We start from the raw sequence: 57671 nt of genomic DNA on the forward strand, positions 1-57671 counted from the left end.
TGCCTTTTAGAACAATTTGCTTAGTCTGTTGTCCGCTGGCTAATGGAAAAAACAGATAGATCATTAGGATAAAGAGTATTAATGTTGCCATGTCCCATCCCAATAAAATTGGAAACATGCCCTCTATAAAAAAAGTAGACAACCATGAAAAAATAATTCCGCAAATCACTGAGATGCTGAAAATGTTACCATGGTTCTGTAACAAGAGTTGCAATTTTTTTCTTTTCATAATCCTATCCTTTCCCAGCGACACAATACAACGAAATGCGGTAGTGAAAAACTGTTCTCCTATTACGCCAATTATATATAAAAAAATGACTGAACTCACGAATAAATTCAGTCACTTGGTGCATTATTATATTCTAAAAACCAGCTTGTGAAGCATCTTGATGCGTACCTGCAACACCTTCTAGTTGATCTAGCGCTACAATTTCTGCATCAGTTAACTCAAAGTCGAAGACATCAGCATTTTGGCTAATACGTTCAGCATGCGTGGACTTAGGTAAAGGAAGGAACCCATGTTGTAGCGACCAACGAATTAGAACTTGTGCAGCTGACTTACCATACTTTTCAGCAATGTCATTGATTTCAGGAACTGCAAGTAGCGATCCTGTTCCAAGAGGTGAATAGGCCTCGGTAAGAATATCATGAGCTTCGTTGAAAGCCACAATATCTTGTTCCAAATCAGATGGATTGATAAATAATTGATTAACCATTGGTCTGATGGTTGCCGTCTTGAGTAATGCTTCAACGTGTTCAATTTGGAAGTTAGAAATACCAATGGCACGAATTTTTCCTTCAGTATAGGCATCTTCCATGTAACGCCAAGCTTCTGCATTGGCTTTATCCCAATTACGTCGATTAATTAATGGATTTGGCCAATGAATAAGATATAGGTCCAAATAATCTAGACCTAGCAATTTTAATGATTTATCCAATGCTATTTTAGCAGCTTCATAACTGTGGCTATCATTCCATAGCTTTGATGTGATAAACAATTCTTCACGTGGAATACCTGAGTCTTTGATGGCACGTCCTACTGATGCTTCATTACCATAAGCAGCAGCCGTATCTATATGACGATAACCAGCTTTCAAGGCATCCAAAACACTTTGGTATGCAACATCCCCATCGGGTGTTTGCCAAGTTCCAAACCCGACAACTGGAATTTCAACCCCATTTGCCAAGGTAAATGTATCTGTTAATGATGAAATAGTCATATACTTACACCCCGTATTCAATAAAATTCAGTCATTTTTGCTGACTATCTACCGTCAAGTATAACAAAGAATATTAATAAACTAAATTAGATAGTTTGTATCCATTGAAGAGTTGGGTATAATGATAAGGACAATAAATTGAGAGAGGAAGCAAGATGTCAAAAGTTACAAAAAAAGCAATTTTTGAGGCAACGCAAGCGGTCTTAACAGAAAAAGGTTATGAAAAAGCACGGCTTGCTGATGTGGCACGTAAATTATCAATTACGCCAGCTGCTTTATATAAACATTTTGCCAACCGTGATGCGCTATTTGAAGAAATGGATAAAGATTGGCTCAAAGAAGTAGACGCACCTATTATAGAAGCTAGTGAACGTGTACCAGCGGAAAATCGTGTACAAGCACTTCATGATTGGCTATGGTTACTCTCAACCCGACGTCAAACAAGTTTTGCAGCGGCACCTGAAATGTTAGCATTTTATAAGTTTGAGTTAGGTCGACATGATAGTTTGATCGAACCACGGTTGAAAGAATTTGCGACAGCGGTAGAAAAGATTATGGCTTGGGATACATTCCGTCAACAACGGGGCCAAACAGTGATGCAAACATTTACATATTTCTATCATCCATTTTTTGCAGGTCGTTGGGATGATAATTTGTTTAAGACTATTTTCGAAACAACTTGGCAAGAGTTATTACCAGTTATCCAACAAGGATTAACTGATACACATGATAATTAAAAAATGTTTTAAGAACTTTCGAAACACATTTAAGATCATCAATCCACAAACTTCAAATTGGCGGATTGATGACCTTTTTAGTCTGTCAATAATTACCTATATCCCCGTTACTTTTTATGCATAAATTTGCATTTTTATTTTATAAAAGAAAAAATGTGTTTTAAAGAACAAAAAGCGTTACAATGGACACGTGGAAGCGCTTTCGTTATTATGTTTCTGTTGGTTTTATACTTGGGAGGTATGATTATGTCGAAGAAAGTTGCCGTAGTTACTGGATCAGCTGGGGGATTAGGTAAAGGTATCGCTGAGCGTCTACTTAAAGATGGCTTTAGTGTCATGATTCATGACATTAGCCAAGACGCCTTGACTAAGACTGAGACAGAGTTAAAAGACTTAGGTGACGTAGCCAGCTTTGTTGGGGATGTTTCTAAGAAAGCAGACCAAGAAGCATTAGTGGCTGCAGCAGTTGAAAAGTTTGGGCAGTTAAATGTTTTTGTTAACAACGCCGGTGTTGAAGCCGTGACACCATTCTTAAAGATCGATGAAAGTGAGCTGGAACGCACATTTAAAATCAATGTTTTTGGAACTGTTTACGGTACACAAGCTGCTGCTGAACAATTTATTAAGCAAGGTACACCTGGTAAGATTATTAACGCTTGTTCAATTGCTGGTCATGAAGCTTATGAAGTCTTGGGTACTTATTCCGCTTCAAAGCATGCTGTTAAGGCCTTTACACATGTTGCAGCTAAGGAACTTGCTTCAAAGCACATCACAGTAAATGCTTACTGCCCAGGTGTTGCTAAGACCAAGATGTGGGATCGTATTGATGCTGAAATGGTCAAGGCAGATCCTTCATTAAAGCCAGGAGAACCATTTGCTAAGTTCTCTGGCGAAATCGCTTTGGGACGTTACGAGACACCAACTGATGTGGCTAACTTGGTACACTTCTTAGCCTCTGAAGATTCTGACTATATTACCGGTCAAACAATCTTGGTTGATGGTGGCTTGGTTTACAACTAAATCTTGATGGCATGCGAGACAAAAGTCGTTTTAAAGCCGGTGTGACACGTAAATTGTGTTTTATTGAGGCTTCAGACTTTTGGAACACGTTTATGCTATAAAAATTACAATCAAAAATAGAGCAGGTCAGAAAATTTTTCCTGATCTGCTCTTTAATTTAGTCAGCTTTATTTCAATATTTTTTACTTTTAAAGGTCTTTTATACCATAGTTCTGGATAACTTAGCATAATGACAACAAGAGAGTCATTAATATAACTAAAGAGTTCGCGTAAACACGAAGCATGATAGTTTCTGGTCAGTTGACTGCCCTGGCTCATGAATATCTACTGATGAAGCTTGTTCAAAACCACGATGCTGATAAAACTGATACGTGCAGTTGCTATCCGTAAATAAATAGATTTGCTTTCCTGATTTGCGTGTTTGGAATGCACTTAGTAATGCTGTACCTACTCCTTGTCCTTTTTGTTTTGGATCAACCGCAAATAAGGATAGTTCCCCATCAAATGTTTTTGATTGTGTAACATCTTGGAGCATTTTTCGATTGTTCGTATCGTATTCGTCAGTACGGCTACCGAAAAACAAACTAAGGACTAATTCAAAAAGCCAAACATAACAACGCCAAAAGAAATTGCGATAAACCGGTTGTTCCCCATTAAATCGAGCTAACAAGGCACCAGTAAGCTGTCCTTCTTCGGTATACGCTCCAAGTGATAGGGTAGCATTGAGTATACCTTCCCTAACAAAATACCGACTATATAATTTTTGAGCAAATCGTAACTTTGTATAGCGCGAAAAATTCATGCCCTCCAAGGCAAAAGATGCTAGTTCATCAGCATCTTTATGGTAATCTAATTCTCTGATGTACAATACCATGACGTACTCTCCCATTAAACCCATAGTTAAATTTATCCCCAGTTAAAAATAGTTCCGGTAAAATAATACCAGCGCCCTTTGATTTTGAAATAGACTTTATCTATACTTCAGTTCTAATTATAGGCATGCTAATAATTTAAAGTTTAAGCCATAGTGATAGCGCTTAATTTCCCCAATCACACAAAGTTTTGAAGTCCTATATCAAATCGAGGATACTATCAGGCGGCTACCAAAGGGACATCTATAATGGCTAGTATAGTAGTCATTACTAAAATTTAACTTATGTGATAACAGTGTAATATACCCATATATCAAGGGCTCAATTAACAAAAATAAATATGCAATCGAACACGCATTTTGGGTACACCTCATTTACTGCTTGCTAATGATTATTCTTATTTTTTATTTTATTGTTAATTGCTGCCACATTACGTTTGGATTGTATCATATCGTTAATTAAAAATAATGCGTAGATGATAACGAAAATAATTATTTCCGTCAAAACACCTTCAATATTTAACAAATACCAACCCAAAGCATAAGCGATTATCATAAAAATTGAAACCGTCACAAAAAAATGAATGATAATTTTTTTTACTAAGCTCCAACGTTCTACAGTGAATATTAAAGCTGTTACAAAAAACAAGGATCCAAGTAATGCCCATAAAATAACAGTAATTACCAAGACATCAAGTGGATTAGAAATATAATCATCAAAACGATTAGTTGCCATTTGATAAAATGTCTGATTATTCAAATAGGCATATACTATGGAAATGACCAACCCATATGTAACACCAAATGGCATTCCTAGGAAGAATCGGTACATAATCCGTTTACTCATATCCCCAACCTCCTCTTTATTTTAGAAACATACCGTCTAGAAACGTAAGTCTCATCCCCACTATTTAAAATTAAAACGATATTCCCATTACCACTTAATTTCAGATGGTCAATAAAATCAAAATTCACAATCTCACCACTCGAAATTTGAATAAAATTATCTGGTAACAGTTCTGCTAACTGGTAGATTCGCTGTTTTACTTTGTATATACCAGATATATCTTGTATATGAACTTCAGTAGCTTCTGTTTTAATTCTGATTATCTCATCCAATTTAAGGGGTGTGACGACTTTTTCCTGGTATCCCCAAAGCAATACATCCTGTTTCTGCAATTCATCTACCATTGATTGCATGGCAGGCGTTAACTTTTTTACATGAAAATCAATATACTCAGGCTGATTCTCATCAATAAAAAAATTTACCTTCATACAGCTACCCCCCTTTTTCCAAATAACATTGTGACACCCATATGATATCTGTCATTATACATATCTAATGATGCTTGTTTTCTAATCACTGATACATGGTTTATTATTTAAATTAATCGGTCTAATTCTTAAAATAAAATGTACAAATCAGTATGATTCGTATCTTTATTATTAAAGAAAGATCCTCCCGAATTACCATTGCTGTAAATCAGGAGGATCTATGCTTCTATTTATTTAGCCAATGTTTTCCGTTTTTGTCAGTTCAGAAATAACCTCTTCGTAACGCTCACGAATGAAGCCAGCTGAAGTGTCTAACTTCGTTTGCTCATCAGATGACAAATCTAATGACACATGATCAATAACCCCTTCACGACCAACAATGACAGGATAAGAAACATAAACACCATATTCAGGTCGGAAATTAGATACTGGCAGTTCTTCATGGCTATCCGTCAAAATGGCCTTTGTTAACCGGCTAGCCGCACTGGCGATACCATAACTAGTAAACTTCTTACCATGATAAACTGTATACCCACCAATTCTAACCTCATCATTTAGGTCTGATAGTGGTAGGTCATATGATGTAATTGGTTTGTCTTTTACTGTAACCGTTGACCATGCTGTAAATTGTGAATCACCATGTTCACCAACATTATAACCACTAACTGATTTTGGATGAACACCAAGCGCCTTACCTACAGCACGATGCATACGAGCCGTATCCAATAGTGTACCTGTACCAATCACACGTTCCTTTGGGAAACCAGTATAGTGTTGATACATTGTAGTAATGACGTCAACTGGATTCGTAATCACAACCAAAATTCCTTTAAATTCAGATGCAACTAATTTTTTAGAAATATCTGCAATTTGAAGTTTGTTATACTGTAACTCAACAAAACGATCATCTGTTGTAATCGTCTCCTGCAATGCAATTTTACCAACTGAAGAAATAACGACATCAGCATCTGCTAATGCTGACCAATCATTAACAACATAATTTGCATTAAATTCCAAATTAGCCATGGCATCTTCAAAATCTAATGCTTCAGCATTCACTTTGTTATCATCAATATCAATAAAAACAAATTCGTCAACTGCACCTTGTGCGGTTAAACTATGAGCAATTGCTGCACCAACATGTCCCAATCCAATAATCCCAACTTTACGAGTCATTGCGTTCCCCCATTATTTCACTTGCTTAATAATTTTCCAAAAAATTGCTAATACGCTTCACAGCCTCATGAAGACTGTCCAAGGATGCAGCGTAACTAATACGAATGTAGCCTTCACCACCGACGTTGAAAACTGATCCTGGAATCACAGCAACCTTGCCACGCTTTGCTAAATCAACACTAAAAGCATAGTCATCTTGTTCATATGCTGCCGGTATCTTGGCAAAAACATAGAATGCCCCATTTGGTTGAGGAATTTCAAACCCTAATTTGCGTAAAGCTGGTACTAAGTAATCACGACGTTCGCGATAAGCTTCACGCATGGATTTAGAATCCAATTTTCCTTGTGCTGATCCTAACGCTTCGGCGGCTCCTGCCATCGCTGGATTCGAAGCAGCAGTAACTGTAAATTGATGTAACACTGCTGCAGGTTGTACTAGTTGCTTAGGTCCAACAATAAACCCGATACGATAACCAGTCATAGCGTGCGACTTTGACACACCATTCAAAATAACTGTTTGTTCTGGTAAGAACTTTGCAATTGAAGTATGTGGTGCATTGTAAGTTAGTTCAGAATAAATTTCATCAGCAATTACGGTAATATTAGTTCCTTGCAACACATCAGCTAAGGCAGATAATTGTTCTGCAGTATAAGTAACTCCCGTTGGATTTGCTGGATAATTCAACAAAACAGTTGTCAACTTTTCACCATACTCGTCAATGGCTGCTTGGAGTTGTTCAGGTGTTAATAAGAAGCCAGTATCAGATGTATCAACAAAGACGATCTCACCACCAGCTAGCTCGATAGTTGGGTCATACATTGAAAAATTGGGTGCTGGCAATAACACTTTATCACCCTCATTAATAAAGGCTGTGAAAGTATCATAGATTCCCTCAGTCGCCCCCAATGTCACAATAATTTCAGAATCAATATCATATGATAATCCATAACGATCTAACATAAAATGGTGAATCGCTTTTCTCAAAGCAACTGAACCAGCAGCAGGTGCATAATGTGATTCATCCGCCTCGATACTAGCAATTGCTGCTTTTTTCACATGCTCTGGTACTGTAAAATCAGGCTCTCCAAGAGTCAACTTTAGAACACCTTCAATACCACTTGTCTCATCATCAAATGCTCGAATAGCATTCGGCTTAATTGCGGCAACACGCTTATTTACTCCCATGTTTGTTCTCCTAATTTTCTAAATCTTACGGCCAGGATTCAAAATCCCTAGTGGATCAAATGCCTGTTTCACTTGCTTTTGCAACACTCTGACATTTGCATCTAATTGCTTTGGTACCCATTCATTCTTTAAGCTACCAATACCATGTTCTGCACTAACCGTACCATTAACCTGAATGACGAAATTCAGTAACTCATCAATAAATTTTTTCGTACCTTCAGGTAATTCGCCGTCTTTATTTTCCAAGATAATGTCGGGATGTAGATTGCCATCCCCAGCATGTCCTAACAGCAATAATCGTTGTTGATATTTATCTGCTAGCTCTTCTGCCTTATCAGCCACTTTTGCTAACTGTCCTAACGGTACGGCAATATCCTCGACAATTAATCGTCCATATTGTGCACCAGCCGCAAAAATATCTTGGCGAATTTTAATAATTTCTGCTGTGCGAGCTGCGTCTTCAGTAACATCAATCTTTGTTGCACCATACTCATGTAATAGTTTATCAACCTTTTCCAATACACCAGATACTGCAACGTCAATTTGGAAAATCAATAACGCCTGTTCACCATGGCTACCTAAATGACTATGTTCATATTCATCTAATGCCTCAATGGAAACGCGATTTAAAATTTCTAACATTGAGGGGTTAACACCACTAGCCTGCACGGCTTGAACAGCACGCATCAACTCATGGATCGTTGGGAAGGTCGCCAGTCCTGTAATCGCACTACCTAATGGCACAGGTACCAAGCGAACCGTGGCCTCAACGATAATGCCAAGGGTTCCTTCTGAGCCAACTAACAAATCGGTTAAATCATAGCCAGCATTATTCTTAAAGGTTTTACCACCTAGTGTTACCAATTCACCACTAGCTAAAACAACTTTCAACCCCAATACAGACTGCTTCGTTGTACCATATTTTAACGATGACATACCACCAGCGTTGGTTGCAATATTACCCCCAACTGAACTGATTCGCTTTGATCCTGGGTCTGGCGAGAAAAAATACCCAACTTGACGAACTTCGGCATCTAAGTCACCATTTAATACCCCAGGTTCAACAACGGCAACTTGATTTTCTGGCTCAATTGATAAAATATGATTCATTCTTGATAAATTCAAGATTATACTACCAGTTAAACCAGCAGCACTATTCACAATCGATGTTTTGGCACCTTGTGGTACAATTGCAATTTGATTAGCAGCTGCAAAACGAACTGTTGCTTGCACATCTGCAATGGTTTCTGCAAATACCACGGCATCTGGCAATATTTCAGTTGTTATTTCTTGTGTATAATGATTTGTCCCATACTTTTTTAGCGTTTGCTCATCTAATGCAATTTCACCATTTGGCAATTGCAAGGACGAAAAAATTGTCATTGTCATATTGCTCCTTTAATATAAAAAATCCCGTCGTTCCAGAATAGAACGACGGGACGATAAAAATCGTGTTACCACCCGTGTTTCAGACTGTATCACCACAGTCTGCTTATTAAGTATGCCAAACATACTCACATGCGATATCGGTCATCACCGGAAATTACTAATAGTCGAAACTACTCATAACTTCAACCACTCCTAGGCCAAATTCATTTGCTGAATCGGTTGCCTTACACCAACTACAACTCGCTTTGCGTATCCATCACAAACTACTCACCTAATCATCATGTTCACTCATATAATGGTAATTCGGTAATAATGAAAAGTCAATAATAAAATTAAAAAAATCTCATTTAACTCACATTTGAAGAAATTATGAAAATGGATACCAGAAGCGACTACCTGTCAGTTTCATCAACAAAATTTCTAGAACGACTAGCACTGCAACACCAATCAAAAAATACCAATCTTGACGTTTAAATTTTTGTTCATAATACCAGCTACGCTGTCTTTCCTTACCAAAACGGCGTAAATCCATGGAACGACTTATTTCGTCAATCTTTGATAGTGAAGAAAAGACAAGTGGCATCATGATACCGAAGGCTCCTTTGATTCGCTGTGTAAATGGCGCATGTTTAGACATATCAAAACCACGTGCCTGTTGCGCATGACTAATCGTCACAAACTCTTGTTGAATCGTTGGGATATAACGTAATGTCAAGGCAACAGCATACGAAATCCGGTATGAGACACCAATTTTATTCAATCCTGATGCAAATTCACTAGGATTAGTCGTAAGTAAAAAAATTAATGCCAACGGCAAGCTAAAGAAATATTTCGCTAACACAATAAATTCGTAGAATAATTGCTCTAATGTTAACGCATAGAATCCATGACCCAGTAACAATGTTTTACTATGAAATAAAGTTGTCCCATATTGCGGGGCAAAAATATAAATTAATAGCAAATTCATGAGTGCAAAAACGGCAACGAATTTAACAATTGTAGACACATTTTTCCAATGAATACCAGCTACTTTTAAACCAATAATGGCGATTAACATTAGCAAAACAAGGTAACGTACATCAAAACTTAACATACCACTAATCGTCAACAACAAAAAAATCAATAATTTGGTACCACCACTTAATTGATGAACAATGGACCGTCCTGGCTGATAGCCAAATATATTATTCATCGCCATCTATCCTTTCCCAATCAATGCAGTTAACCCTGCTGGATTAGCTAAATCATATTGTTGTGCTAACTCATGAATCGTCGTAATATGCAGGTCTGCTTGATCCACTAAGTTTTGATCATTTAGTAATTCAGCTGGCGTTGTATCGGCAAGCACCCGACCATCAACTAATACTAGTGAACGATCTGCAATCTCTAACATCAATGACATGTCGTGCGTAATCACGACCACCGTTGTGTTAAACGTCGCATTTAAGTCTTGCACAAATTGCATAATTGCCTGCGCATTAGCATAATCCTGTCCTGACGTTGGTTCATCTAAAATCAATACTTCAGGCTCGAGTGCTAGCACACTAATAATCGTCAATCTTTTCTTTTGCCCATAGCTCAGTACCGTAACTGGCCACTCACGCATGCCATATAATCCCGCTAGCTTCAACAATTGGTTCACGCGCTCCTGAATATCACTTTCTGATTTTCCGCGAAGACGTAGACCACTTGCAACTTCATCATAAATAATAGACTGCGTCACCATATCATTTGGATTCTGAGAAACATAACCAATATAGTCAGCACGCTCTTTGATTGAAAGTTGCGCGAGATCTCCAATACCATTTAGCAGCATTGAACCACTAGATGGTTGCATAAAGCCAGCAATTAACTTACTTAGCGTTGATTTTCCAGAACCATTCTTACCAACTAAAGCAACCAACTCACCCTTAAATAACTGCAATGAAACATCTTTAAACAATTGTTGGTCACTATATTGGAATCCCAAATGATTGACGGTTAAAATAGGTTCTCGTTCATTCTCTTGATGTGCTACTTGCGGCTTAGGTACCAATGCTTGCAGCTTACTTTTAACATCCGGTCCCGTCACATTTTCTGGCTGGGCTATTTGTGTTAATGCGGTTAAATCAACACCCGCCAATTCTAACAATTGCAAATATCCTGGCATAGCCAAACCATATTGATGCAACGTATTTGAACGTAAAATAGCATCAGGTGTGCCATCAAAAGTCACTTCACCCTTATCTAGCACAACAACTCGATCAAGACGGTGTTGTAAAACATCTTCTAAACGATGTTCAATCATGATAACCGTTAAATGATATTTCTCTTGTAGCTCATCCAACAAGGCTAACATCCGATGACCACTAGCTGGATCCAAACTAGCAAGTGGTTCATCAAATAGTAAAATAAGACTATCATCTATCAAGACGCCCGCCATGGCAACCCGTTGTTTTTGTCCACCAGATAGCTCTTGTGGTGCCGCCTTCAGTAATTCATCTAGTTGTAACGTTTGCGCCCACTGCTTCACTTTGGTTAGTAATTCATCATGTCCCACATGATCATTTTCTAATGCAAATGCGATATCTTCAGCAACTGTCAGGCCAACAAATTGTGTATCTGTATCTTGTAATACTGTACCAATATCAAAAGAACGCTCAAAAATTGAAGCGTCCTTAATATCATGACCATTAATTTTAATGTTTCCAGTTACCTCACCTTGATAGGCATGTGGGATGAGGCCATTAAGTAATTGACCTAAAGTCGTTTTCCCCGAACCAGATGGCCCAGATAATAACACCCGTTCACCAGGTGCAATCGTTAAATTAATATGATGCAAAGTCGGCTCAGATTGTGAATCATACTTAAATGACACATCCTGCAATTCCATCGCTGCTACCATGTGTAACTCCTTCAATTTTTTATATGTATGAGGAGGTTGCAATAAAAATGCCGTACCCTCCTCTTTTTTCGTGCGCGGTTATAAATTAATCTTTTTCTTTCAATGATCCTTGTTTAACTTGTGTTTTATTATAAGCAACCAATAGCAAACTACCTAATATTGCCACAGATAAGAAGTTAACACCTGTTGAAACAAACCCCTGCAAAAACACCTTAGTTGCAGGTTCACTATAAATTAAAATATCACCTAGTGGCGCAATAATACTCCAAGCGACAATATTCGCAAGCAATTGCCAAATATTGAATGCAACTAATTTTTTAGTTGTCAAATCACCATTCGTCAGTTTCAACTTCTGTACAGCGAGCCCCAAAATAACACCGAATAGTGCATCGGCAATTACCCAGGTCCACCAGACCGAACCATACGAAATAGCATCATTCAAGGCATGGCCAATAAAAGCAACTAGTCCACCAACAATTGGACCAAAAATAGCAGTAATTAATGACAACCATGCTTCAGCAACATTGATTTGTGTATTAGGAATACCGGTAGGAATAGCAACAAATTTAAATAAAATTAAAAATACAGCAGCCCCAATACCTGTTGCAACAACTGAACGAGTTGACAGTCCTTTGTGTTGTTTCATCATTCTCTCCTCCTGATGTGTTATAAAAAAGGCAACACTAATCATTGTTAGCATTGCCTTCAAGCGCACTCTGTTCATTATCAATAAAATAATCAACTTTATTTGCTGACAACCAACATACTAACATAATAGCATTATCGTCAACATTTGCTGAATCATTTTATTTCTTCGTAAATTTTACGATACCTTCCCAACGTGCCGTTTGCGGGAACATATCAATAGATTGAATATAATCAACGCGATAAACCTTTGCCAAATCAACTAAATCACGGGCAAGGGTTGATGCATTACAAGAAACATAAACAAACTTTTCTGGCTTTGTTTCTAGAATAGTTTGTCGTAAGGCAATATCTAATCCTGTACGTGGCGGATCAACAACGACTGCATCTGCAATCCAGCCTTCTTGCGTCCACTGTGGTATCAACTCTTCAGCTGCACCAACATAATAAGTAGCATTCGTCACGTGATTATCAATGGCATTTTCATTCGCATCATCAATAGACTCTGCCACCGTATCCATTCCGCGAACCTCACCAGCATGATCAGCTAACGAAATACCAATTGTACCAACACCAGAATAAGCATCAATTAGTTTATCTGCCTTAGTCAAGTCTAAAGCTTTAATTGCTTCTTGATACAGACGTTGTGTTTGGCGCGGATTTAATTGCAAAAATGCCCGAGGTGATAACTTGAATGTTTTACCATTAATTTCTTCAGTAATATAATCTTCACCCCAGATTTGACGTGTATCATCACCCCAAATTAATGAAGATTGTCCACGATTAATATTTTGATGAATAGATACAACTTCAGGCAATGCCTGATGAATTCTGTTAATTAACTCATCCGCATCTGGTAGTGATCGACCATTGGTTACAATCGTCAGCTGCACATCCCCAGTAGATTCTGAAACACGTGCAATTAACGTTTTTACAATACCTTTATTTTTCCGCTCATTATAAATTGGCAACTGCATATCTGCCAAAATATCACGCACGCCACGAACAACTTTTAGCGTAGCCGGATGTTGCGTCGTAACAACTGGTAAATCAACCAATTTATGTGAATGACGCTTATACATCCCCACAGCTAACTCACCATCAACCTCACGAACAGGGAACTGCGCTTTATTACGATATTCCTTTGGATCATCCATACCTATCGTTGGCAATAATTTATAATGTGCATAGCCAGCTGGCTTGTACTTTTCTAATGCCTGCCGGATAACATCTTGTTTGAAAGTCAGTTGACCGTCATACGCCAAATGTTCCAACTCAAAACCACCAACCTCTTGATTATCAACTGGGGTTACACGTTGCTTTGACTTTTGTTTAAATTTATGAATGTTTGCTTCGATAAATTTTTCAGTGACGTTCGTTACTTCAACCTCAACAACTTCGCCTGGCAAAGCACCCGGAATGAAAGTTATCTTACGCTTATAATAACCAATTCCTTCGCCATTAATACCTAAACGTTTAATCGTAATTAATAACTGATCACCAATCTCAACCTGTACTGGTGCATTATTGCGTTTTTTTGTTCCACGTGAAACATGGTCACCCTTCTTAAACTGTTGGTGATTATTATATTTTTTATGTTGTTTATTTTCCATAATTCGTTCTACAATAGCTCTTTTCTTTATAATTGATGATGTATATCTTGGAAATTTTGTTCAATTTCAAATAGTGCGTTAGCATTTTCTACTAGATTAGATGCAAATTCTTCCGCACGGTCAACATCTGTCTTATAACGCAATTCATGCTCAAGACTTGCCCACATATCCATACCGATTGTTCGAATTTGAATTTCGACTGGTACTGTTTCAACATCATGAGCTTTAAATACTGGTACCTTTACAACTAGGTGTAAACTGCGATAGCCACTCTCTTTAGGGTTTTTAATATAATCCTTACGCTTGATTACCTCAACATCATCTTGTTGTGAGAGTAATTTTTCAACAGTGTAGATATCATCTATATAGTTTGTGATAACTCGCAATCCTGCAATATCAAAAATGTTCTTTTTAATAGAATTAACTGATCGATCAAGACCCTTTTTTTGAATTTTTCCCATTAAACTTTGTGGGTCTTTCATACGACCATCAATATGATGAATCGGATTATGATTATAGTTCACTTCGAATTCTGCATCTAAATTTTCTAGCTTTGTAGATATTTCATGTTGTGCAGATTCGTAAAGCTGATACATCTGTGCGACTGATGTTAATTGATCTGCTACCCAATCAAGGCCAGCTTCTTCACCAAGCATTTGCCGTATTTTTTTAACACTCATTGTGTTTCGTTTCGTATTCATATTAACAAGTTCCTTCTTTAGTCTGTCACCTTTATCGGACTATCGTAGTCTATTATACTTAATCCTGTCATATTTTTCGCAACACTTGCTTATAAAAGATAGCATGTATTGAAAATATACAGTGGCACAAAAAAAGATTTAAAACTACTTCTAACACATTTTTAATACATCTTAGATACATCTGTCGTGACTATTTTGTTGGTATTGTTGGAACTTTAATATCACCGTTAATGATTTTGCTTTTAGCAGAATCAACGGACTTTTTCTCATCATCGTTTAAATTCTTAGTAACAACGCCAACACCACCTTCTTTCAAACCATAATAAACGGTTTTACCACCAGGGAATTTATGATGCTGTGCATCCTTCGTAATTAGTTGTACACCACGTCCGATTCCCGTTAGTGAAGACGTCAATGTCAAATTGTCTTGTTTTCCGTCTTTGGTTTTGTAGTTACCCATGTTTGTTTGATCAAGATCAACACCAATGACCCAAACTTTTTCTTTTGAACCAGAAACCAAAGTTGCACTTTGATCTTTTGCAGCTTGGAACACACCATTACCAACACCACCAGCAGCTTGGAAAATAACATGTTCTCCTTGTGCAATTTTAGCCTTGGCAATCGTTTGGCCCTTCGCAGGATCAGAGAACGTCCCTGCATATGTTGCATCGACCTTAATACTTGGATCAACCGATTTTACACCCGCTTGATAACCTGCTAAAAATGATTCAATTACTGAATTTCGCATACCACCAATAAATCCAACTGTTTTATCCCCAACTTCTTGAGCTTTCTTTGCAGCTGCTACACCTACTAAATACGAAGATTGTTCCGAATGAAATTTAACTGAAACAACATTTTTATACTTTTTGTCAGCTTGCTCGTCAACCAAAACAAACTTTGTCTTTGGTTGCTTATCAGCAACTGTTTCGACAGAATCCTTGAATGTATTACCAATGGCCGCTACCAAATCATATTTTGCTGTTGCAGCTTGCGTTAATTGCGTATCATAATCCGCAACTGTCTTAGGTTGGAAATAATCATAGCCATCTTAACCCTTGGCTAAGTGATTTTGCTCACCCCATTTTTGCAATCCTTCCCAAGCACTTTGATTAAACCCCTTGTCATTCACACCATTTGTGTCAGAAACCATCGCTGCAGTAAAGTGATTTTTACTTTTTGATTGATCATCATTCATTGATGCAATACCGATACCAGCGATAGCAACCACCACGACACCACCAACAATCATCATTCGACGTGAAACCATTTTTATAATACCTCCAAGTATTAAGCCCTCAACCCAACCACTCACTTAAGAGTTCTTTAAGAATATATAATTTTATCTACTATAGCGGTCTAAAAGATGGAATGCAAGCCAATTTTTACATAAATATAAAATATAAATAAACGTTTTACTTAATGAATAAACCATTAATTTACATTAATTTTAACTATATTAATCATTAGAGTTTTTTAATCAAATTGTCACTTTAATAACGAACATTAATTTAAAATCACATTGAAATTTATCACAAATTACGTATAATAGAATTATCAATTTAAATGGGGGATATCATGGCCAACACAGATATACACGATAGTATTCTTGTTTTGGACTTTGGTTCTCAATATAATCAACTCATTTCACGTCGTATTCGTGAATTGGGTGTATATTCTGAATTAAAGCCACACACTATTACCGCAGCTGAAATTAAAGAACTTCAACCCAAAGGCCTAATTTTCTCGGGTGGTCCTAATTCCGTTTATGCTGACGGTGCATTTTCTATCGATCCAGAAATTTTTAACCTTAACATTCCAATTTTAGGTGTCTGCTATGGTATGCAACTAATGGCACACATGTTGCCTGGTGGTAAAGTACTACCTGCAAACAACACATCTGAATATGGTGAAACCGTTTTGAAGGTTACTGATGAGCATTCAACACTATTTGCTGACACACCAGAAACACAAACTGTTTTGATGTCACACGGTGATTACGTTGGATCTGTACCAGATGGATTTACTGCTGTCGCAACTTCAGATAGCACACCAATTGCCGCAATGGAAAACCCTGAGCGTCAACTATACGGTGTCCAATTCCATGCTGAAGTTCGCCACACAGTCTACGGTATGAAGATTCTGGAGAACTTTATTGACCATGCTGTTCATGCAAATCGTGATTGGTCAATGGATGATTTCATTGACGAACAAGTTGCTAAGATTCGCGAGACGATCGGTGACAAGCGTGTCCTATTAGGCCTTTCAGGTGGTGTTGATTCATCTGTTGTTGGGGTTCTTTTGCACAAAGCAATTGGAGACCAATTAACATCAATTTTCGTTGATCATGGTTTACTACGTAAAAATGAAGCTGATGAAGTGATGGCTGCACTTGGTGGTAAGTTTGGTTTGAACATCATTAAAGTTGATGGCCAAGAACGTTTCTTAAACAAGCTAGCTGGTGTTACTGATCCTGAACAAAAGCGTAAAATCATTGGTAACGAATTCATTCGTGTCTTTGATGAAGAGGCTGTTAAACTAGACGGTATTGACTTCTTAGCACAAGGTACGTTGTATACTGATGTCATTGAATCTGGTACTGATACGGCACAAACAATCAAGTCTCACCACAATGTTGGTGGACTGCCAGAAGATATCCAATTCCAATTGATCGAACCTTTGAACAAACTATTCAAAGACGAAGTTCGTTCACTTGGTGAAAAGTTAGGTATGCCTCACGAACTTGTCTGGCGCCAACCATTCCCTGGACCCGGTCTTGGTATTCGTGTCCTTGGCGAGGTAACGGAAGATAAACTAGAAATCGTCCGTGAATCCGATGCTATCTTGCGTGATGAAATCGCTAAGCAAGGCTTGGATAGCGAAGTTTGGCAATACTTCACTGTGTTGCCTGGTGTACGCTCAGTTGGTGTCATGGGCGATGGTCGTACCTACGACTACACCATTGCTATTCGTGCCATTACCTCAGTTGATGGGATGACCGCTGATTTTGCTAAGTTGCCATGGGACGTTCTAGAAGAAATTTCTCGTCGCATCGTCAATGAAACTGACCACGTTAACCGCGTAGTCTACGATATTACAGCTAAGCCACCTGCAACTGTTGAGTGGGAATAAAAAATAAATGAAACAATCTAAGATTAGTTCTGAAAAGAATTTGAAACAAATTCTTTCCAGAACTTTTTGTTTACTGTTACAACTGGAGATGAAGCTTAAATCGTCTATAACCTCTTGAACTTCGAGTTCGTACTAAAAAAAGGATTGTGGCCATCTGCGATGTCCAAATATAGTTTGAGATTGTTAGCCTTCGAGGCTGTGTATAGGAAGTGATATCAAACATTGAGATGGTTACTACTTAGCTTCAAAATTTTGAAAGGAAGTATCATCATGAGCGATATTATTGCCTTAGATGTCTCAAAGGGACATAGCTATTGCGTGATCTACCATCATAACGAATGTACTGCAGAATTTGATTGTCTACATAATAAAATGGGTTTTAAAAAACTTAAGCAAGTTATTGATGAAGCTACCTTGCCAACCGTTTATTTTGAAGCAACAGGTGTCTACTCACGTCCACTAATGAAATTTTGTCAGGATTACCACGTTAGCTATTCGCTATTAAATCCCTTAGAAGTATCAAATAATACCCAACAATTGCGTCGGATGAAATCAGATACTTCTGATGCCCATAAGATTGCGCATTCTGCTATGATCAACGACTATCGACAGACAACCAGTTAGACTCATCTATATCAAAAACTACGTGGGCTTAGCCGTTTCTACGGCCAAATTGAAGAAGAGATCATCCTCAATGAAGAAGAAAATTTGTTTTCTGCCAGGTATTCAAAGTTATCTGTAAATGTTGTCCTATTATATCCACACCCTGATTTACTTAAAAAGATGATCAGCGTAGGTGAACAGATACCAGAATTTAAGGTATTCTGCTCAGTTCCTGGTATTGGACCACAATCAGCAGCTCAGCTACTAGGAGAACTTGGGGATATTCGACGCTTTGATAAAGCTAGTCAGCTAAATGCATATGTGGGTACAGATTTAAAACACTATCAATCAGGACAAACCCAGTACCAAGATCATATTAATAAGCGAGGCAACTCGCATGCACGGTCTTTGATGTATATTATTGTCGGTAATATGATTAGGCAACAACGTATCGCACCAAATCATGTTGTTGATTTTTATTACAAATTAAAAAAGCAACCTATCCATCCGAAAAAGGATAAGGTTGCACGAGTGGCCTGCATTAATAAGACACTCAAATGCCTGTACACCATGGTTATGGCTGGCAATGATTCGAGATATTTATACTCGGACTCGAAGTCCCAAAATAAATCTAGGAAGTAACTAAGCTTCCAATTCAATCTTAGAACATTCCGCAATGTTTTAAAAGCAATGACCATTGCGGTCATTTTAGTGTGCCCAGTTATATATTCATCCAAATTTCTTATGAAGAACCAACCAAAATTAAAAATTCAATCTTCAAATAAGAGATAATTACTTTCCTACGTGTTCTTTGACACCATTTAAGCCACGTAAGTCTTTCAATTCATCATAGAGTGGATAAACATTTTTCTGTAATCCTAACAAAATAGCAGTATCAGTAAAATCAATATATGACAACAAAAAGTGTTCCAAAATTAGTTTTGTATATTGACTCTTCATAGCCTGATAGACTAGCTTCTCTTCTGTCTCTTGTTGACGACCTTGATCTTCAACATTCTCAAACTGTAAAGTTTTATTATTAAACAATGTCAAAACACAAATAAACGGGTTAAAGATAATCTACTGTAACGAAGGTCATTTATTATGAGACGTACATAGATTTACCTAATTGTCCTATTTAGGTAAATTGGTTAAGTTTTGAGAGAGACTTTTGAGTTTGTCATAACGATTATTCAATAAGTTGTGGTGTTATTCTGGGAAAATTATGTCTAAGAATAAGACTAAATTGTTTTAAAAAGTGTTAGATAAGTATACTTCTAATAAAAAAAAAGGTAAACTACTTATTAATGATAAAAAATAAAAATTATATATTATTTGGAGAATTTTTATATGAATAATACAGACTTAAATGACTTAAGTAACTTGATAAATAGTGCAAATTCTGTTATTTCCTCAGCTACTGATCTATCTCAAGTGACTTCAGAAATAACTCAACAATTTAGTAATATGGACAAAGTATATACAAATGCTTTCAATCAATTGAGTAACAATATTTCTCAAAATTTTGTTACTTTAGACCATTTTAACTCTGCAATGAGCTCTATTGCTATTTGGCTGCTTTTATTACTGGTTTGGAATAGTATATTAACAATTGTGCTAATTGTTTGGGCGGTTAAACGTCGCCGTGCAATAAAAGGTAAGTAACAGTTGTACGTTAACTAAATATGAATGAAAAAAACCAAGGATACAAGTCCTTGGTTTTTTCTACATAATTGAATTGAACCCAGTAAGTTGGAGTAATTTCCAAAACTTACAGGGTTTTACTATGGTTGATTGAACCGACACAACTTCTGTTAGGGGTGCCATCAAAAAAATTAATAGTCAGTGTCATCATGGTCTTCAGAATGATGATCAATTAAATAATCTGCCACAATGTATTCTTCTAGTGAATCATCTTCTGTGCAGATATATTCGGATGTTGTATCATCATTTGTCGAACTTTTTATCGATAGTACTGACAGTTCATTTTCTTGGATAATTTTTTTGACAATCCCAGTAAAAACCAGCCAAATATAAAAGTGTCCCAGCCGCTTTTGGACTAAAAATGTATTAATTATCAGCATGAAAATTTGATAGTATAAACGCGTTCCAAAAGTCTGAAGCCTCAATGTAACGCAATTTACGCTATTTCCTTTTTCATTCCCTAATTTGGCCTTGACCTAATATGACATATTTCGTTGTTGTTAACTCTTTCAATCCCATTGGACCACGTGCATGTAGCTTTTGCGTTGAAATACCAATCTCCGCACCGAAACCAAATTCAAATCCATCTGTAAACCGTGTTGATGCATTCACATAAACGCAAGCTGCATCAATTTGTTGCGTAAATTGTTGACTATGTTCATAGTTAGTCGTGATGATGGCTTCAGAATGTTTCGTATTATGCTGATTAATATGGCTGATAGCTTCATCTAATGTATGCACCACTTTGATGGCAATAATATAATCATTATATTCAGTATCCCAATCCTCTGGCTGAGCTGGGCGTACCTGATCACCCAAAATTTGACAAGTTTGTTCATCACCACGAATTTCTACATGGCTATTAGCCAGCGCTGCCGCAATTTGTGGTAAGAAATCAGCAGCAATTTCTGCATTAACTAGCAGTTTTTCAGTTGCATTGCAGACAGATGGTCGCTGTGTTTTCGCATTAATTATAATATCTTCAGCCATCTGCAAATCGGCTGTCTCATCAACATAAATATGACAATTTCCAGCACCAGTTTCAATAACCGGCACGGTCGCATTTTGCACAACCGTCTGGATCAATCGTGCTGAACCACGTGGAATCAATACATCAACATACTGATTCAACTGCATAAATTGTTGGGCCAATTCATGTGATGTCTCCGTAATCACCTGGACTGCATCTTGTGGCAAATTAAATGTTGCCAAAACTTCACGCACAACCTCAGCAATCTTGATATTTGTTTGTAATGCTTCCTTACCACCACGCAAAATAACCGCATTACCAGATTTAAAGCAGAGCGCTGCAGAATCAACTGTCACATTTGGGCGTGCTTCATAAATAATCCCAACGACACCCAGGGGCACCCGCTTCTGACTTATCTCTAATCCTGACTCTGTTGTCCAACCGCGATCAATATTACCTAGTGGATCAGGTAAATTAGCCACCTGTCTAACACCATCAGCAATACCCGCAAGTCGATCTACAGTCAACGTTAATCGGTCAATGAACTTATCTTCTAAACCTGTCGTATCTGCCAAATCTTCTTGATTTGCTGCTAAAATGTCGGGTGTTTTTTCTTCCAAAGCGTCAGCCATTGCACGCAACACTTGGTTTTTGGTTGTCGTTGACAATTGCGCCAATGCTTGGGCAGCAGCTATTGCTTGTTGTCCAATGCTATTTAACAACTCTGTCATCATTTGATTCCTCACTATTTTCTTCTGAAATAAAGAGCGTACCAACTTCTTCACCATTCATGATATTAAAAATAATTGATGGGTTAGCCCCATTCGCCAAAACCATCATCTGCTTGTGCTTCAAAATATCGGCAGCGGCTGTTAATTTTGTCGCCATGCCACCCGTACCAAATATGGTGCCAGCACCACCAGCTCTTTTGAGTGAATCGGCTGTTACTTGATGCAATTCCTTAATTAATTTAGCCTGCGGATCCTGATGAGGATTACCCGTATAAAATCCGTCAATATCTGATAACATAATCAGCAAATCTGCATGTGACCGCACCGCGACAATTGCTGACAGTTTATCGTTATCACCAAAAGTTGTTCGATGATCCAACTCATCAACCGCCACGGTATCATTCTCATTAACAACCGGAATAACGCCCCAGTCCAGTAATTGTTCCATCGTATTATGCACGTACTCTCGACTCTGCGGATAGTCCAAAACATCATGGGTCAGTAATACCTGACTAATTCTCTGACCATAAGCTGCAAACCGTTGCTGATAGACGGTCATCAACTCGCTCTGTCCAATCGAAGCTAGAGCTTGTTGTTTTTGAATTTGTTCCGGTCGTTCTGTTAATCCCAATTGGCCCATTCCCGCACCAATTGCACCCGAACTAACTAAAATGACTTGTTTTCCTTCGTTAACCAAACCTGTTAATGTGTAACTCAGTTGATCAATTGCCTGCAAATTTAATTTACCATTACCATGCATTAAGGAACTTGTCCCAATTTTCACAACAATCCGCGAAACATTTTCCATGTGGCGATTTGACTTCATGGCAATTGCCCTCCATTTCCCAATAAGTTTTATCATAATTTTACAATAGTCGGTAAGAATAACCTAGATATAAATAAACATTATGCATGTTATGTTCCCTAACATAATTACGTGTTTTATCATTTCGCCGCGTTATAATAATTTTAAATTTAAAGGTGAAAGGATTGATAGCACATGAACTTAGAAACGTTGGTCACAGAGTATCCCCAAATTAAAGATTTAATCACTGAACAACCAACTTTTTGGCGCAATCCAGACTACGCTTTAAAAGCTGATCTTCCCTTTTCAAAAGCTGATATTTTTGATGCCGTCGCCCGTTTAGACCGTTTTGCGCCCTACTTAGCCAAGGTTTTCCCAGAAACAATGGTGACAAACGGCATAATTGAATCACCATTGATTTCATTGGATAATATGCAGACAGCTTGGGAACAACAGAATCATCATGAGCTTGCTGGTCATTTATATTTAAAGGCTGACAGTGAATTACCCATCTCAGGTTCAATCAAATCTCGTGGTGGTATCTACGAGGTGCTAAAATTTGCTGAGAAAATCGCAACAACTCATGGCAGCTTAGCTTACATGGATGATTATAGTGTTTTAGCTACCGATGAATTTCGTCAGTTATTCGCTGATTACGGCGTTATCGTCGCTTCAACTGGTAATCTCGCCCTCAGTGTTGGTATTGTCGCTGCCACATTTGGATTTGAAACAACCGTCTACATGTCACATGATGCTCGTCAATGGAAAAAAGATAGGTTACGTGAAAATGGTGTCACAGTTAAAGAATTTAACACCAATTTTTCGGCTGTTATCCCAAAAGCACGTGCTGATGCTGCGTTAGATCCTAACATCCATTTCGTAGATGATGAAGGATCGAATGATTTATTCTTAGGTTATGCAGTTGCCGCTGTTCGCCTACAGAAGCAATTAAAGGAGCAGCAGATTAAAGTTGATCAGGATCATCCCGTCATTGTTTACTTACCAGCTGGCGTTGGTGGCAGTCCAAGTGGTGTTACCTTTGGCTTAAAAACAATCTTAGGTCCACACGTTCATGCAATTTTCTGTGAACCGACTCATGTCCCTTCTGTCACACTGGGCATGATGACAAAATTAAACGACCAAATTTCCGTTTATGATATTGGTTTAGATGGTTTAACGGCTGCAGACGGTCTGGCAGTTGGTCGTCCATCACGTTTAGCTGGTAAAGTCATGCGTACGTTGCTATTTGGCAGTGTCACTTTCCCAGACAATGATATTTATCGATACGTCGCTCAGTTACAAGACACCCAGGATATCATCGTTGAACCTTCAGCTGCGGCCGGATTTACCGGTATTGCACCAACCATTAAAAATATGCCAGCATTTAACACTCAGAATGCGACCCATATTGTTTGGGCAACTGGTGGTAGCATGATGCCCCAGAGTGAACGTGAGGCAAACTACGCTAAGGGACAGCAGCTTTTGCATCAACCGAAAAAAGTTCTTATATAAAATTCAAATCAAAAGGGTCGAAACAGGAGAGAATGCTTCGACCCTTTATTTTATATTAGTTTAGGAATTAGTTCAGAAGTCTCTATCACTCCGCGACTTCACCCGCCTGAGCTGGATTTTCTTTCTTCAACATAAATACAGCAACGATTGTTACCAAAGCGACTAATGCAGCTAAGATGAAATATGTCGTATGGAATCCCACGCTATCATAAAGATCACCGGCAACTGTAGAGAAAATAAATAACGATATCTGTTTAGCAAAATTGAACGCCAAAGCATAAATGGTTGCGTATAATCTTAAATCAAATGCTCCGGCAATATACTTCATTGTTGAGACTAAGAAGAGTGGCATTTCAAATGATGCAAGTAGACGAACAAATGTTAAGAACCAGAAATTAGGAGCAATTGCGCTTAACGTAATACGTAGAAAAGTAAGCACACCATAAGCAATCAATCCATTCTTAGCACCAATTTTATTAATTATCCAAGGCATTGGAATCATTAATAGGGCTTCTAACGCAATTTGTGTCGTTAGTAGGCGGCTGTAGGCTACGGTACCAGCTGCAGCACTCGTGAAGAATGTTTGATAAAATACCGGGAACTGTTGATCAAACACATCATAAATTGCTGATGTTCCCATAAAGAAAATACTTAATATCCAGAAATTTTTAATTTTAAAAATAGATAAAATAGTTTTGGCATTTAATGGTGCTGAACTTGCTCCTTCTGCCGCATCTGCATTAGCAAAATTAATCCGATCACCAAAGATTACCAAGCAAGTCAAAATAATACCAGCAAGTGAGCAAATCCAGAAAACCAAAAATGGATTTTTAACAAACACCAATCCTGCCACGAACGATGCCAGTGCACCACCAATTGATCCTCCCATACGGGCATGACCATATTCAAAGCCATTGGCTAAGCTTGCGCGTTCCACATAAGATTCAATAACTGCCACACCACCATTAAGTACATAAGCTAATGCGAAGCCACCAATAATCGCCCCTAATAATGAACTAAAATGAAGTAATGGTATGAATAACCATTGGAAAAATGGGCCAATGAGGATAGCAGCAATTGTTATTGATAATAGCAACGTCTTTTTAAAGACCAATTTATCCGAAATTATACCAAATACTGGTTGATAAAATAATGAGGCAAATGCCAAAAATGAAAAAACAAATCCGGCTTGGCCACCACTCAAATCGGCTTCTTGTTTTAACCAAAGTACCAAGAAACCTTGTACAATTTGCCAAATAAAGAAATAACTGACATCAGTTCCAAAAAAACTCCAAAAGTGCTTTTTTTGTGTATTTTGTGTTTGATCCATGATCTACACCTTTCTTTCGTTAAAGGAAATTACTCAATGTTAAACGGTACTGGCTTACCAAATGTTGGAAATCCCTCATCATCCCAAGTAAATGGTTGCACCATCGTGTGGCGGTTAGGGTCATATAATGGATCCCCTTTTATATCTAAGTAGTTGCGGACGTGATACACTAACAAATCAGTTTCGCCATCTTCCGCAACGGTAAATGAATTATGTCCTGGGCCATACAAGCCGTTCGCCATATCCGATTGGAAAATCGCATGATCAAGCTTGTGCCATTTGTTTGCGTCTAGTACATCGTCATTTTCATCGATCCACAACATTCCCATGGCATAATTTTCATCAGTCGCCGATCCAGAGAAAGTAATAAATATTTTCCCATTACGTTGCAGAACTGCTGGTCCTTCATTTACTGAAAAAATCTTTGTTTCCCAATCAAACTCTGGTTTTGAAAGCATAGCCGGCTTGGTTTTAAGGGTCCACGGATTACTCATTTCAGCAATATAAAGATTAGAATTTCCTGCAATGGCTTTGTCCTTTTGTGCCCAAACATAATACAACTTGTCATTATGAGTAAAAGTTGTTGCATCTAGGCTAAAGCTATCTTTGTCAGTGATAATTTGTCCCTTTTCGTGCCAAACTTCTTCACCAACCATTGGGTCAGCACTATCACATGCAATACAGTACATGCGATGTGTAAACATACCTAATTCATCTAATGCTGTTGTATCTGTCGCAGCAAAGTAGATGTACCATTTATCATTGATGTAATGTATTTCTGGTGCCCAAATCAATTGGCTCATCTCACCATGATCATGTTTACGCCAAACCGTCCTTGGCATTGCATGGGCTAAACCATTAATTGTTTTCGCACGGCGAATTTCAATTAAATTATAAGCAGGAACAGAGGCTGTAAAATAATAATAACCATCCGTATGTTTATAAATATATGGATCAGCTCGCTGAATAATTAACGGGTTGATATAACTGTCAGTCATTTTCATACCACCTTTTTAAATTTGTGATTTATTTCTCAACACGTTTATTTTAAATCATAATGCAAGCGCTTTCAATACATTTTTGTTAATCTTTTCAACGAATTTTATGATATAAATAACTATTATGTTATTTTAAATAGGTTAAATAACGCTGATTGTTTATCTAAAAACAACTATTATGTTACTATTAAATTAATAAGAAACATTTTTGTTATCTAAGGAGATTGTCAATGCAACTAGATATTTCTGATAATTCATTACCTGTTTATAAAGCCCTTGCAAATCCAATGCGCTTAAAAATTATCCAAATTTTATCTCATGAAAAACTCAATGTTAGGGATATTGCTGCTCATCTTGGTATTAGTACAACCATCACACTTAAACATCTGCAAATTTTAGCCGATGCTGGTATTATTGCTTTTGAAAAAGATGGTCATAACAAAATTTCCATGTTGAAAGTAGATAATATATCAGTTAGATTCCCTGAACGAATTTATCCATCTTTCGATATTCACGAAACTAATATTCCCGTGGGTCATTATACTGACTTCTCTGTCGAACCATCTTGTGGTTTAGCAGGACCAGATGATTATATCGGCAAAGTAGATAATCCTGCCTATTTTATGGATCCACAACGAATTGATGCTGGTATGATCTGGTTTTCTAACGGTTTTGTTGAATATCAGTCTCCTAATTTTTTATCCAAAAATGAACATCTTGAAATGTTAGATCTAGCTATCGAGTTAGGATCTGAATTCCCGTTTTCTAATAATGTCTGGCCATCAGATATTACGTTTTACATTAATGATGTTGAGATTGGTACTTGGACAAGTCCCGGTGATTTTTCTGATACACGTGGTAAATACACACCTGATTGGGTACCTGACAACGTTAATCAATATGGTATCCAAAAAATTCTCCGAATCACCGACCATGGGACATACCTAGACGGCCAACCCTTCACCCCTATTTCTTTATCTGACATTGATATTTCTAGGCAAACATTCAAAATTCGTTTCGCAATAAAAGCTGATGCTGAAAACCAAGGTGGTTGCACCCTATTTGGCAAAGGTTTTGGTAATTATGACCAAGATATCAATTTAAAACTTTTCTATAGTTAATAAAGTGAAAACAAAGAGAGCAAAACACAAGTTGTTTTGAAACCGGTATGACACGTGATTTTCATCATTTTTGGCCATAGCAAAGCGGAGAGCCAGAATCACCTAATTGTTGTTACAGCAAGGTTTTAGGATTTTGGAACACGTTTATGCTATCAAACTTTCATGCTGATAATTAATACATTTTTAGCAAAAAAGAAGTTGGAACAAATTCTTTTGTCCCAACTTCTTTGCTTTATATCATATCTATGAGTTTGTTGTTGAGCCACCTTTATAACGTAACAGGCAAGTATATACCAAGGATGCATACTTGTCTTTTTTCCCATTTATTACCAATGGGTGGTTGCTTAGTTGATAGTGGTAAGTCTTGGTTACATCAACTGCTTGATTTTTTTGCGATATATTCTTAATAACAATTCGATAATTACCAGGTTGAATATTTTTATGCAAGCGATAGACATAACCCGCACGATACATTTGATATCGTCGCTGTGTTTGCTTATTCTCTAGAACTACATGAACCCTCGAACCCGCATGAATTTGCACTGAAAAGTAATTTGCATGGCCATTCAAATCAACATCTTCTGTCATTTGCTTACCAGGTATCAACATAAACGGCTTTGCTTGGTATTGCGCTGATAATTGACTTCGCTGTGCCGAAATGACCATATTTTTTGGATGCTCAAGGCTCAATCCGATTGCAAATCCTAAACTAACGAAACACAATGTTATCAATGACGGTACCGCAAGTACCTGCAAATTGGTAAATAATCGTTTCCTATCTGTTTCAGGTACTGGAATTGCTGCCAACGTGAACCAAATTAATGGTAAGATTACCTGGCCATAACGCGTTTCTGTCTCCCAAAGCAACGTATGAAATGCTAGATATCCTAACGATGCAACTACGGCAAGGACAGCAACGACCTGTTGACTATTCTTAAAGTCTGGTCGCCATGATAGCAAGCGCAAAATCAAGGTAAACCAAAGTGCTATCGTCGCAGCAGTATAACTCAGAATAACAATAACCTTAATTGGTTGTGCCATTTGCTGATACCAATTGGGCGCACTACGATAACCACCGTTATACCAGTCCTGAATATCTCGAACATTAAGTAAAATACCTAGCTTTACCACCCATAATTTAACCGTGCCACCAACACCTAATTTTTCAAATCGCTTCGGAATCTCCTTTAGATCATATTGTTGGCGTACTTTTTTATCGGGTTGCTGAACTGCTCGGTGTACATCCTTACCATTATACATCCCCTTATGTTGCGCATTTGCTCCCATCAAAATCCAATGACTGACCGGAAATTCATATTTTGTTTCAGTATGAAAATGGCTGGCTTGATAAATACCATGGGTTGCTGGCACACTTAGTCCAAATCCAAATATAATCAGCACTGTTGGTAGTAACAATTTACTTTGTTTCAGCAACTTCTTATACCACAAAATAAACACAATAATCATTAATGCTGGGACTAATACAATAATATTTGATTTGATCAGCATCCCCAATGTGCTAATAAATACTAATCCAATACCTGTGACCAGATGGTGTTTTTGAGATTTGCCCGGCCATTGCATCATTATGCGCATGATAAGCAATAATATCAGCATGCTTGGTAAATCTGAATAAAATACCTGCAAGTAATAGGTATAAGCAAATGGTGTCAGAACAAAAAAGGCCGTTGCACCAATCAATAAGCTTTTACGATGACTTAACTGCCAAATCGTCCACAATGATAAAACAATAAATACATCCAGCACGAGGATACTCAATGTATGAATAGCTACATTTGCACTTAAATGAAATAACTGCGTTAATTGCAACCAGAGAGACATTAAATATGCTAAGGGGACATTATTTGCATAACGCCAAAAATAAGTAATCCCCCATGTCATATGACCCGCTGCCATTTGATCAGCTTGTGATAAGACACGATAAGGATCATGGTATACTGTGTTCGGCATAACTGATAATATAACGATTTGCCCAATGAACATGGCAATTAAGCCAATACCCACAATCCATTTGACACGTTTGACTGATAGTTGGTTAATACCGCCCGCAAAAATATGTGCCGTCAAGAACAAAATTAAGGTAACAACTAGTACCGCAATCCCTGAATATCTTATCAAATTCCCAAGTGTGCCAATAATTAAACAAATAACCAACACAACTGAGAAAAACATTGGGTAAATTTTATGTTTCATTATTTCCCCTTTTTATTAGTCCTACTCAATAATCGTTTGAATTGTATAACGTGGTCGACCCTTTACTTCATTGATCACTTTACCAATATATTCGCCAATAACCCCTAAGCTAATCATTTGAATCCCACTCACAAACCATAACGAGACCATCAGGGATGACCATCCATGATCCGTCAATCCTAAAATTTTCATCACAATAGCGTATATGACCATCCCAATTGAAAGGAAGCAAGCAAGGACGCCAAGACATAAAATTAAACGGACAGGCGCAATCGTCAAGCTTGTAATACCTTCCCATGCGAATGATAACATTTTTTTCAATGGATATTTAGACTCACCCGCTAATCGTGGGGTACGTTTATAGTCTACTTCACCCGTCTTAAAGCCTAATTTTGGAATAATACCTCTAATAAAAAAATTACGTTCTGGATAAGACAATAAAGTATTCACAGCTCGCTTAGACATTAATCGGAAGTCAGCATGATTCGGTACTAATTCAACTCCTAATACGTGCAATGTCCAGTAATATCCCTGCGCGGTTGTCCGCTTGAACCAAGTATCGGACTCACGGTTATTTCTTACGCCATAGACGATTTCGTCGCCGTCCATCGCCATAGAGACCATGTCTAATATTTTTTCAGGATCATCCTGTAAATCAGCATCGATTGTCACCAGAAAGTCAGCTGTTTTAACGGCTTCTTGCAATCCTGCCAACAAAGCTGCTTGATGGCCAAAATTACGGGAAAATTGTAGTCCACGAACACGTGGGTTTTCCTTATGCAATTTTTCTACCAATGACCAGGTTTGATCCGTTGAGCCATCATCAACGATGACAATATCAGCACGCATCCCCAACATATCGGCATGTTGCTCGGCAACTTGATCTTCAATAGCTAACAATCGATGAACTGAATTCACTAAAATTTCTGATTCATTGAAAGCTGGTATAATGATCGTTAACTTTTGTATTTTCATAATGATTTCATCCTTTCTGGCAGAAAACGCTGAATGAAGGTTTTTATTGGTACTTCATATGCAGCGCACAACAACCAATAGCCTGTCGCTAAAATTACACTGGCCAGCACATCTGATCCAAAATGATCACGCAAGTAAACTCTCGATACAGCCACGAAGCCAATCCAAACAATCCCAATCAATCTAACAACTAATTTATTTTCCTCATCATGAATTTTCGGTAGTAATAAACTTAAAACCGATAAGACCAAAATCGTTGTACAAAATGTATGCCCACTAGGGAAACTAAACCCTGTATCTGGTACTAATTGATTAATTGGTCGTGGACAAGCAACCACTTGCTTAACTATTTCAGTAATGGCAGATCCAGCTAATTGAATGCCACCCAGCCAAAGGCTTGTTATGACTTGCTTTTTAAAAAACAACCAAACACATAACAAAGCCGTTAAAATAATGACTGTTAATGGACTACCTAAAAACGTAACGATGTTAAAAATTGCTGTATTCAAAGGAAGGTAAGCATTTGCCATCAACTGTGTTACTGACGAATCAAATACATTCACCCAATCTGAATTAAATGCCACGCTAACGGCCAGAATAATAAAAATAACTAATAATCCTGAACCGAAAAGTTTTTCCAGTCTATTCGTCATCAGCTACACCCCCTCGATTACGGATTGCCATAATGAGCGCTGGTAACAATGAAATAACGATGATTGCGATCATAATCAATTCAAAATGCGCTTTAACAATGGCAATATTACCAAAGAAATAGCCTGCACCAACTGCAACTGCCACCCATGTCACACCACCTAAAATGTTATACTTCGCAAAATCACGATATTTCATGTGGCTAACACCCGCTGTAAACGGGATGATGGTTCTAATAATTGGTATAAACCGTCCTAAAAAGATGGCTGGCTTACCATGGCGAGCAAAAAAGATTTCTGATTGTCTTAAATATTTTGGCTTAATAAACCGACGTAATCTCTCATTACGCATAATGTATGCGCCAAAATGTTCACCAATTTCAAAATTCAAAGAATCACCAATGACCGCAGCGATACTAAGCGCTAGCAACAGTATCCAAACATTCAAGGAATGATTGCTCATTGCGGCAAGTGAACCACATAAGAACAATAGCGAATCACCTGGTAAAAAGGGCAATATCACAATACCGGTTTCAATAAAAATCAATGCAAATAGACCAATATAAATCAAACTACCATATTGGCTAATTAAACCTGGCAAAAGTTGATTTAAATTTGGTACCAGGCTTGTAATTAAAAAGACAGACATATACCTTCTCCTTTAAGTCTAACTAACTCAGTTATCAATATTTAAAGGATAAACAACTTTGGTGCAGCGTCCTATCTACAGAAAATAAATCAAAAATGAATTTTTTTCAGATTTAGTCAGTTAAACACCACTAACACAACATCTATTTCTGAATAAAATTCATATTTATCGATTGCACAAAAAAAGTTTCTCAAAAAATTGAGAAACTTTTTATCAATTATCATGTGGTATGCGCAGGTATCGTCAATATAAAAACACTGCCTTGTGGATGATTATCTTTAACTTGAATGGTCCCGCCCATCAATTTAATCAGTTGATCTGCAATTGCCAACCCTAATCCGGTCCCCTTTACCGAACCACGAACTTCTGCACTACGATAAAACCGTTCAAAGATATGTGCTTTATCTTCATTACTGATACCTTGGCCTTGATCTTTAATCGTAATGACATAATTCTCCTGTGCATTTGTTTCAAGTTGGATTTCAATCGTACTATCTTCAGGTGAATATTTTGATGCATTCGTCAGCAAACTATTTAAAATTTGATCAATCGCATTTGCATTCCCAACCATATGTACATCTGGTTTAATGGTCATTATAAACTTCTGTGGGAACGTGTTATTAAGACTTTGAACGGTATTTGCAATCATGTTACTTAAATCAATATCGTGCACATCCAATACCAACTGATCTGCCCGTGACAATGCCAGTAATTCATCAATCAATTGTTGCATTTGTCGTGATTCATCTGTGATATAGCGCACAGATTTCTCAATAATTTCCGGATGATCCTTACCGTGACGTTCAATCAATTGCGCATGACTTCTGATTGTCGCAATCGGCGTTCGTAACTCATGTGCTGCATTCATCACAAATAACTTTTGTTGTTCTTGTCGCTTGTTAAGCATCACCAATAACTCATTGAAATTCGTTGCTAAATCGGTAACCTCTGTTGGCTGTTCAGGAACTGGCAACCTCATTGAACCTGGTTCTTCGGCAGACGCAATAATTTTTGTATTCTGTGAAAGATTGACTATAGGATCTGTTAGATGTTTTGTTAAACGGCGAATATATAATGGCATAATGATTAGTGTTACGCCTAAAAGGATTGCTGTTACTAAAATCACGCGTAATAATATTTCAAGCTGCGAATGCATACTTTGCCAAAGCGTGTAGTAAATGCCCTTGGCGTGTGCTACACGATGATATAAAAAGCCAAAATCTGGTCGATAGTAGAGATGTGAAATAAACGGTATTTTGATCGGTTTAATCTGTAAAATATGCTCTGTATTTGGCGAAAAATAGCGTGCATTGTCATCGTCCTTTTGTAAATTATGTATATAAACAAAACTGGCACTAGTATCCAATGTGTTATTACGACGCCATTCCTGCCAATCATCATCACCATCAATATATGTTTTTTCCAGACTAGTGGTAATTTGGTTGGTCGTCTGATGAACTTCTTCCAGTAGTTGGTGGCCAACGGCAATAATAATGCACACACCTAAGGAAACGGTCAATATCGTCACCATTGTAATTAAGTTACGTAGCATAATCGATGAACTCGATTGCTGTCGTTTTCTACGATTTGTCATCGGCTTTACCTATCTTGTACATTTTGTGACAACATGTAACCAACACCACGTACAGTATGAATTAATTTTTGATTACTTGGATCAGCATCAATTTTTGATCGTAAATTTCTAACGTAAACATCTAAAATATTGGGTTGCCCTTCAAAATCAACCCCCCAGACTTCATCCAACAATCCATCACGAGAACAAGCCTCATCTTCGTTCATAACAAGGACGACAAGTAATTCATACTCTCGCTGCGTTAATGGAATAATTTTATTATGACGGGACACCCGCTTTGTGGTTGTATCAACTGTTAAATCACCAACTGTATATATTTTGGCCTGATGATCTGTTTTTTGACTATGTCTTAAACTAACTTCAATTCGGGCCAATAATTCTTCTACTTCAAAAGGTTTGGTCATATAGTCATCTGCACCACCAGTCAAACCGGCTACCTTATCACCAATATAATCACGGGCGGTTAACATAATCACTGGCATTTGACTATGTTTCCTAATTCTTCGTAACACACTGAATCCATCTAGTTTTGGTAACATCCAATCTAAAATAATCAAATTTAATTCCTGTTCGTGCTCATGGAATAAATCCAATGCTTCTTGACCATCCTTTGCCCAAATTACAACCATATCTTCCAATTCGAGTTCCGTCTTTAAAGAATCTGCTAGTCCTTCCTCATCTTCAACCAGTAAAATTTTTGTTTTCACGATTTGCCTCCAATTATATTAGTCAACACAAGCGTTATTTTTGTATTATAGTACGCCCTGTTCTAAAACACATGACATAAATGCTGATACCAAATTATTTACTTTTTAAAAAGATAAACTAAACGAGTTAAGTATGCCACTAGACAAAAATAAATGAAAACTAAATTTTTTTCAGATTTATCGACTATAAGGTAATTCTTAACTTCATATGTTAACATGCGTTATGGTCTGGGAGTGTCAATTCTTAGTTTGACAGAAAGGAGTCAACATTGAAATTTTTAAAAGGTATCATTTTAATCGTTGTCGCTGTTTTTGTCTATAACTGGGCTAAAACGCCAACTGTTAGTCAACAAATTAACAATCAACTAGTCACTTTAACAACTGATTTAAAAACCTGGTCAGAAAAAATTCCTTTCTTAGTTGATAGTAAAACCGAGACGCATTCTGACTCTCAGAGTTCAACATCAACTGACAATTCTGGCCTAGAGTCTATCGTTATCAATAAGAAATTATCAAATACATACACCTACTATTTTGATAATAACGTTCCATCAGAAACTCGCCAAATATTCTTACAGGCAATTGCTGTGTACAATCAGACGGGTATCGTTAAACTAACTGCTGAAAAACAAAACGAATCAAAAAACACTTTACGCCTTGGCATTTACAATAAAACAGCCAGTGATGCCAACAATATGCAAGAACTAGGCATCGGTGGGCCAAAAATTTATTCACAATATGGTCTAATTAGATCTGATTACAACCATGGTAAAGCGACACTTAACACTGCTTACCCAGCAAGGCTCTCTGCCGCTATTCATGAAATTGGCCATGCGCTTGGGCTAGATCACACCCAAAATAAAGACTCCGTGATGTATCCTGTTGATCAAGGTAAAACAACCTTATCTGCACAAGATGTGGCCAATCTGAAAAAAATTTATCAATAATATAACTAACAGTGGGTTATATTATTGTTTCACATGGAACATACATGATAAAAAAGCTGAGGCGTAAATGCCCCAGCTTTTTTTGAATACTACCCATTTATCCACCTGTCACATAAACGGTTTCACCTGTCACATAAGTCGCATCCGCCGAAGCTAAATACACATAGGCGCCTGCAACTTCTACTGGCTGACCTGGTCGACCCATTGCTGTATTTTTACCAAGCTCAGGAATCTTTTCTTGTGGTTGCCCACCTGCAATCTGTAAAGGTGTCCAAATTGGTCCAGGTGCCACACAGTTTACACGAATATGTCTCGGTGCCAGTTGTTTTGCCAAGCTCTCAGTTATATTACGAATAGCTGCTTTGGTACTGGCATAATCAACTAAATATGGCAGAGGCTTCTTAGCTTGTACTGAGCTTGTTGTAATAATGCTACCATTTTCATTCAGATGTGGTAATGCTGCCTTAATTAACCAAATGATGCTAAAAACATTCGTTGTATAGGTATCAACTAATTGATCTGTTGATAAATCTTCAATATTGAATACAGCATGTTGCTTACCTGCTACGAGTACCAAAATATCAAAATCACCAAAAAAGGATACCGCATGTGCAACCAATTCTTGACTAAAAGATTCCTCTCTAAGATCACCAGGCACTAGTAAAATACGACGGCCCAATTTGTTCACACTCTCTTTAACATCTTGCGCATCGGACTCTTCCTCTGGCAAATAATTTAAAACGACATCAGCACCTTCATGAGCATATGCAATCGCCACTGACCGACCAATTCCTGAATCACCACCTGTAATCAATGCCCTTTTATCCTGCAAGCGATTATGACCAATATAGCTCTTACTACCATCATCTGGAATGGGAATCATCTTGCTTTGTAACCCTGATCCAGATTGTTCTTGTTTAGGCAAGTCATTTCGTCCACTATCAGTTTCATTCATACCTTTTGTCATCGGCAAACCTCCTGACAAATATTCTGAAAAATAAGCAACATTATTTTTTTCTTAATCACTAATTATATGCACCTTATCATTTTCAATATCAAACATCAAAATTTCGGATTTTACAAGCTGAAATAGTTAGTTTGCATAATGCTGAATAATGTTATTTAAAGCTTCTGCACTGCCAATGTCATTTCTATCGTAATAACTTTTAAATCTGTCATCTCCAACATACATTTCACCAATTCCCTTGTGGATGTCTGATGAATAATTGGGTAATGTGTAACTCAACCATTGTTTGTGCAGATTAAATATTTCTTGTGCTAATTCATTATTAACATCTACCTGTGTAAGATATATTTTTAGTTTATGAAAAAGTAATTCTTCCGTTGATTTCATATCTTCTAAATCAACTTCTGTTAATTGCAAAAATTTCCTGTTAGCTGCTTTAACTTCATCTTCACCATATTTTTCTCGAATTTCTTCACCATACTGTTGCTCATTTTCTAAAATCTGTTTTTCTTTAAATGCTGTAAATTTCTCTGTATCTGCCAATTTTATTTCTCCCCGATAATATTTCATTGTCTTTTCTATACTCGCTATTAAATTTTCAATCCGTACTTTTTTCATCAGAAGTTTTTGATAATGTTCTGTCAAAGCACGTTCGACACTGAAATTTGGTTGATCTAAAATCAATTTAATATCTTCTAATTTTATGTTTAATTCTCGGTAGAATAAGATTTGTTGTAGTCTATTAATTTCTTTTTCACCGTAAAATCGATAACCAGACTCATTAGTTTGTGCCGGTTTTAATAGCGAAATTTCATCATAATATCGTAAAGTGCGAGTACTAACGCCCGATATTTCAGCTATTTTTTTAATCGTATATAACATATGTTATTCCCTTCCTTTCATCATAAATACATGATAAGGGTTAACGTAACGTGAAGGTCAACTAAAAAAGGTTGGAACATCTTCTTTTGTCCCAACCTCTAGCTTCAAAATATTTTCAATTATTCAATCGAAGTACCACGAGTTTCTTTACCCATAGCCAAAATCACAATAATCGCAATAACCAAAGCAACACTGAAAATACTAAATATATGTGCAAATGTAAAATGTAAACTCAAAAAGAAACCAATTGATAGTGGTCCTAAAATACCACCTAAACGACCAAATCCTTCAGCAGCACCATTAGCTGTTGCTCTAATAGATGTTGGATATAATTCAGGCGAGTAAGCATACATAGCTCCCCAAGCGCCTAGATTGAAAAATGATAGTAGCATCCCCGATATCATAATCATCGTTAAACTAGACGAAAAGCCAAATACTGTTGCAAAAATTGCCGTTCCTGCTAAAAATGAAGCAATCACTGGCTTGCGACCCCACTTTTCAACTAACCAAGCCGAAGTAAAGTATCCTGGCAATTGCGCTAGTGTCATAATCACAACATACCCAAAACTATTGACCATGCTAAATCCCTTACCGACTAACACACTTGGTAGCCATAGGAAAATACCATAATAAGAAAACATAATCATAAACCAGGCAATCCAAAGCATAATCGTTTGTTGACGATGTTCTTTATGGAACAATTGCGCTAATTTTTCACCAATTGATGCCTTAGAACTTTGTGAAAGATTGTTTTTCTGACGATCACTAGGTAAATGACGTCGCAGAACTAACACATAAAATGCTGTCAGCGCTGAAACAACTAATGTTATTCGCCAACCAAATTTTGGCATGACAAAGTAAGCTAACAAACTAGCAATTAACCAGCCAATGGCCCAGAAACTTTCCAATAGTACAATAATCCGACCACGTCGCTCTTTAGGTACGCTTTCTGATACAAGCGTGGATGCAACTGGTAGTTCACCACCTAATCCAACACCAACAAAAAAACGTAAAATAATAAAACTAACAAATCCCACTGTTAAAGCAGATAATCCTGTCGCAATTGAAAAAATCAATAATGTTGCCATTAACATCATCTTACGACCCTTTTGATCTGCTAAAGCCCCAAATGTTAAGGCACCAACTGCAAGGCCAATCGAATTAACTGATCCAATCCAACCAACTTGTACCGAAGATAGTTGCCATTCTTGTTGAATCGCAACCAAAATAAATGATAATAAACCAACATCCATGGCATCAAATAGCCATGCCAACCCCGTAACTGTTAACAGTTTCCGTATCTTACTCATAACGTTCCACAATACTGATTAATGTACAACCAGTCTACTCCCATCTAGGTGTCTTGACACCTTTCAATGGTTAAATCATAGCAACGTGGGGGTGTCTTGTCAACCTAACTAATTTTCATATAAGATGTGTAATTTTCTCAAAGCTGTTTTTGCTTTTTCTAAATCCGCAACTTCTGCATATTCAATTTTGTGCATATGTAGCCCATTTGTTAGTGTAGATAGTGGTTCACCACTCGTTTGTTTCAAATGATGGATAAATTGCTTCACATCAGCATTAGTTTGAATCGCTAATTCACCCTTTAACAATCCATAAACCGGATGATCTACTTGCACATCTGCCACAATGACCCCTGCATCAACTAAGGCAGTAAGTTCTTGTTCAATTTGATCAGCTGTATGTTGTACAACCAAAATCGTATGATGTGGTTGGTTCATTTGATATCGATATCCTTGTGGCGTTGCAATGATTTGCTCGCCTCTTGCTCGCAACAAAGCAATATCACCCACGATCGTCTGGCGTGAAACATTAAATTGTTTGGCAAATTTATTTGCACTAATAACTGTATCAGGATTACTTAGCGCTGCTTTAATTGCTTCCTGTCGTTGAATACCAGTCATGTCTTTACCCCTTTAATTCTTAATCTCTTACGTATAAATATAACCCGAACAATATGATATGCAAATCATTCTGTTATATTTTTTAAATCTTTAAATAACAAGCACTAAAAAATGATAGAATGATTAAAAAAAGTTAATATAAATTTGGAGGATACAATTATGGCGGTTATCAATGGTTATGAATTAAGTGAACGGGAACAATCTTTAAATGTTATTAATTTACCATCATTGGAAAATTTAGCTAAAGAAATTTTACCAAAAGGTGGCTTTGAATTTATCAGAGGTGGTTCAGAAGATGAATGGACTTTGCGCGAAAATACAATCGCTTTCGACCGGGTTCAAATTCTTCCACATGTATTATCAAATATTAGCGAACCAGAAACCAAAACTAGTATCTTCGGTTTGCAGTTGGATACACCACTTGTCATGGCACCAGCGGCAGCACAAGGTATTGCACATATTCGTGGCGAAGCCGCAACGGCAGAAGGTATGGCCGCTACCGGATCACTAATGACACAAAGTACATACTCATCAAAACTAATTGCGGATGCTGCTGCCGCAGGACATGGTGCGCCTCAATTTTTTCAACTATATCTTAGCCAAGATAACGATCTCAATAAATTTTTATTAGATAAAGCCAAAGAAGCCGGCAGCAAAGCCATCGTCATCACGACCGATCTGACTGCTGAGGGTTATCGTGAGGCAGACATAGTCAACGATTTTCACTTTCCACTACCCATGGCCAACTTGGAAGATTATCAAGTCGGATTAGGACAATCAGATGCTGGCGTCGGTCACGGTAAGGATGTGTTCGACAATGAAGCCCATCAAATTGGTGTTTCTGATATAAAACGTATTATTGATTACACTGATTTACCTGTGATTATAAAGGGTATCCAAACCCCGGAGGATGCCCTACTCGCAATCAGCGCTGGTGCCCAAGGTATTTGGGTTTCTAACCACGGTGGGCGTCAATTAAATGGTGGTCCCGCATCATTTGATGTTTTAAAAGGAATTGCCACAGCAGTTAATCATCAAGTGCCAATTATATTTGACGGTGGTGTCCGTCGAGGATCACGTTTTTAAGGCATTAGCAGCTGGTGCTGATTTAGTTGCCTTGGCTCGTCCAATTATTTACGGTCTAGCCTTAGGTGGTGCTCAAGGCGTAACGGATGTTGTTAATCATTTAAACCATGAACTAAAAATTACCATGCAATTAGCTGGTACAAAAACAATCGCCGATATCCAGCACACTCAGTTATTTAAATAATTAAAAAATGAAAGAGCCCTCAATCTACCAACTAGAAATCGGTAGCATTGCTGGCTCTTTTTTAAAATCATATGCTTTAGGAAACTATTTTCACCTTGTCATTCATGAATTCGCTTATTCAGCCAATGCCAAATCAGTGTATTGAATGAGTTCATTCTGGTGTTCATCAACAGAATGTTCATCAATAACATAATTAAATTCTGTTAGCATTTGTTCAACATCGGCTGGATCTTTAACAACAATGGTTATCTTTGGACCAATATCTGATGTTGTAAAATAGCCATCTGCTGATTTTTCAAAAAATATCTTCCCTTTTAGTGGCAAAACGGTCATCATAGTTGCGATTGAAATACGAGGTGTTAGTGTCATGACAATTATCCTTTCAAAGGAAGCCTAGTGTTTCCTTTTTAATTTTACGATTAATTATAATTACTTACTCTAAGTATAGCAGATTTTTACCAACTATTTAAGCGCTTACATTTTAAGCGTAGATCAATAAAATAAGCGACTACCCATCGAATCGTTCGATAAATAGTCGCTGTTATTTAGATATTACCCAATGCAATATTTAATTAATCGTGCCAAATTTTTTCAGCCGTTTGAATAACGAATTTGAGCTTATCCCACTGCTCTTGCTGAGTCAATTTATTACCTTCTTCAGTTGACGCGAAGCCACATTGCGTTGATAAAGCAAGGTTCTCTAATGGCACAAATTGTGCTGCTTCATGAACTCTAGCAATGATGTCATCCTGATTTTCTAATTCTGGTTTTTTTGAAGTAATCAAGCCAAGTACTATTCGCTTATTTTCATCACCGTGCCAAATCTTAGCCAGTGGCCCAAATGATCCTGAACGACTATCATCATATTCCAAAAAGACACCATCGTAGTTTAGTTGTCCTAAATATTCAGCAACGTCATCATATCCACCTGAGAATAGGTATGTTGATTTAAAGTTTCCACGACAAATATGCGTAGTGACTGTTAAATCCTCTGGCAAATCTGCCAACAAGTCATTGATAACCTTGACTGAATCTTGCGCAATTTTCAAATATTTCTGATGTTCTGTAGGATTATCTGCCGTTTCATGTAACTTACTAATCAAAAAGGCCCATGTTGTATCATCTAATTGCACATAACGTGCGCCTAATTCATAAAAGCGTAAGATTGTTTGATGATAAGCACTCGCTAAATCAGTTAGATACTCTTCATAAGTATCGTAGAATTCTGACCAATTATCACTGCGGTTATCACGGAAAAGCATTGAAGGAGAAGGAATCGTTTGTTTAGGTGTAATCCCATCTGGTGTAATCGATGCGAGATATTTAAAACTGTCAAAGAAGGGATGATCAGGATTATAAGCGACCTTGCCAACTAATTTAACATTATCAGTTCGCGTTTTACTACCATGAAATTTATAACTTTCTTGATAGTCATAGGTTGCCACACCATTTAGTCCCCACAAGAAGTCGAGATGCCACCACGAACGATTAAATTCTCCATCCGTAACATCCTTCAAACCAAGTGCAACTTGTTTGTCCACAATCTTTTTAGTTTCTTCATACTGGATCGCTGTTAGCCGTGCCTGTGTAATTTCACCAGCTTCAAATTTTTCCCGTGCTACTTTTAATTCATCTGTTCTCAGAAAACTGCCAACAATGTCATAGCGATTTGGAAACTTAATTTTATTTGCAGTTGCTTCGGTCATAGTATATACCCCTCAAAAATTCTTTAATTTATTAAAACAACAAAAAAATTCGACCCAAAGATAATTGCTTACCTTTGGGCCGAATTTTCGCGTTACCACCCCAGTTCACATTATTCTATAAAAAATAATGCCTCAATGGAATCATAACGGTTCCACCCGTTCAAATTGCGTTAACAAAGTGAAAATTATCAGAGCTCATCTTCATCGCCGTTCCCCATGCCTTATCTCATCCCCAAGGCTTTCTGTTAAAGCGTCGTAGCAATTACTCTTCTCATCGTATTTTTAATGTTGTTTTAATTAACAATGAGTTTACCACTGTAATATATAATTCGCAAGTAAATTAAAATTAACTATTTTTCTCATTTTAAAATTCAATAGCCTGTTTAGCTTTGCTTTGTCAAATATCCATCTGTCATTTCGTAAACATGATCAGCCGCATTAATTAAACGCGTATCATGGGTGACAACGATAACTGATTTGTGATGTTTAACCGCTAAATCCTTTAATAACTTAGCCACAACTGTCACTCTTGCACTATCTAGGGCCGCTGTTGGCTCATCCGCAAGAATAATTGACGGGTCTGGATATAAAGCTCGTGCAATTGCGACACGTTGCTGCTGTCCGCCTGAAAGTTCATTGGGAAATTTATGCATCAGTGACTTAATATCCAAAGTTTCCAGTACATCATCAAGAGCTCGTGCTGATAAATTTCCCTCTGGCTTTACTTTATCAACCAGTTTAAATTGATCTGCTACCGTTAGATATGGCAAGAGATGATACGTTTGTAACACGAAGCCAATCGCATCTAGTCGCATCTGATCACGTTCTTTTTTTGAACGTTTTGCGTAGTCAACGCCATTAACTTCAACATGTCCACTTGTTGGTGTTAACAGACCACCAATAATGGTTAAAAATGTACTTTTACCTGAACCAGATGGCCCCATAATCAAACTCAACGTTCCAGGTTCTGCCTCAAAATTCACATCATGCAGTACATGTACTTTTGCTGTACCTTCACCATAAATTTGATTAACATTTCTTACAGAAAATGAATTCATTGGTTAACCTCCTATCGCAGAAACTGGATCGACATGCAGCACCGACCTAATTGGAATTAAACTACCAATCAGCGCCATCAACAATAATCCAAGACCTACACCGCTCAGGGCCGGCACATCAAATGCCATCGGTACGGTTGCTGGAATTGCTAATGCTGTCACTGTTGTTAAGGCTGTTGCAATGATCAAGCCACTAATTACTAACAATACTGATTGCCAAATTGTAGCCCAAACTAACACCTTGCTTGGTACACCCTGTGCTCGTAGTACTGCATAATTTGGAATTTTTTGCATGGTGAGTATATACAAAAAGACGGCAATAATAATCAAAGAAATAACCATCAAGAACCCAATCATCAACACAAAAGTTGCTGTTTGTGCCTGATAACCTGGCAGTTTATCAATAACTTGCTGTTTCGTGTAGGTTTTAACACCAGGATGATCATTTTCATATTTAGCATCTTGAGAAACGATTGCTGATGCAACTGGATCATCCGTCAGACCACGTAAACTTTTCCATGTTTGCATTTGACCATATACAATTGGCGCAATATTTAATTTCGCACCTTCTGTAAAGCCAACGATCCTATATTTCTGTTTGTCATCGTTCAACTTAATTTGGTCACCCAACTTATAACCTGATGTCTTAAAAGATGTATCTACGACAATATCATGTGACTTTTTAACATGATGTCCACTTTCAAGTTTGATATTTTTATAAATGAACTGTGATGACTTAAGGCCAATAAACACTGCTGATAATTGCTTATGATTTTTTGCTTTAGCTACGACTGATGTTTGCCCAATTAGAGCTTCTCTCTCACTGAGACTACCAACTTCATCAGCCGTTAGAAATGATTGACGCATATCTACATTAGCATTTGCGTTTAAAGTTATTTGGTTAACGTGCCACGAGTTGATACCATCTGTATTTTGTCGTGCTAATCCCAATGCCAAACTCGTCAAAATAAAAATCAGATACCCGATTAAAACAATCATCGCAACAATTAAACTTGATCTTAATTTTTCCTTCTTAATCTCTTTCAGAGCTAAGAACATGCCATACCCCCTCTAATATTTGCCTGTCAAAATTGTACGTAATTGTGTTATTCGCTCAGTCATTGTATCCGGATCTAAAATAATGTCACGAATCGTTTGATGATAAAGAACCGTAATCGCCCATTGCTCTGGGCCACTATCTCCCACCATTAATTTGGTTGGTTCGTTACCTAAAAATCCTTCATTGTACCGATAATGTTGTGTCATTAGACCTCTGTATCCAGTCTTATCTGTTTCTAAAACGAACGCTTCGATGGTTGAAATATAAGTTTCAACGTTATCAACTGTAGGTGTTTCAGGAATCATACGATGAATTTCATATAGTGCGACACCCAATACATAGTTATAGGCATCCGTTAAATCTTTAAAGTATTTATAAAATGCACCTCGTGCAATCCCAGAATCTGCAACTATTCGAGCCACTTGTGCCTCTGCTAAAGAATATGTTGAAAATTCTTTCAATAAAGCATGACGAATACGAAGTTGTTTTTCTTCAGCCAAATTTTCAAACGTTTTTGAAACCATCGTTATTTCTCACTTTCTAAAAAATGACACGGTGTCACTTTTCTACGTCTTCAGTATAACAAAAAGTGACACCATGTCAACTTAGAAAAAACAAACACTGAATACACGAATGATTGCTTAAAATAAAAATTCTAATAAAATCACTTTTAAGTTTGATTTAACAGTCTTCTAGACTATTTTATGTAACCTTTTTGACACAATAAAGATACTTATTAGTAACATTGAATGTCAATCTTTGTTAGAATCAATAATATACAAAGGAGGAACACAAAATGAGAAACAGATTTATTAGTAAAGCTTCATTAGTGTCAGCCTTAGTAGGAGGTGCCGTCCTAGGTGGATTGGCTATTACACCGACAGCACCTGTTTCTGCAGATACTACTGCAAGCACCACGCAACAAACAAATACACAACAAGATAATCGAACAGGTTACGTTTATTCACCAGAAGTTTCAACTGCAAACGGTGGATATAATTGGTTAGAAAACGGTAAACCATATACCGGTGTACGTTACTATGCCGGCTCATATTATTGGTTCGACAATGGAGTTCGTCAAAATAATCAGTGGGCACATGCTTACGGATTAACCTATTATCTTGATAGCAATGGACGCGCTGTTCAAGGTTATCAATTTATTAACGGTCGCGCCTACTTCTTCGGTTCAGATGGTACCTACTACCTTCGTGAAGAAGTACCAAGTGGCTACATTAACTTTGAAGGTGTCGGTTGGCGCTGGATTGAAGACGGACAACTTTATACAGGATTCCGCATGTTAAACAGTAGATACAACTACTTCGAGAATGGTATTCGTCAAACAAGTAGATGGGTGAGCGCTTATGGACATAAGTACTTCATCGAAAGTGATGGACAACCAGTACAGGGTTACCATTACATTGATGGTCATATGTATTACTTCGGTAAGGATAACACTTACTACCTTCGATACATGATGCCTGATCAGTAAAATTAACCCCCTATTTTAAACCGATACCAATGAGAAATCGTTGGTATCGGTTTTTTGTACTTATATCAATTTAAATGGAAATTTAAGCATATAAAAAAAGTTGAGACAACATAGAATGTCCCAACTTTTTGTGATAAAAATGTATCAGTTAATCGTAGATACTGAAGCAACTGATTTTTTAGTTGATAATAATAAATTCAAAATAACAGCTGTAATTGCTGCTACCGTAATTGGTGAGCCTAACAAGTATTGCAACATTTGTGGTGCATCGTTGACCACCTTTTCTGGTAAGAATACTAGTGCTAAAGTCATGACAATTGGAACACCGATAATATAACCTTTATTTCCTGTCATGTTCAAATCACCAATAACATTCAAACCACTTAGCATAATGATAACAACGATGACTGCAAACACACCACCAATAACTGCTGCTGGAATGGCAGCCAACAATGCTGATAACTTTCCGAAAAATCCTAAGATAACAAACCAAGTTCCTGCAGCAACAAATACCCGACGACTAGCAACACCAGTAATTGAAACAACGCCTGCATTTGTTGAGTAACCTGTCATTGGTGTGCTACCTAGTAGTGCAGAAACCAAACAACTTAATCCTTCACCAATCACACCACGATTCCACTGCTTATTTGTGATATTTTCTTTTGTAACAGCACTCATTGCAAACCAAGTACCAGTTGTTTCAGTTGTTAAGACCATAAAGATAATAATAAATGTAATAATAGCTGATAAGTTAAAACTGATACCATAATGTAGCGCTGTGAATTGTGGCAAAGTGAACCAGTCAGCTTTTGCAACCGTTGACCAATCCATCAATCCCATAAAACTTGCAACGATTGTTCCAACTGCCAAGGCAATGACGATTGAACCAATTTTAAAAAATCTTTGTAATTGTGGAAAATGCGTACCAATCGCAATCGAAATTAGCAATGCAATCATCGTAATAGCAGCTAATTCGATATTTTGATAAATATTACCACTCGCTTTGAAAATATTATCATTCAATGCTGATGGCAATAATGACAGTCCCACACAAGTGATAATCGTTCCACCAACGATCGATGGAATCAATGTATTAACTATCTTTTGATAAACACCCGATAATCCTAGCAAAATTAGCAAAATTGCTGCAACAGCACTTGAACCAATAACAGCCGCCATACCGCCATTAGCAGCACCATTAGCCATAAACACACCCACAATCGCACCGATTGGCACATATGAAGGTCCTTGTGACATTGGCATTTTCATAAATATAGACGTCTGTAACAAAGTCCCGATACCACACGCCAGAAAGGCAACTTGCAAAAATCCTGACGTTTGTGCGGTACTCATTGAGAGCAATCCAGCAATAATTAGTGGCGGCACATATACATCCATCGCCAGCACGTGTTGCAGACCTAATAATCCTGCTTCCACTACTGGTACCTTGTCATTTGCACCGATTAATAAACCACTTTTTTCTTCAGCCATGAACTTTCTCTTCTCCTTTTAGTTCACTATGTTCCACATGAAACATTCTATTTAGCAAAAACACCTTGCGTCATCACATGATCAATCTCTGATACTGTGGTTTGATACATAATTTTTTCAAACGTATCCTCAGGTCCTTGATGACCAAATGTTGGATACTTTTCATGAACAATTTGCAAATCTGCTGCATATCCTTGCTTAATTTGTCCGGTTGTTAAATTCAAACTTTTTGCACCACCAATTGTTGCCATATAAAATGCATTTTTGGCAGTAATTGCTGCCTGATGTTTACCACGTAAATCAGGTGATATCTCACTATCCACCCCTTCATCGAGCATTCGTGACGACATAATCGCTTGGCGAATATTTTGATAGACACTCGGATCATAACCCCCCGAAATGTCTGTTCCCAAACCTACTTTAACCTCTTCACTAAGTAGTTTCTTAGCTGGGAAGACCGCATTACCAAAATAAACATTTGAAATCGGACAATGAGCAACACCAACGCCTCGGTCCTTGAATCGTTTGATATCCTCATCGTTTAATAAGGTACCATGTGCCATGACCGACTTATCTGTTAATAAACCAAATTCATCCAACACAGCTGCATCTCGTTTACCATGTGTTTCTAATGCATACCCATTTTCCCAATCACTTTCACTACAATGTGATTGGATTGGTAAATTGTATTTGTTTGCCAATTTTCCTAGTCCAGATAGTACCTCATCCGTACAAGATGGTAAAAACCGTGGCGTAATGACTGGTGTTACTGGTATAGACTGGTCTGTATTTAACTTTTCAACTTCATGAATAAAGTTCTCCGTTTCATTTAAAGCAACGTCCGCTGATTCATCACGATAATAGTCTGGCGTTTGCTCTGGATTGTCCATAACGACCTTACCAACAAAACCGCGCTGATGATGTGACAAGCAAGATTTAACAAGCTCTAAATTACCAGTATTATCAACAGAACCAAAATAAAGTGCTGTGGTTGTCCCATTTGCCAATAAAGTTTCGACAAGATTGTCGTAAACCAAATGTGCGTACTTAGCATCTTTAAACTTAGCCTCTAATGGAAATGTATATTCTTCCAACCACTCATATAATGGTCGATCCAATGCTAATCCAGCATTGGGCCACTGCGGTGCATGAACATGTAGATCAATGAATCCCGGTAATATCACCTGATCATCAGCTAATGACACCAGTGTACCAGTCTGTTCAGCGGTATGAATAATTGTCGTATAGTCGTCCTCATCTGCCAGAACGACTCGGGCAATCGTCCCACCATCGTCAATACAAACTAGACTATCTGGTTGATAATCGACTTGATTTTGATCAATTGCCGTATAATAACGACCTTTTAAAACTGTTTTATAAATCATCATCACCTCAAAAATATTGCTACCCTTTAATCAATAAAATTATAACAAACATTAACTCAATTATCACTGTTATTTTCACAAAAATCACTAACTTAACAAATAAAAGTCATTTAATTGTTCGTATTAATTAGTTAGTAACCTTTATATTGATTTATGGGTTACTAATGTCTATAATGAAATCATTCTCAAATTTATCAGAACGGATATAAAAATTAACATGAAAAATCAACAGACTCGGAAACTAACCCTAGCGGCTATGATGACTGCCATATTAATTATTCTTGGTGTTTTTCCTGGAATTCCCTTGGGATTCATTCCCATCCCAATCATCATTCAAAATATGGGTGTCTTACTAACTACTGAATTATTAGGGGCAAAATACGGCACACTATCCATCTCCCTATTCCTCGCCTTAGCACTTTTTGGACTACCAGTATTATCTGGCGGGCGCGGCGGATTTGCTGTTTTTCTTGGACCAACCGGTGGCTACTTAATTGCCTGGTTACTTGTACCAGCAGTTTTGGGCACCATTCTCTACCTACTTAAACAGAATAACCAGCTCTCTTGGTGGCTTGAATTAATTGTCGTTATTGTCGCTGGTGTACTATTTATCGATGTCATTGGCTCAATTTGGCTTTCAGTTCAATCACATATGCCATTAACTACTGCACTACTTTCTAACATTGCTTTCTTACCTGGTGATATGATTAAAGCAATACTATCAGTTATATTGGCTAGACGATTAAGAAAACTTCCCGCTCTACAAGGGATTTTCTAGAGGGAGATTATTTTGACAACAACCAAACAAAAAGTATTATTCGAGCTACTGGCTCATCAAGGCGAATGGCTTTCAGGCGATGAGTTAGCAACAGATCTGCAAATCAGTCGGGAAAGTATTTGGAAAGCGATTAATGCTTTAAAAAAGAAGCATCATCAAATTGAAAGTCGAAAAAACTTAGGCTATCAATATATTGAAACACCAATGCTCGATAAAGACGTTGTTCATTATTATTTAGATAATCGTCTCGTCGATGATGTATTTGTTGAACAAGAGGTAACTTCAACCCAACATCTGGCAAAGCAATATTTGACATCCCACCATATCCAAAAACCCGTTATTTTCGCTGCTGAATCTCAATCTAATGGCTATGGTCGCCGTGGTCGTGCCTTCTATTCACCAGCAACCAGTGGGCTATACTTCACGATCATCCTGCCAAATACGACAGATGATTGGTCACAAGTTGGTTTACTAACAACTAGTATGGCTGTTGTGATTGCCCAAACCTTAGAGCAATTCTTTCCTGATGAACAAATTGATTTAAAGTGGGTCAATGATTTATTCATTAATGATAAAAAAGTTGGTGGCATTATTACTGAGGCAAATATTGAGCTAGAATCAAAATCAGCTTCAGCATTTATCATGGGTGTTGGTTTAAATTTAACGACTGATAATTTCCCTGAAGAATTATTAAACATTGCTCAGGGCATCAACAGTCAAGTTAAAGTAGATCGCAATCAATTACTGGTTACTTTGGCTAACCGAATTATTAACACCTATGAACATGGGGACATTCCCACGCTTCTAGCAGAGTACCGACATCGTTCTAATGTCATTGGGAAACGCGTCACTTTAAAACTAGGCAATAAAATGATAACCGGTACAGCAAAACAAATTGCCAATGATGGTGGCTTAATTATTGAGGATGAAAATGGCATTACAAAATCATTTACAAGTGGCGAAGTTATCAAAACAACCGTCTTCAGATAAAAACGATGCAAGCATAGTGATACATGGTATCCAATTGGATTCATACGGACGTTGTCTGCATTACCATACCAACAATGATATTGTCGCCCTAAAATGTGCACAATGTCATCAATACTTCGCTTGCTACCAATGTCATGATGCAATCATGTCACATGAATTTATGCCTGCCAATCCTGAAGATAAATCAGTCATGTGCGGGGTTTGTCATCATATTATGAATTATCAGGATTATTCACAAAATTCATGTCCAAACTGTCACCATGCATTTAATCCAAGATGTGCGCTACACCATGAGATTTATTTTGAATCATAAATATCTTGATACAAAAATAGCTAAGCTGTCATTTTTTGAAATCTGTTCAGAAAATGACTAGCTTAGCTATTTTTAATTTAAATATTTATTAGACAACAACGCCTGTTTTATGAAAACAGACGTAAGAAGGTATGATTCCAAATGCCTTCAAAAAATTTCCCAGTCTCTTCGGCAGTCATAAATTCATTATCGTTAGTAGCTACTAACCCACGATGCATGCTCAGCTGATAGTGCCTATCATGGGCAACTTTAATCGTTGTATCAACACAGTATTCCGTCTGTGCACCACAGATTTCAATTTCCTGCACATTTAAATTTTCTAAAATTGATTGTAGTTCCGTATTAAAAAAGGCATTAGGATGTGTTTTTTGAACAAAGAAATCCGTTGGCAAAACATCTAGCTCAGGAACTAATTCCCACGTTACCGTATTTCTGACAAGTTCTGCATCATTATGCTGCACAAATATTATAGGATCTGCTGTCTTTCTGTATGCTTTGATACGCTCATTCACACCTTGAATCAAAGAATCATAATTATAAATACGTCCATCTTCATTACAAACACCATTCTGTAAATCAATAACTAATAATGCTTTCATCAGTGCCTCCTTTTTGCATACGGTCAACTTAACTTTAATTTAGAATACAATATTCTTATCTGAGTCACTAGTATTAGCAATTATTGTTTAGTATTGACTTCTAAAAATTTTTATATAAAAAACACAAACCCAAATGACTTAGGTTTGTGCTATCTATTGATTAATCTAGCTCTCTTACAAAACGTTCCGTAATCTCTTTTGGTCGTGTAATTGCTCCACCAACAACAATTCCTGCAACACCCATTGCTTGAATCTTTTTGGCTTCTTCAGGTGTATGAATTTTACCTTCTGCAATCACATCAATGCCGTGGTCAACTAATTGTTGAATCAACTTATAATTTGGACCATCAATCTTTTCACTATCTGCAGTATAACCCGCCAGCGTTGTACCAACAAAATCAACACCAGCTTGCCATGCATTCAGCCCATCCGCAAAAGTTGCAATATCAGCCATTAGCAATTGACCAGGATATTTCGCTTTGATTTGGCCAATAAATTCACTGACTGTTAACCCATCATGCCGTGAACGAAGTGTACCATCAAATGCAATCACATCAGGCTTAACTGTCATCAACTCATCAATTTCTTGCATAGTCGCCGTAATATATGGCTCTTCTGGTGGATAATCACGCTTAATGATGCCAATAACAGGTAAATTAACCAAATCCTTAATTTCTCGTATATCCCGCACTGAATTTGCACGAATACCAACTGCACCACCTTGTTGTGCTGCTAGTGCCAAAAGTGGCATCACACCACCTTTTTCAGTATACAATGGTTCACCTGGCAACGCCTGACATGAAACAATCAGTCCATTGGCAATTTGACGCATTAATGCTTGTTTATCCATTTCAAGTTACTCCCCCTAATCGTTAAACAATTGATTACTTTTTGTCCCCTAGTTTGGCCAACTCATCAATCTTGTCATAAAAGGCCTCTGCATCAACACTGGTAACAAAAGTAATTTCGCGTCCATCATCAGTTTGATATGTTCTACCCTCGGAAGCACCAGTTGTGATAACATCAGTCTTTACTTGCACTGATTCAACTAGTTCTGGATAACGACTAGCAAGCGTTGTCAGAACATCCCATAAATAATAAATAGAATTTGCTTCAAATGAATGAACTAACGAATATCCTTGACCAATTAAATCCAGGGCTGGGTGCTGACGTTGTGTTGCCCAACGCATCCGCAATTCAGAGGTTAATGGCACTTGATCAGTACTATCAAGTCCCACCATGATAATCTTCAAATCAGAATCCCAAACTTTTTTTACCGCTTCCGCATCCCAATAAGCATTCCATTCCATCGTGTCATCAGCACCTGGTTCAGCAACGTTACCCTTGCTGTTCAAAGCACCGCCCATCCAATGTACACTTTCAATGTTTTTGGTAATACTTGGATCAACCTCTAACGCGCGTGCTAAATCTGAAAGTGGTCCAGTCATCACAACTGTTACTTTATCATCAGATGATTTAATTTTATCAATCATATCCAAATGACCTGGCTTTGCAGCAACTGGCATCTTTGGTTCACCATGCTCATTTAAAATAGGAAAATCATCAAAGGAGAAAGAACTCAATCGCCACTCCTTTGGAAACTGATGAACAGCTCGCGAGTTTGATTTGGCAATGTCCGCAGGTTGACGACCTTCATGACCAAATAGATCAACAATTTTGCGTGATGCTGAGACTGATGGGTCAACATACCCATCCGCATCTGTCACGCCGACCCCTAATAAGTTTACATCTGGCATTTGCAACAAAAGTAATAATGACACTAGGTCATCAACGTTCCCATCATGATTGAAATACACATTCTTCATTACAATTTCCCCACTAATTTGCTTATTTTCTTTAAAGATTACGGAATTTCATTGTTATCGTCAAGCTAAAGTTATCTCTATCTGAATAATGATAGTAAATTATCGTATTAAACTTGGATATATTATGACTAGGAATATGCTAACATTAAGCATTAGAGATCTAAATTTTTCAGGAGGTAAAATTAATGGTGCCAGAAGTTACCCTTAATATTAAAGATACTAGTGAATTGACCGCTTCAGAACTAATTACAATTATGCAAGCACGTACCAAAGTTTTTGTTGTAGAACAGAATTGCGCCTATCAAGAAGTTGATGATGCAGATTTTAATGCTCGTCACGTATATTTTACAAATCACCAAGAGCTAATTGCCTATACACGTATTATTTCTGATGGCAATCCAAACTACATTCGCTTTGGGCGTGTACTAGTCGCTGCACCTTATCGTAAACAACATTTTGGTCGCCAAATCGTAACCGAGACAATCAAAGAAATCCAACATCTTTACCCAGAAAAAGGCATTAAAATTGGGGCACAAAATTATTTACGTAAATTCTATGAATCATTTGGCTTTCAGGCCGTTTCCGACGTCTATTTGGAAGATGACATTCCCCATATTGACATGATTTTAAGTGGAGGACATTAGTTGTGCAATATCTTGTTTTAATTGGGGCACTATGCTCAATTGTATTTGGATCCGTTTATCTCATTTCAACCATCCAGGGTAAAGTACAACCTAACAAGGTAACCTGGTTATTATGGGCAGTGTCTCCAATGATTTCAGTCATTGCGACTATTTCTGCAACGGGTTTTGATTGGGCTATTTTACCAGTATTTATGGCTGGATTTATGCCTATGTTAGTTTTTATCGCATCATTATTTAACAAATCCGCCTACTGGCAATTAAATCTACTTGATTATCTTTGTGGTATTGTTGCTATCTTCGCAATAATTATTTGGCATCTAACTAATGATCCCATTCTTGCCATTATTTTTTCAATTCTTAGTGATGCAATTGCCTCCGTACCAACGTTACATAAGGCTTGGTTTTATCCGAACAGTGAAGCGCCCATTTATTACATGGGTGGTGTTTTCTCATCCACTACCGGAATTTTAGCTGCTACAACTCATTGGTCATTTAGTACAGCATCCTTCCCCATTTATTTATTAATATTAAACACTTCATTAATGTTAATTGTGATACGTAGAAAATCTGCATTAGCAAACAATAAAATGATGTTCTAATCATGCAACGCATTACGCAACATAATTCTGGTAAAATAGATATGTAGACGTGAAAGCGTTTTAAAAGAAAGGATACATCATGAAAATAGCAATTGCAGGTAGTGGCGCAATGGGGAGTCGTTTTGGTTATATGCTGCATCAAGCAGGCAACCAAGTTACCTTGATTGATTTATGGCCTGAGCATATTTCAACTATCAATACAAAAGGGCTTTCAGTAGAATCTGCTGGTGAACAAAAATTTGTGAGAATTCCAGCCGCTTTCCCTGAAGACGTTCACGCTGATTTTGACTTAATTTTATTATTCACAAAAGCTATGCAGCTAAGTGATATGTTAAAGAAAATTGCACACTTACTAACTGAGAATACTGCTGTCCTATGTTTATCAAATGGTATCGGAAACTTAGAGAACATCCAAAAGGTTGCACCTGACATAGACTTATTAGTCGGTACAACGCTTTGGACCAGCGAATTAGTTGGCCCAGGTTCTGTTATTCTAAACGGTTCTGGCTATATTGAGTTCCAAGCAATTGAAAATGTTTCACATGAAACAGTCAATAAAATTAATGATGTTCTAAACGCAGCTGGCTTAAATGCTCGCCCAAGTAATAACGTCTTATTATCAATTTGGAAAAAAGCCTGCCTAAACGGGGTACTGAATACCCTCTGCACGATTCTAGATTGTAAAATTATGGAACTTAACAAAAGCCAATATACATCAGTATTAACAAAACGCATTGTTGCTGAATTTGAAGCTGTCGCAAAGGCTAAAGATATTCCTTTAACTGCCGAGCTTGCTTTAAAAACTATTGATGCATCACTAGCACCAGATCAAGCGGGCGACCACTATCCATCAATGCATCAAGATATTGCATCTGGACGGCGTACTGAGATTGATTATTTGAATGGTGCAATCGCAAGAATGGGAAAAGAACTTAATATTCCCACTCCTACCAACACATTAATTACTGAATTAATTCATGCTCGTGAGGATATTGCCGTTAAAAATTAAACAAAAACAAGTGGTTGGAACAGATATTTTGTTCCAACCACTTGTTTTTAAATTCATTAATTAATTGCCAATGGCACTTTATGATTTGGTTTTGGATACTCTTGATCTAACCGTTTAAGCTCTGCAGGGGTTAGTTCGAGTTTGGTTGCTTGCATATTTGCTGTAGCATGTTCTGGATTATTGGTCTGTGGAATGGCAATCGTCTGTCCATTTCGTATAATCCAAGCTAGTAACAACACATATGGTGTCACATCATGTTGATCAGCAATTTCCCTAACCACTTGGTTAGTCAACATTGAAGTACCCAGCTCATTTTGTTTACCACCAACTGGACTATAAGCAATCAAGGGTACCTGATGTTCATCTTGCCAAGGTAGCAAATCATACTCAATTCCCCGTTCCTCAATATTATAAAGATCTTCGTTAACAGCGGCGTACTTTCCGGCAGGCAACTCCCAGAGTTCTTCCATATCTGCAACATCAAAATTTGAGACACCCCAAGCTTTAATTTTGCCAATCTGCTTCATACGATCTAATTCAGCAATAGTTTCAGCCAAAGGGGCACTACCTCGCCAATGATAAAGGTAAAGGTCAAGATAGTCTGTTTTTAACCGATGTAATGTCTCATCTAAATGACGCGCCAATTTCGCCTGAGATGCATTATTTGGCAATACCTTTGAAACTAAATAAATCTCATCACGTTGGTAAGGTGCTAGCGCCTTCCCAACCAACGTTTCTGATTTACCCGAACCATACATTTCGGCTGTATCAATTAACCGAGCACCGGCATCTAATCCGCTACGAATGGCATTGATTTCACGTTGCTCTTGTGATGGATCTTCTCCCATATGCCATGTTCCAATTCCAATTGCTGGTACTTCTACACCTGCTAATGTCACTTTCTTCATCGCATTCTCCAATCTAGCATACTAATATAATTACTACACTTCGAGTCTAACTAAAAGCACCATTGAATACAATCAATACCATTTGAGAACTATTAATAATCTAACTTATTCATCTTATTAGAAATTCTGTATTCGACAACTAAGACGATAATTAAAAAAAGTACAAACAAACCAATTGTGGTCATTAACGATTGGTTAAAGTTCAATAGATGATCCCATTTTAATTGAATTCCTAACTCTTCAGAAAACTCATTTCGTTGTGCCACTTTAGGAAAAAGGTCTACCATATCATCGTTTAAAAGCGTTTGACGATAGAGTGACGCAACGTACGAGCCAGGAGTCAATTTAACTAAAAATTGGGCAAATTCAGGTAATATACCAATTGGTATATATGCACCAACTAAAAATCCAGAAACTGTTCCAACAAGACTAGCAATAGCATTTAATGTATTTCTGTTATGAACAAATATCATAATGACAGTACTAACAAGTGCATTTACCACTGATCCTAGTACCATCAAGCTGACTAACATAACAATTTTTGACAATGCAATGCTCAAATCATCTACAAAATGAAAATAAACATACATCACTACAAAAACGACAATTTGCATAATGTAACTAATTACTGCTGCACTCAAAACGTAGCCAAAGGTTAATTTAAATCGACTAGTTCCCGTTAAAATAAAATCATTTTCTGTATCTTTTTCATGATCTTCAACTTTTTGACTCAAAGCGGATAACGTCGTAGTTATGGCTGTAATCCCTAACGTACCACCAATCAGCCACAAATCTAAGAATACAGTATGTCCGGGTATTCTACCCCAATTACCGGCAATCGTATCTTTTAAAAACGCAATGTATAAAATAAAAGATATTATAGCTGCTAGTAATGAAAAGAAAACACCCGATTTATTGCGGAAGTACAACAGCAAATTTCGATAACATAGTATGAACATATCAATGCATCTCCTTTCCTGTTAAGGCAATGAATGCATCATCAATCGTACCCTCCCGATATTCAAAATGCGTTATGCACGGTTCAACCTCACGTAAAATACGTAAGGTTTCTTTCGTATTCTCTGGCATAAGTTGCAATTTATTTTTTGCAATAACGGCATACTGTACTGAAGTCAGCTTCTCTTTAATAACTGCCATGTTATTGGTTTCCAAAATGAGTTGATTTTTAGCATATTGATATTTCAAATCCGTTGCTGAGCCATGCGCAATTAATTTCCCTTGATCAATAATAAAAATCATATCTGACTGATCTGCTTCTTCTAAGTAGTGCGTTGTCAAAACAACTGTTAATTTTTCTTCTTGGCGTAATTTTGTTAAAATTTCCCAAATCACTTTTCTCGTCTGAATATCTAATCCAGCCGTTGGTTCATCTAAGAACAAAATATCTGG

57 protein-coding genes, 3 pseudogenes and 1 other annotated feature (2 of these 61 running past the window's edge) are annotated in these 57671 nt (G+C 37.4%); of the genes and pseudogenes, 17 read left to right on the top strand and 43 right to left on the bottom strand.

The features are described from left to right. Nucleotides 1-229 carry the 5' portion of a DUF1345 domain-containing protein gene (locus HMPREF0877_RS05055; RefSeq protein WP_040760622.1) on the bottom strand. It extends 413 nt beyond the left edge of the window, so 229 of the gene's 642 nt are visible here — the first part of the coding sequence; its start codon is at nucleotides 227-229; the stop codon falls past the left edge of the window. A gap of 133 nt (nucleotides 230-362) precedes the next feature. Next, nucleotides 363-1220 carry an aldo/keto reductase gene (locus HMPREF0877_RS05060; protein ID WP_002828173.1) on the bottom strand — a complete coding sequence of 286 codons (858 nt, stop codon included), beginning with the start codon at nucleotides 1218-1220 and terminating at the stop codon, nucleotides 363-365. A gap of 155 nt (nucleotides 1221-1375) precedes the next feature. Between HMPREF0877_RS05060 and HMPREF0877_RS05065 the strand changes: the two genes are divergently transcribed. After that, nucleotides 1376-1957 carry a TetR/AcrR family transcriptional regulator gene (locus HMPREF0877_RS05065; protein WP_002828174.1) on the top strand — a complete coding sequence of 194 codons (582 nt, stop codon included), beginning with the start codon at nucleotides 1376-1378 and terminating at the stop codon, nucleotides 1955-1957. A 246-nt stretch (nucleotides 1958-2203) separates the two neighbouring features. Beyond that, the gene (locus tag HMPREF0877_RS05070) at nucleotides 2204-2977 is read left to right on the top strand and encodes an acetoin reductase (RefSeq protein WP_040760624.1); all 774 of its coding nucleotides are present in this window, start codon (nucleotides 2204-2206) and stop codon (nucleotides 2975-2977) included. 256 nt (nucleotides 2978-3233) lie between these two features. On the opposite strand, the gene HMPREF0877_RS05075 is transcribed toward HMPREF0877_RS05070, so the two are convergent. From HMPREF0877_RS05075 to HMPREF0877_RS05130, 12 genes and pseudogenes are all read right to left on the bottom strand, one after another. Continuing rightward, the gene (locus tag HMPREF0877_RS05075; protein WP_050755314.1) at nucleotides 3234-3851 is read right to left on the bottom strand and encodes a GNAT family N-acetyltransferase; all 618 of its coding nucleotides are present in this window, start codon (nucleotides 3849-3851) and stop codon (nucleotides 3234-3236) included. 382 nt (nucleotides 3852-4233) lie between these two features. Beyond that, nucleotides 4234-4695 (bottom strand): DUF3021 domain-containing protein, encoded by a 462-nt coding sequence (locus tag HMPREF0877_RS05080; RefSeq protein ID WP_002828177.1) that lies wholly within the window; start codon nucleotides 4693-4695, stop codon nucleotides 4234-4236. Continuing rightward, nucleotides 4692-5123: a LytTR family DNA-binding domain-containing protein gene (locus tag HMPREF0877_RS05085; RefSeq protein ID WP_002828179.1), complete on the bottom strand. Its 432-nt coding sequence runs from the start codon at nucleotides 5121-5123 to the stop codon at nucleotides 4692-4694. Before HMPREF0877_RS05085 ends, HMPREF0877_RS05080 begins: the two co-directional genes overlap by 4 nt. A gap of 234 nt (nucleotides 5124-5357) precedes the next feature. After that, the gene (locus tag HMPREF0877_RS05090) at nucleotides 5358-6299 is read right to left on the bottom strand and encodes an L-lactate dehydrogenase (RefSeq protein WP_002828180.1); all 942 of its coding nucleotides are present in this window, start codon (nucleotides 6297-6299) and stop codon (nucleotides 5358-5360) included. A 25-nt stretch (nucleotides 6300-6324) separates the two neighbouring features. Further along, complete coding sequence (locus HMPREF0877_RS10305; protein ID WP_002828181.1) at nucleotides 6325-7485, bottom strand: aminotransferase class I/II-fold pyridoxal phosphate-dependent enzyme; 1161 nt, start codon at nucleotides 7483-7485, stop codon at nucleotides 6325-6327. An 18-nt stretch (nucleotides 7486-7503) separates the two neighbouring features. Next, nucleotides 7504-8868, bottom strand: coding sequence for an FAD-binding oxidoreductase (locus tag HMPREF0877_RS10310; protein WP_242649001.1), 1365 nt, complete (start codon nucleotides 8866-8868; stop codon nucleotides 7504-7506). Between the two features lie 49 nt (nucleotides 8869-8917). Continuing rightward, nucleotides 8918-9162 (bottom strand) — a binding site (T-box leader). A gap of 79 nt (nucleotides 9163-9241) precedes the next feature. Further along, nucleotides 9242-10066: an energy-coupling factor transporter transmembrane component T family protein gene (locus HMPREF0877_RS05105; RefSeq protein ID WP_050755318.1), complete on the bottom strand. Its 825-nt coding sequence runs from the start codon at nucleotides 10064-10066 to the stop codon at nucleotides 9242-9244. 6 nt (nucleotides 10067-10072) lie between these two features. Continuing rightward, complete coding sequence (locus HMPREF0877_RS05110) at nucleotides 10073-11758, bottom strand: ABC transporter ATP-binding protein (RefSeq protein WP_002828184.1); 1686 nt, start codon at nucleotides 11756-11758, stop codon at nucleotides 10073-10075. 85 nt (nucleotides 11759-11843) lie between these two features. Further along, complete coding sequence (locus HMPREF0877_RS05115; RefSeq protein ID WP_170945069.1) at nucleotides 11844-12404, bottom strand: ECF-type riboflavin transporter substrate-binding protein; 561 nt, start codon at nucleotides 12402-12404, stop codon at nucleotides 11844-11846. A gap of 160 nt (nucleotides 12405-12564) precedes the next feature. Further along, complete coding sequence (gene rlmD / locus HMPREF0877_RS05120; protein ID WP_002828186.1) at nucleotides 12565-14016, bottom strand: 23S rRNA (uracil(1939)-C(5))-methyltransferase RlmD; 1452 nt, start codon at nucleotides 14014-14016, stop codon at nucleotides 12565-12567. A gap of 26 nt (nucleotides 14017-14042) precedes the next feature. Further along, on the bottom strand, nucleotides 14043-14717 hold the full coding sequence (locus tag HMPREF0877_RS05125) for a GTP pyrophosphokinase (RefSeq protein WP_002828187.1): 675 nt from the start codon (nucleotides 14715-14717) through the stop codon (nucleotides 14043-14045). A gap of 190 nt (nucleotides 14718-14907) precedes the next feature. Next, a pseudogene (locus tag HMPREF0877_RS05130) lies at nucleotides 14908-15987 on the bottom strand (BMP family lipoprotein). Between the two features lie 308 nt (nucleotides 15988-16295). Between HMPREF0877_RS05130 and guaA the strand changes: the two are divergent. The 3 genes from guaA to HMPREF0877_RS10390 all read left to right on the top strand — a co-directional run bounded on the left by guaA (nucleotide 16296) and on the right by HMPREF0877_RS10390 (nucleotide 19094). Continuing rightward, nucleotides 16296-17849, top strand: a complete 1554-nt coding sequence (guaA, locus tag HMPREF0877_RS05135; RefSeq protein WP_040760631.1) for a glutamine-hydrolyzing GMP synthase — start codon at nucleotides 16296-16298, stop codon at nucleotides 17847-17849. A gap of 270 nt (nucleotides 17850-18119) precedes the next feature. Continuing rightward, nucleotides 18120-18473 (top strand): IS110 family transposase, encoded by a 354-nt coding sequence (locus HMPREF0877_RS10385; RefSeq protein ID WP_002828191.1) that lies wholly within the window; start codon nucleotides 18120-18122, stop codon nucleotides 18471-18473. 84 nt (nucleotides 18474-18557) lie between these two features. Then, nucleotides 18558-19094, top strand: a complete 537-nt coding sequence (locus HMPREF0877_RS10390) for an IS110 family transposase (protein WP_040760634.1) — start codon at nucleotides 18558-18560, stop codon at nucleotides 19092-19094. Nucleotides 19095-19253: 159 nt separating this feature from the next. Here the strand turns inward: HMPREF0877_RS10390 and HMPREF0877_RS05150 are convergent. Beyond that, a pseudogene (locus HMPREF0877_RS05150) lies at nucleotides 19254-19466 on the bottom strand (RepB protein); the annotation flags it as partial. A gap of 336 nt (nucleotides 19467-19802) precedes the next feature. On the opposite strand from HMPREF0877_RS05150, the gene HMPREF0877_RS05155 reads away from it, so the two are divergent. Continuing rightward, nucleotides 19803-20117: a hypothetical protein gene (locus tag HMPREF0877_RS05155; RefSeq protein ID WP_002828194.1), complete on the top strand. Its 315-nt coding sequence runs from the start codon at nucleotides 19803-19805 to the stop codon at nucleotides 20115-20117. Between the two features lie 170 nt (nucleotides 20118-20287). On the opposite strand, the gene HMPREF0877_RS05160 is transcribed toward HMPREF0877_RS05155, so the two are convergent. The 3 genes from HMPREF0877_RS05160 to proB form a co-directional block, all read right to left on the bottom strand. Further along, nucleotides 20288-20536: a hypothetical protein gene (locus HMPREF0877_RS05160; RefSeq protein ID WP_002828195.1), complete on the bottom strand. Its 249-nt coding sequence runs from the start codon at nucleotides 20534-20536 to the stop codon at nucleotides 20288-20290. A gap of 73 nt (nucleotides 20537-20609) precedes the next feature. Next, nucleotides 20610-21857 carry a glutamate-5-semialdehyde dehydrogenase gene (locus tag HMPREF0877_RS05165; protein WP_040760758.1) on the bottom strand — a complete coding sequence of 416 codons (1248 nt, stop codon included), beginning with the start codon at nucleotides 21855-21857 and terminating at the stop codon, nucleotides 20610-20612. Beyond that, on the bottom strand, nucleotides 21838-22683 hold the full coding sequence (gene proB / locus HMPREF0877_RS05170; RefSeq protein ID WP_040760639.1) for a glutamate 5-kinase: 846 nt from the start codon (nucleotides 22681-22683) through the stop codon (nucleotides 21838-21840). Before proB ends, HMPREF0877_RS05165 begins: the two co-directional genes overlap by 20 nt. Before the next feature lie 174 nt (nucleotides 22684-22857). Between proB and HMPREF0877_RS05175 the strand changes: the two genes are divergently transcribed. Further along, entirely contained in the window at nucleotides 22858-24174 is a 1317-nt protein-coding gene (locus tag HMPREF0877_RS05175) for a D-serine ammonia-lyase (protein ID WP_002828198.1), read from the top strand. A gap of 85 nt (nucleotides 24175-24259) precedes the next feature. Here HMPREF0877_RS05175 and HMPREF0877_RS05180 read toward each other — a convergent pair whose 3' ends face one another. Continuing rightward, entirely contained in the window at nucleotides 24260-25504 is a 1245-nt protein-coding gene (locus HMPREF0877_RS05180; protein WP_002828199.1) for an oligosaccharide MFS transporter, read from the bottom strand. A gap of 29 nt (nucleotides 25505-25533) precedes the next feature. Continuing rightward, nucleotides 25534-26508, bottom strand: coding sequence for a glycoside hydrolase family 43 protein (locus HMPREF0877_RS05185; protein WP_002828200.1), 975 nt, complete (start codon nucleotides 26506-26508; stop codon nucleotides 25534-25536). Between the two features lie 224 nt (nucleotides 26509-26732). Between HMPREF0877_RS05185 and HMPREF0877_RS05190 the strand changes: the two genes are divergently transcribed. Beyond that, nucleotides 26733-27623 (top strand): ArsR/SmtB family transcription factor, encoded by an 891-nt coding sequence (locus tag HMPREF0877_RS05190; RefSeq protein ID WP_002828201.1) that lies wholly within the window; start codon nucleotides 26733-26735, stop codon nucleotides 27621-27623. A gap of 243 nt (nucleotides 27624-27866) precedes the next feature. Here HMPREF0877_RS05190 and HMPREF0877_RS05195 read toward each other — a convergent pair whose 3' ends face one another. From HMPREF0877_RS05195 to HMPREF0877_RS05220, 6 genes are all read right to left on the bottom strand, one after another. Then, the gene (locus HMPREF0877_RS05195) at nucleotides 27867-29837 is read right to left on the bottom strand and encodes a hypothetical protein (RefSeq protein WP_002828202.1); all 1971 of its coding nucleotides are present in this window, start codon (nucleotides 29835-29837) and stop codon (nucleotides 27867-27869) included. Nucleotides 29838-29858: 21 nt separating this feature from the next. Continuing rightward, nucleotides 29859-30812, bottom strand: a complete 954-nt coding sequence (locus HMPREF0877_RS05200; protein WP_002828203.1) for a glycosyltransferase family 2 protein — start codon at nucleotides 30810-30812, stop codon at nucleotides 29859-29861. Further along, nucleotides 30809-31465 carry a phosphatase PAP2 family protein gene (locus HMPREF0877_RS05205; protein ID WP_002828204.1) on the bottom strand — a complete coding sequence of 219 codons (657 nt, stop codon included), beginning with the start codon at nucleotides 31463-31465 and terminating at the stop codon, nucleotides 30809-30811. Before HMPREF0877_RS05205 ends, HMPREF0877_RS05200 begins: the two co-directional genes overlap by 4 nt. Next, nucleotides 31455-32111, bottom strand: a complete 657-nt coding sequence (locus HMPREF0877_RS05210; RefSeq protein ID WP_002828205.1) for a VTT domain-containing protein — start codon at nucleotides 32109-32111, stop codon at nucleotides 31455-31457. Before HMPREF0877_RS05210 ends, HMPREF0877_RS05205 begins: the two co-directional genes overlap by 11 nt. Before the next feature lie 220 nt (nucleotides 32112-32331). After that, nucleotides 32332-33705: a sensor histidine kinase gene (locus HMPREF0877_RS05215; RefSeq protein ID WP_040760644.1), complete on the bottom strand. Its 1374-nt coding sequence runs from the start codon at nucleotides 33703-33705 to the stop codon at nucleotides 32332-32334. 5 nt (nucleotides 33706-33710) lie between these two features. Then, nucleotides 33711-34412, bottom strand: coding sequence for a response regulator transcription factor (locus tag HMPREF0877_RS05220; RefSeq protein ID WP_002828207.1), 702 nt, complete (start codon nucleotides 34410-34412; stop codon nucleotides 33711-33713). Between the two features lie 269 nt (nucleotides 34413-34681). On the opposite strand from HMPREF0877_RS05220, the gene HMPREF0877_RS05225 reads away from it, so the two are divergent. Continuing rightward, nucleotides 34682-35359, top strand: coding sequence for a matrixin family metalloprotease (locus HMPREF0877_RS05225; protein ID WP_002828208.1), 678 nt, complete (start codon nucleotides 34682-34684; stop codon nucleotides 35357-35359). 97 nt (nucleotides 35360-35456) lie between these two features. On the opposite strand, the gene HMPREF0877_RS05230 is transcribed toward HMPREF0877_RS05225, so the two are convergent. The 4 genes from HMPREF0877_RS05230 to HMPREF0877_RS05245 all read right to left on the bottom strand — a co-directional run bounded on the left by HMPREF0877_RS05230 (nucleotide 35457) and on the right by HMPREF0877_RS05245 (nucleotide 39136). Then, nucleotides 35457-36326, bottom strand: coding sequence for an SDR family oxidoreductase (locus tag HMPREF0877_RS05230; RefSeq protein WP_002828209.1), 870 nt, complete (start codon nucleotides 36324-36326; stop codon nucleotides 35457-35459). 126 nt (nucleotides 36327-36452) lie between these two features. Then, nucleotides 36453-37208, bottom strand: a complete 756-nt coding sequence (locus HMPREF0877_RS05235; protein WP_002828211.1) for a MerR family transcriptional regulator — start codon at nucleotides 37206-37208, stop codon at nucleotides 36453-36455. A 119-nt stretch (nucleotides 37209-37327) separates the two neighbouring features. Then, complete coding sequence (locus tag HMPREF0877_RS05240; RefSeq protein WP_002828212.1) at nucleotides 37328-38518, bottom strand: MFS transporter; 1191 nt, start codon at nucleotides 38516-38518, stop codon at nucleotides 37328-37330. 108 nt (nucleotides 38519-38626) lie between these two features. Beyond that, the gene (locus tag HMPREF0877_RS05245) at nucleotides 38627-39136 is read right to left on the bottom strand and encodes a transcription repressor NadR (RefSeq protein ID WP_002828213.1); all 510 of its coding nucleotides are present in this window, start codon (nucleotides 39134-39136) and stop codon (nucleotides 38627-38629) included. 159 nt (nucleotides 39137-39295) lie between these two features. Here HMPREF0877_RS05245 and HMPREF0877_RS05250 point away from each other — a divergent pair. Further along, nucleotides 39296-40406, top strand: a pseudogene (locus HMPREF0877_RS05250) (alpha-hydroxy-acid oxidizing protein). A gap of 114 nt (nucleotides 40407-40520) precedes the next feature. Here HMPREF0877_RS05250 and HMPREF0877_RS05255 read toward each other — a convergent pair. The 5 genes from HMPREF0877_RS05255 to HMPREF0877_RS05275 all read right to left on the bottom strand — a co-directional run bounded on the left by HMPREF0877_RS05255 (nucleotide 40521) and on the right by HMPREF0877_RS05275 (nucleotide 44754). Continuing rightward, nucleotides 40521-40775, bottom strand: a complete 255-nt coding sequence (locus HMPREF0877_RS05255) for a hypothetical protein (RefSeq protein ID WP_002828216.1) — start codon at nucleotides 40773-40775, stop codon at nucleotides 40521-40523. Nucleotides 40776-40978: 203 nt separating this feature from the next. Next, nucleotides 40979-42112, bottom strand: coding sequence for a vitamin B12 independent methionine synthase (locus HMPREF0877_RS05260; RefSeq protein WP_002828217.1), 1134 nt, complete (start codon nucleotides 42110-42112; stop codon nucleotides 40979-40981). Nucleotides 42113-42495: 383 nt separating this feature from the next. Beyond that, on the bottom strand, nucleotides 42496-43170 hold the full coding sequence (locus tag HMPREF0877_RS05265) for an ABC transporter ATP-binding protein (protein WP_002828219.1): 675 nt from the start codon (nucleotides 43168-43170) through the stop codon (nucleotides 42496-42498). Between the two features lie 3 nt (nucleotides 43171-43173). Next, complete coding sequence (locus HMPREF0877_RS05270) at nucleotides 43174-44229, bottom strand: ABC transporter permease (RefSeq protein WP_002828220.1); 1056 nt, start codon at nucleotides 44227-44229, stop codon at nucleotides 43174-43176. A gap of 12 nt (nucleotides 44230-44241) precedes the next feature. Next, nucleotides 44242-44754 carry a TetR/AcrR family transcriptional regulator gene (locus HMPREF0877_RS05275; RefSeq protein ID WP_002828221.1) on the bottom strand — a complete coding sequence of 171 codons (513 nt, stop codon included), beginning with the start codon at nucleotides 44752-44754 and terminating at the stop codon, nucleotides 44242-44244. 272 nt (nucleotides 44755-45026) lie between these two features. Here HMPREF0877_RS05275 and HMPREF0877_RS05280 point away from each other — a divergent pair, with 272 nt between their 5' ends. Further along, nucleotides 45027-45719 (top strand): hypothetical protein, encoded by a 693-nt coding sequence (locus HMPREF0877_RS05280; protein ID WP_002828222.1) that lies wholly within the window; start codon nucleotides 45027-45029, stop codon nucleotides 45717-45719. Between the two features lie 144 nt (nucleotides 45720-45863). On the opposite strand, the gene HMPREF0877_RS05285 is transcribed toward HMPREF0877_RS05280, so the two are convergent. Then, on the bottom strand, nucleotides 45864-47210 hold the full coding sequence (locus HMPREF0877_RS05285) for a uracil-xanthine permease family protein (protein ID WP_002828223.1): 1347 nt from the start codon (nucleotides 47208-47210) through the stop codon (nucleotides 45864-45866). A gap of 47 nt (nucleotides 47211-47257) precedes the next feature. Then, nucleotides 47258-48598 carry a guanine deaminase gene (gene guaD, locus HMPREF0877_RS05290; RefSeq protein WP_002828224.1) on the bottom strand — a complete coding sequence of 447 codons (1341 nt, stop codon included), beginning with the start codon at nucleotides 48596-48598 and terminating at the stop codon, nucleotides 47258-47260. 214 nt (nucleotides 48599-48812) lie between these two features. Here guaD and HMPREF0877_RS05295 point away from each other — a divergent pair, with 214 nt between their 5' ends. From HMPREF0877_RS05295 to HMPREF0877_RS09985, 3 genes are read left to right on the top strand one after another with little or no spacing between them, the layout of a single operon-like run. Then, complete coding sequence (locus HMPREF0877_RS05295) at nucleotides 48813-49373, top strand: biotin transporter BioY (RefSeq protein WP_002828225.1); 561 nt, start codon at nucleotides 48813-48815, stop codon at nucleotides 49371-49373. A 12-nt stretch (nucleotides 49374-49385) separates the two neighbouring features. Then, nucleotides 49386-50363, top strand: coding sequence for a biotin--[acetyl-CoA-carboxylase] ligase (locus HMPREF0877_RS05300; RefSeq protein ID WP_002828226.1), 978 nt, complete (start codon nucleotides 49386-49388; stop codon nucleotides 50361-50363). Between the two features lie 13 nt (nucleotides 50364-50376). Next, entirely contained in the window at nucleotides 50377-50676 is a 300-nt protein-coding gene (locus HMPREF0877_RS09985; RefSeq protein ID WP_238335437.1) for a CHY zinc finger protein, read from the top strand. A gap of 107 nt (nucleotides 50677-50783) precedes the next feature. Here the strand turns inward: HMPREF0877_RS09985 and HMPREF0877_RS05305 are convergent, their stop codons facing one another. The 3 genes from HMPREF0877_RS05305 to HMPREF0877_RS05315 all read right to left on the bottom strand — a co-directional run bounded on the left by HMPREF0877_RS05305 (nucleotide 50784) and on the right by HMPREF0877_RS05315 (nucleotide 53101). Continuing rightward, nucleotides 50784-51275: a cysteine hydrolase family protein gene (locus tag HMPREF0877_RS05305; RefSeq protein ID WP_002828228.1), complete on the bottom strand. Its 492-nt coding sequence runs from the start codon at nucleotides 51273-51275 to the stop codon at nucleotides 50784-50786. Nucleotides 51276-51435: 160 nt separating this feature from the next. Further along, nucleotides 51436-52125, bottom strand: coding sequence for an N-acetylmannosamine-6-phosphate 2-epimerase (locus HMPREF0877_RS05310; RefSeq protein WP_002828229.1), 690 nt, complete (start codon nucleotides 52123-52125; stop codon nucleotides 51436-51438). A 34-nt stretch (nucleotides 52126-52159) separates the two neighbouring features. Further along, on the bottom strand, nucleotides 52160-53101 hold the full coding sequence (locus tag HMPREF0877_RS05315) for a nucleoside hydrolase (RefSeq protein WP_002828230.1): 942 nt from the start codon (nucleotides 53099-53101) through the stop codon (nucleotides 52160-52162). A 185-nt stretch (nucleotides 53102-53286) separates the two neighbouring features. Here HMPREF0877_RS05315 and HMPREF0877_RS05320 point away from each other — a divergent pair, with 185 nt between their 5' ends. The 3 genes from HMPREF0877_RS05320 (at nucleotide 53287) to HMPREF0877_RS05330 (ending at nucleotide 55353) form a co-directional block, all read left to right on the top strand. Further along, on the top strand, nucleotides 53287-53745 hold the full coding sequence (locus HMPREF0877_RS05320) for a GNAT family N-acetyltransferase (RefSeq protein WP_002828231.1): 459 nt from the start codon (nucleotides 53287-53289) through the stop codon (nucleotides 53743-53745). Between the two features lie 2 nt (nucleotides 53746-53747). Next, nucleotides 53748-54344, top strand: coding sequence for a hypothetical protein (locus tag HMPREF0877_RS05325; protein ID WP_002828232.1), 597 nt, complete (start codon nucleotides 53748-53750; stop codon nucleotides 54342-54344). Nucleotides 54345-54423: 79 nt separating this feature from the next. Then, nucleotides 54424-55353 (top strand): 2-dehydropantoate 2-reductase, encoded by a 930-nt coding sequence (locus HMPREF0877_RS05330; protein WP_002828233.1) that lies wholly within the window; start codon nucleotides 54424-54426, stop codon nucleotides 55351-55353. A gap of 56 nt (nucleotides 55354-55409) precedes the next feature. Here the strand turns inward: HMPREF0877_RS05330 and HMPREF0877_RS05335 are convergent, their stop codons facing one another. The 3 genes from HMPREF0877_RS05335 to HMPREF0877_RS05345 all read right to left on the bottom strand — a co-directional run. Then, a complete protein-coding gene (locus tag HMPREF0877_RS05335; RefSeq protein ID WP_002828234.1) occupies nucleotides 55410-56261 on the bottom strand; it encodes an aldo/keto reductase in 852 nt (283 codons plus the stop codon). A 92-nt stretch (nucleotides 56262-56353) separates the two neighbouring features. Further along, nucleotides 56354-57220 carry an ABC transporter permease gene (locus HMPREF0877_RS05340; RefSeq protein WP_002828235.1) on the bottom strand — a complete coding sequence of 289 codons (867 nt, stop codon included), beginning with the start codon at nucleotides 57218-57220 and terminating at the stop codon, nucleotides 56354-56356. Between the two features lies 1 nt (nucleotide 57221). Further along, a protein-coding gene (locus HMPREF0877_RS05345; protein ID WP_002828236.1) for an ABC transporter ATP-binding protein crosses the window boundary here: on the bottom strand, nucleotides 57222-57671 show its 3' portion. 417 nt of this gene lie beyond the right edge of the window; only the last 450 of its 867 coding nucleotides appear in the window; its start codon lies off the right edge, out of view; the stop codon is at nucleotides 57222-57224.

Source organism: Weissella paramesenteroides ATCC 33313, from assembly GCF_000160575.1.
Taxonomy (GTDB): Bacteria; Bacillota; Bacilli; order Lactobacillales; family Lactobacillaceae; genus Weissella; species Weissella paramesenteroides.

Bases quoted from the DNA above. Each gene is read 5' to 3' on its own strand.
- HMPREF0877_RS05195 (WP_002828202.1), bottom strand. From the start codon at position 29,837: ATGAAACATAAAATTTACCCAATGTTTTTCTCAGTTGTGTTGGTTATT.
- HMPREF0877_RS05270 (WP_002828220.1), bottom strand. From the start codon at position 44,229: ATGTTCTTAGCTCTGAAAGAGATTAAGAAGGAAAAATTAAGATCAAGT.
- HMPREF0877_RS05085 (WP_002828179.1), bottom strand. From the start codon at position 5,123: ATGAAGGTAAATTTTTTTATTGATGAGAATCAGCCTGAGTATATTGAT.
- HMPREF0877_RS05230 (WP_002828209.1), bottom strand. From the start codon at position 36,326: ATGACAAAAGGTATGAATGAAACTGATAGTGGACGAAATGACTTGCCT.
- HMPREF0877_RS05265 (WP_002828219.1), bottom strand. From the start codon at position 43,170: ATGAATTCATTTTCTGTAAGAAATGTTAATCAAATTTATGGTGAAGGT.
- HMPREF0877_RS05260 (WP_002828217.1), bottom strand. From the start codon at position 42,112: ATGACCGAAGCAACTGCAAATAAAATTAAGTTTCCAAATCGCTATGAC.
- rlmD (WP_002828186.1), bottom strand. From the start codon at position 14,016: ATGGAAAATAAACAACATAAAAAATATAATAATCACCAACAGTTTAAG.
- HMPREF0877_RS05080 (WP_002828177.1), bottom strand. From the start codon at position 4,695: ATGAGTAAACGGATTATGTACCGATTCTTCCTAGGAATGCCATTTGGT.
- guaA (WP_040760631.1), top strand. From the start codon at position 16,296: ATGGCCAACACAGATATACACGATAGTATTCTTGTTTTGGACTTTGGT.
- HMPREF0877_RS05065 (WP_002828174.1), top strand. From the start codon at position 1,376: ATGTCAAAAGTTACAAAAAAAGCAATTTTTGAGGCAACGCAAGCGGTC.
- HMPREF0877_RS05235 (WP_002828211.1), bottom strand. From the start codon at position 37,208: ATGTTATATACGATTAAAAAAATAGCTGAAATATCGGGCGTTAGTACT.
- HMPREF0877_RS05155 (WP_002828194.1), top strand. From the start codon at position 19,803: ATGAATAATACAGACTTAAATGACTTAAGTAACTTGATAAATAGTGCA.
- proB (WP_040760639.1), bottom strand. From the start codon at position 22,683: ATGAAGTCAAATCGCCACATGGAAAATGTTTCGCGGATTGTTGTGAAA.
- HMPREF0877_RS05255 (WP_002828216.1), bottom strand. From the start codon at position 40,775: ATGACACTAACACCTCGTATTTCAATCGCAACTATGATGACCGTTTTG.
- HMPREF0877_RS05275 (WP_002828221.1), bottom strand. From the start codon at position 44,754: ATGGTTTCAAAAACGTTTGAAAATTTGGCTGAAGAAAAACAACTTCGT.
- HMPREF0877_RS05115 (WP_170945069.1), bottom strand. From the start codon at position 12,404: ATGAAACAACACAAAGGACTGTCAACTCGTTCAGTTGTTGCAACAGGT.
- HMPREF0877_RS05175 (WP_002828198.1), top strand. From the start codon at position 22,858: ATGAACTTAGAAACGTTGGTCACAGAGTATCCCCAAATTAAAGATTTA.
- HMPREF0877_RS05165 (WP_040760758.1), bottom strand. From the start codon at position 21,857: ATGACAGAGTTGTTAAATAGCATTGGACAACAAGCAATAGCTGCTGCC.
- HMPREF0877_RS05335 (WP_002828234.1), bottom strand. From the start codon at position 56,261: ATGAAGAAAGTGACATTAGCAGGTGTAGAAGTACCAGCAATTGGAATT.
- HMPREF0877_RS05205 (WP_002828204.1), bottom strand. From the start codon at position 31,465: ATGACGAATAGACTGGAAAAACTTTTCGGTTCAGGATTATTAGTTATT.
- HMPREF0877_RS05210 (WP_002828205.1), bottom strand. From the start codon at position 32,111: ATGTCTGTCTTTTTAATTACAAGCCTGGTACCAAATTTAAATCAACTT.
- HMPREF0877_RS05185 (WP_002828200.1), bottom strand. From the start codon at position 26,508: ATGAAAATGACTGACAGTTATATCAACCCGTTAATTATTCAGCGAGCT.
- HMPREF0877_RS05070 (WP_040760624.1), top strand. From the start codon at position 2,204: ATGTCGAAGAAAGTTGCCGTAGTTACTGGATCAGCTGGGGGATTAGGT.
- HMPREF0877_RS05315 (WP_002828230.1), bottom strand. From the start codon at position 53,101: ATGAAGAATGTGTATTTCAATCATGATGGGAACGTTGATGACCTAGTG.
- HMPREF0877_RS10310 (WP_242649001.1), bottom strand. From the start codon at position 8,868: ATGACAATTTTTTCGTCCTTGCAATTGCCAAATGGTGAAATTGCATTA.
- HMPREF0877_RS05320 (WP_002828231.1), top strand. From the start codon at position 53,287: ATGGTGCCAGAAGTTACCCTTAATATTAAAGATACTAGTGAATTGACC.
- HMPREF0877_RS05310 (WP_002828229.1), bottom strand. From the start codon at position 52,125: ATGGATAAACAAGCATTAATGCGTCAAATTGCCAATGGACTGATTGTT.
- HMPREF0877_RS05285 (WP_002828223.1), bottom strand. From the start codon at position 47,210: ATGGCTGAAGAAAAAAGTGGTTTATTAATCGGTGCAAATGACAAGGTA.
- HMPREF0877_RS05340 (WP_002828235.1), bottom strand. From the start codon at position 57,220: ATGTTCATACTATGTTATCGAAATTTGCTGTTGTACTTCCGCAATAAA.
- HMPREF0877_RS05075 (WP_050755314.1), bottom strand. From the start codon at position 3,851: ATGGTATTGTACATCAGAGAATTAGATTACCATAAAGATGCTGATGAA.
- HMPREF0877_RS05330 (WP_002828233.1), top strand. From the start codon at position 54,424: ATGAAAATAGCAATTGCAGGTAGTGGCGCAATGGGGAGTCGTTTTGGT.
- HMPREF0877_RS10385 (WP_002828191.1), top strand. From the start codon at position 18,120: ATGAGCGATATTATTGCCTTAGATGTCTCAAAGGGACATAGCTATTGC.
- HMPREF0877_RS05090 (WP_002828180.1), bottom strand. From the start codon at position 6,299: ATGACTCGTAAAGTTGGGATTATTGGATTGGGACATGTTGGTGCAGCA.
- HMPREF0877_RS05305 (WP_002828228.1), bottom strand. From the start codon at position 51,275: ATGAAAGCATTATTAGTTATTGATTTACAGAATGGTGTTTGTAATGAA.
- HMPREF0877_RS10305 (WP_002828181.1), bottom strand. From the start codon at position 7,485: ATGGGAGTAAATAAGCGTGTTGCCGCAATTAAGCCGAATGCTATTCGA.
- HMPREF0877_RS05280 (WP_002828222.1), top strand. From the start codon at position 45,027: ATGAGAAACAGATTTATTAGTAAAGCTTCATTAGTGTCAGCCTTAGTA.
- HMPREF0877_RS05110 (WP_002828184.1), bottom strand. From the start codon at position 11,758: ATGGTAGCAGCGATGGAATTGCAGGATGTGTCATTTAAGTATGATTCA.
- HMPREF0877_RS05060 (WP_002828173.1), bottom strand. From the start codon at position 1,220: ATGACTATTTCATCATTAACAGATACATTTACCTTGGCAAATGGGGTT.
- HMPREF0877_RS05200 (WP_002828203.1), bottom strand. From the start codon at position 30,812: ATGAAAATACAAAAGTTAACGATCATTATACCAGCTTTCAATGAATCA.
- HMPREF0877_RS05245 (WP_002828213.1), bottom strand. From the start codon at position 39,136: ATGACTGGTATTCAACGACAGGAAGCAATTAAAGCAGCGCTAAGTAAT.
- HMPREF0877_RS05215 (WP_040760644.1), bottom strand. From the start codon at position 33,705: ATGACAAATCGTAGAAAACGACAGCAATCGAGTTCATCGATTATGCTA.
- HMPREF0877_RS05160 (WP_002828195.1), bottom strand. From the start codon at position 20,536: ATGCTGATAATTAATACATTTTTAGTCCAAAAGCGGCTGGGACACTTT.
- guaD (WP_002828224.1), bottom strand. From the start codon at position 48,598: ATGATGATTTATAAAACAGTTTTAAAAGGTCGTTATTATACGGCAATT.
- HMPREF0877_RS05190 (WP_002828201.1), top strand. From the start codon at position 26,733: ATGCAACTAGATATTTCTGATAATTCATTACCTGTTTATAAAGCCCTT.
- HMPREF0877_RS05180 (WP_002828199.1), bottom strand. From the start codon at position 25,504: ATGGATCAAACACAAAATACACAAAAAAAGCACTTTTGGAGTTTTTTT.
- HMPREF0877_RS05295 (WP_002828225.1), top strand. From the start codon at position 48,813: ATGAAAAATCAACAGACTCGGAAACTAACCCTAGCGGCTATGATGACT.
- HMPREF0877_RS05105 (WP_050755318.1), bottom strand. From the start codon at position 10,066: ATGAATAATATATTTGGCTATCAGCCAGGACGGTCCATTGTTCATCAA.
- HMPREF0877_RS05240 (WP_002828212.1), bottom strand. From the start codon at position 38,518: ATGAGTAAGATACGGAAACTGTTAACAGTTACGGGGTTGGCATGGCTA.
- HMPREF0877_RS05125 (WP_002828187.1), bottom strand. From the start codon at position 14,717: ATGAATACGAAACGAAACACAATGAGTGTTAAAAAAATACGGCAAATG.